General features: G+C 63.3%; 53 protein-coding genes (2 of these 53 running past the window's edge). 30 read left to right on the top strand and 23 right to left on the bottom strand.

The genetic code is table 11. The features are described 5' to 3' along the window. Nucleotides 1–1,129, bottom strand: partial view of an amino acid permease gene (locus LPA34_RS08630; protein ID WP_228977000.1) — the 5' portion only. Its footprint begins 251 nt before the window's first position; only the first 1,129 of its 1,380 coding nucleotides appear in the window; it begins with the start codon at nt 1,127–1,129; the stop codon falls past the left edge of the window. Nucleotides 1,130–1,460: 331 nt separating this feature from the next. On the opposite strand from LPA34_RS08630, the gene LPA34_RS08625 reads away from it, so the two are divergent. Together LPA34_RS08625 and LPA34_RS08620 are read left to right on the top strand one after the other, a co-directional pair. Beyond that, nucleotides 1,461–2,165, top strand: coding sequence for a pseudouridine synthase (locus LPA34_RS08625; RefSeq protein WP_228976998.1), 705 nt, complete (start codon nt 1,461–1,463; stop codon nt 2,163–2,165). 168 nt (nt 2,166–2,333) lie between these two features. Next, complete coding sequence (locus LPA34_RS08620; RefSeq protein ID WP_228976996.1) at nt 2,334–2,522, top strand: hypothetical protein; 189 nt, start codon at nt 2,334–2,336, stop codon at nt 2,520–2,522. A 143-nt stretch (nt 2,523–2,665) separates the two neighbouring features. On the opposite strand, the gene LPA34_RS08615 is transcribed toward LPA34_RS08620, so the two are convergent. Further along, on the bottom strand, nt 2,666–3,682 hold the full coding sequence (locus LPA34_RS08615) for an NAD-dependent epimerase/dehydratase family protein (protein ID WP_228976994.1): 1,017 nt from the start codon (nt 3,680–3,682) through the stop codon (nt 2,666–2,668). 67 nt (nt 3,683–3,749) lie between these two features. Between LPA34_RS08615 and LPA34_RS08610 the strand changes: the two genes are divergently transcribed. The 3 genes from LPA34_RS08610 (at nt 3,750) to LPA34_RS08600 (ending at nt 6,768) form a co-directional block, all read left to right on the top strand. Continuing rightward, nucleotides 3,750–4,781, top strand: coding sequence for a CDP-6-deoxy-delta-3,4-glucoseen reductase (locus LPA34_RS08610; protein ID WP_228976992.1), 1,032 nt, complete (start codon nt 3,750–3,752; stop codon nt 4,779–4,781). Between the two features lie 302 nt (nt 4,782–5,083). Further along, nucleotides 5,084–6,268, top strand: a complete 1,185-nt coding sequence (locus LPA34_RS08605) for an acetylornithine transaminase (RefSeq protein ID WP_228976990.1) — start codon at nt 5,084–5,086, stop codon at nt 6,266–6,268. A 20-nt stretch (nt 6,269–6,288) separates the two neighbouring features. Continuing rightward, on the top strand, nt 6,289–6,768 hold the full coding sequence (locus LPA34_RS08600; protein ID WP_228976989.1) for a GNAT family acetyltransferase: 480 nt from the start codon (nt 6,289–6,291) through the stop codon (nt 6,766–6,768). Nucleotides 6,769–6,837: 69 nt separating this feature from the next. On the opposite strand, the gene LPA34_RS08595 is transcribed toward LPA34_RS08600, so the two are convergent. From LPA34_RS08595 to LPA34_RS08565, 7 genes are all read right to left on the bottom strand, one after another. Then, a complete protein-coding gene (locus LPA34_RS08595) occupies nt 6,838–7,554 on the bottom strand; it encodes an ABC transporter ATP-binding protein (RefSeq protein ID WP_228976987.1) in 717 nt (238 codons plus the stop codon). Beyond that, on the bottom strand, nt 7,554–8,330 hold the full coding sequence (locus LPA34_RS08590) for an ABC transporter ATP-binding protein (RefSeq protein ID WP_228976985.1): 777 nt from the start codon (nt 8,328–8,330) through the stop codon (nt 7,554–7,556). The genes LPA34_RS08595 and LPA34_RS08590 overlap by 1 nt, the downstream gene beginning before the upstream one ends. A gap of 20 nt (nt 8,331–8,350) precedes the next feature. Next, nucleotides 8,351–9,520, bottom strand: coding sequence for an ABC transporter permease subunit (locus tag LPA34_RS08585; RefSeq protein ID WP_228976983.1), 1,170 nt, complete (start codon nt 9,518–9,520; stop codon nt 8,351–8,353). A gap of 13 nt (nt 9,521–9,533) precedes the next feature. Further along, on the bottom strand, nt 9,534–10,484 hold the full coding sequence (locus tag LPA34_RS08580) for a branched-chain amino acid ABC transporter permease (RefSeq protein ID WP_228976981.1): 951 nt from the start codon (nt 10,482–10,484) through the stop codon (nt 9,534–9,536). Nucleotides 10,485–10,711: 227 nt separating this feature from the next. Further along, entirely contained in the window at nt 10,712–11,908 is a 1,197-nt protein-coding gene (locus LPA34_RS08575) for a branched-chain amino acid ABC transporter substrate-binding protein (protein ID WP_228976979.1), read from the bottom strand. Between the two features lie 555 nt (nt 11,909–12,463). Further along, nucleotides 12,464–13,423, bottom strand: coding sequence for a 4-hydroxy-3-methylbut-2-enyl diphosphate reductase (gene ispH / locus LPA34_RS08570; protein ID WP_228976977.1), 960 nt, complete (start codon nt 13,421–13,423; stop codon nt 12,464–12,466). 2 nt (nt 13,424–13,425) lie between these two features. After that, nucleotides 13,426–13,881 (bottom strand): FKBP-type peptidyl-prolyl cis-trans isomerase, encoded by a 456-nt coding sequence (locus LPA34_RS08565; protein WP_228875069.1) that lies wholly within the window; start codon nt 13,879–13,881, stop codon nt 13,426–13,428. 176 nt (nt 13,882–14,057) lie between these two features. On the opposite strand from LPA34_RS08565, the gene radC reads away from it, so the two are divergent. The 4 genes from radC (at nt 14,058) to nadB (ending at nt 17,281) form a co-directional block, all read left to right on the top strand. Continuing rightward, nucleotides 14,058–14,807 (top strand): RadC family protein, encoded by a 750-nt coding sequence (gene radC, locus LPA34_RS08560; protein WP_228976975.1) that lies wholly within the window; start codon nt 14,058–14,060, stop codon nt 14,805–14,807. Between the two features lie 239 nt (nt 14,808–15,046). Then, complete coding sequence (gene rpmB / locus LPA34_RS08555) at nt 15,047–15,280, top strand: 50S ribosomal protein L28 (RefSeq protein ID WP_007586227.1); 234 nt, start codon at nt 15,047–15,049, stop codon at nt 15,278–15,280. Between the two features lie 10 nt (nt 15,281–15,290). Next, on the top strand, nt 15,291–15,458 hold the full coding sequence (gene rpmG, locus LPA34_RS08550; RefSeq protein ID WP_121281636.1) for a 50S ribosomal protein L33: 168 nt from the start codon (nt 15,291–15,293) through the stop codon (nt 15,456–15,458). A gap of 224 nt (nt 15,459–15,682) precedes the next feature. After that, nucleotides 15,683–17,281 (top strand): L-aspartate oxidase, encoded by a 1,599-nt coding sequence (nadB, locus tag LPA34_RS08545; RefSeq protein ID WP_228976973.1) that lies wholly within the window; start codon nt 15,683–15,685, stop codon nt 17,279–17,281. A gap of 57 nt (nt 17,282–17,338) precedes the next feature. On the opposite strand, the gene nadC is transcribed toward nadB, so the two are convergent. The 6 genes from nadC to purN all read right to left on the bottom strand — a co-directional run bounded on the left by nadC (nt 17,339) and on the right by purN (nt 24,314). Then, entirely contained in the window at nt 17,339–18,238 is a 900-nt protein-coding gene (nadC, locus tag LPA34_RS08540; RefSeq protein ID WP_228977165.1) for a carboxylating nicotinate-nucleotide diphosphorylase, read from the bottom strand. Continuing rightward, nucleotides 18,238–19,374, bottom strand: coding sequence for a quinolinate synthase NadA (nadA, locus tag LPA34_RS08535; protein ID WP_228976972.1), 1,137 nt, complete (start codon nt 19,372–19,374; stop codon nt 18,238–18,240). Before nadA ends, nadC begins: the two co-directional genes overlap by 1 nt. 130 nt (nt 19,375–19,504) lie before the next feature. Next, entirely contained in the window at nt 19,505–20,701 is a 1,197-nt protein-coding gene (locus LPA34_RS08530) for a DesA family fatty acid desaturase (RefSeq protein WP_228976970.1), read from the bottom strand. Between the two features lie 218 nt (nt 20,702–20,919). Continuing rightward, nucleotides 20,920–22,272: a mechanosensitive ion channel family protein gene (locus LPA34_RS08525; RefSeq protein WP_228976967.1), complete on the bottom strand. Its 1,353-nt coding sequence runs from the start codon at nt 22,270–22,272 to the stop codon at nt 20,920–20,922. Between the two features lie 60 nt (nt 22,273–22,332). Beyond that, on the bottom strand, nt 22,333–23,661 hold the full coding sequence (locus LPA34_RS08520; RefSeq protein ID WP_228976965.1) for an RsmB/NOP family class I SAM-dependent RNA methyltransferase: 1,329 nt from the start codon (nt 23,659–23,661) through the stop codon (nt 22,333–22,335). Further along, nucleotides 23,658–24,314, bottom strand: coding sequence for a phosphoribosylglycinamide formyltransferase (purN, locus tag LPA34_RS08515; protein WP_228976964.1), 657 nt, complete (start codon nt 24,312–24,314; stop codon nt 23,658–23,660). The genes LPA34_RS08520 and purN overlap by 4 nt, the downstream gene beginning before the upstream one ends. Before the next feature lie 126 nt (nt 24,315–24,440). On the opposite strand from purN, the gene LPA34_RS08510 reads away from it, so the two are divergent. From LPA34_RS08510 to dut, 6 genes are all read left to right on the top strand, one after another. Beyond that, complete coding sequence (locus tag LPA34_RS08510) at nt 24,441–25,436, top strand: bifunctional riboflavin kinase/FAD synthetase (protein ID WP_228976962.1); 996 nt, start codon at nt 24,441–24,443, stop codon at nt 25,434–25,436. A gap of 144 nt (nt 25,437–25,580) precedes the next feature. Continuing rightward, nucleotides 25,581–28,418, top strand: coding sequence for an isoleucine--tRNA ligase (gene ileS, locus LPA34_RS08505; protein ID WP_228976959.1), 2,838 nt, complete (start codon nt 25,581–25,583; stop codon nt 28,416–28,418). After that, nucleotides 28,418–28,918 carry a signal peptidase II gene (lspA, locus tag LPA34_RS08500; protein WP_228976958.1) on the top strand — a complete coding sequence of 167 codons (501 nt, stop codon included), beginning with the start codon at nt 28,418–28,420 and terminating at the stop codon, nt 28,916–28,918. The genes ileS and lspA overlap by 1 nt, the downstream gene beginning before the upstream one ends. Nucleotides 28,919–29,025: 107 nt before the next feature. Then, nucleotides 29,026–30,240: a bifunctional phosphopantothenoylcysteine decarboxylase/phosphopantothenate--cysteine ligase CoaBC gene (coaBC, locus tag LPA34_RS08495; protein ID WP_228976956.1), complete on the top strand. Its 1,215-nt coding sequence runs from the start codon at nt 29,026–29,028 to the stop codon at nt 30,238–30,240. A gap of 50 nt (nt 30,241–30,290) precedes the next feature. After that, nucleotides 30,291–31,292: an LLM class flavin-dependent oxidoreductase gene (locus LPA34_RS08490; protein ID WP_228976953.1), complete on the top strand. Its 1,002-nt coding sequence runs from the start codon at nt 30,291–30,293 to the stop codon at nt 31,290–31,292. A 28-nt stretch (nt 31,293–31,320) separates the two neighbouring features. Further along, nucleotides 31,321–31,767 carry a dUTP diphosphatase gene (dut, locus tag LPA34_RS08485; RefSeq protein WP_228976951.1) on the top strand — a complete coding sequence of 149 codons (447 nt, stop codon included), beginning with the start codon at nt 31,321–31,323 and terminating at the stop codon, nt 31,765–31,767. An 88-nt stretch (nt 31,768–31,855) separates the two neighbouring features. Here dut and clpA read toward each other — a convergent pair whose 3' ends face one another. Continuing rightward, entirely contained in the window at nt 31,856–34,153 is a 2,298-nt protein-coding gene (gene clpA / locus LPA34_RS08480) for an ATP-dependent Clp protease ATP-binding subunit ClpA (protein WP_228976949.1), read from the bottom strand. After that, nucleotides 34,150–34,464, bottom strand: coding sequence for an ATP-dependent Clp protease adapter ClpS (gene clpS, locus LPA34_RS08475; protein ID WP_228976947.1), 315 nt, complete (start codon nt 34,462–34,464; stop codon nt 34,150–34,152). Before clpS ends, clpA begins: the two co-directional genes overlap by 4 nt. Nucleotides 34,465–35,000: 536 nt before the next feature. On the opposite strand from clpS, the gene cspD reads away from it, so the two are divergent. After that, entirely contained in the window at nt 35,001–35,207 is a 207-nt protein-coding gene (cspD, locus tag LPA34_RS08470) for a cold shock domain-containing protein CspD (protein ID WP_017776809.1), read from the top strand. Nucleotides 35,208–35,308: 101 nt separating this feature from the next. On the opposite strand, the gene LPA34_RS08465 is transcribed toward cspD, so the two are convergent. The 3 genes from LPA34_RS08465 to icd form a co-directional block, all read right to left on the bottom strand. Further along, a complete protein-coding gene (locus LPA34_RS08465) occupies nt 35,309–36,940 on the bottom strand; it encodes a multicopper oxidase family protein (RefSeq protein WP_228976945.1) in 1,632 nt (543 codons plus the stop codon). Between the two features lie 159 nt (nt 36,941–37,099). After that, nucleotides 37,100–37,438, bottom strand: a complete 339-nt coding sequence (locus LPA34_RS08460) for a hypothetical protein (protein ID WP_228976943.1) — start codon at nt 37,436–37,438, stop codon at nt 37,100–37,102. Between the two features lie 271 nt (nt 37,439–37,709). Further along, complete coding sequence (gene icd / locus LPA34_RS08455; protein WP_228976942.1) at nt 37,710–38,966, bottom strand: NADP-dependent isocitrate dehydrogenase; 1,257 nt, start codon at nt 38,964–38,966, stop codon at nt 37,710–37,712. 380 nt (nt 38,967–39,346) lie between these two features. On the opposite strand from icd, the gene LPA34_RS08450 reads away from it, so the two are divergent. The 4 genes from LPA34_RS08450 (at nt 39,347) to fusA (ending at nt 43,590) form a co-directional block, all read left to right on the top strand. Then, nucleotides 39,347–39,916, top strand: coding sequence for a pseudouridine synthase (locus LPA34_RS08450; protein ID WP_228976940.1), 570 nt, complete (start codon nt 39,347–39,349; stop codon nt 39,914–39,916). 395 nt (nt 39,917–40,311) lie between these two features. After that, on the top strand, nt 40,312–40,509 hold the full coding sequence (locus LPA34_RS08445) for a hypothetical protein (RefSeq protein WP_228976938.1): 198 nt from the start codon (nt 40,312–40,314) through the stop codon (nt 40,507–40,509). A 147-nt stretch (nt 40,510–40,656) separates the two neighbouring features. After that, on the top strand, nt 40,657–41,163 hold the full coding sequence (locus LPA34_RS08440; protein WP_228976936.1) for a DUF192 domain-containing protein: 507 nt from the start codon (nt 40,657–40,659) through the stop codon (nt 41,161–41,163). A 321-nt stretch (nt 41,164–41,484) separates the two neighbouring features. Next, nucleotides 41,485–43,590 (top strand): elongation factor G, encoded by a 2,106-nt coding sequence (gene fusA, locus LPA34_RS08435; RefSeq protein WP_228976930.1) that lies wholly within the window; start codon nt 41,485–41,487, stop codon nt 43,588–43,590. Between the two features lie 105 nt (nt 43,591–43,695). Here fusA and LPA34_RS08430 read toward each other — a convergent pair whose 3' ends face one another. Then, the gene (locus LPA34_RS08430) at nt 43,696–44,463 is read right to left on the bottom strand and encodes a carbonic anhydrase (RefSeq protein ID WP_228976929.1); all 768 of its coding nucleotides are present in this window, start codon (nt 44,461–44,463) and stop codon (nt 43,696–43,698) included. Between the two features lie 228 nt (nt 44,464–44,691). On the opposite strand from LPA34_RS08430, the gene LPA34_RS08425 reads away from it, so the two are divergent. From LPA34_RS08425 to LPA34_RS08395, 7 genes are all read left to right on the top strand, one after another. After that, complete coding sequence (locus LPA34_RS08425) at nt 44,692–45,207, top strand: cupin domain-containing protein (RefSeq protein ID WP_228976927.1); 516 nt, start codon at nt 44,692–44,694, stop codon at nt 45,205–45,207. A 34-nt stretch (nt 45,208–45,241) separates the two neighbouring features. Then, on the top strand, nt 45,242–46,261 hold the full coding sequence (locus LPA34_RS08420; protein WP_228976925.1) for a HoxN/HupN/NixA family nickel/cobalt transporter: 1,020 nt from the start codon (nt 45,242–45,244) through the stop codon (nt 46,259–46,261). A 244-nt stretch (nt 46,262–46,505) separates the two neighbouring features. Further along, the gene (locus LPA34_RS08415; protein ID WP_228976923.1) at nt 46,506–48,176 is read left to right on the top strand and encodes an ABC transporter substrate-binding protein; all 1,671 of its coding nucleotides are present in this window, start codon (nt 46,506–46,508) and stop codon (nt 48,174–48,176) included. Nucleotides 48,177–48,254: 78 nt separating this feature from the next. After that, a complete protein-coding gene (locus LPA34_RS08410; RefSeq protein WP_228976921.1) occupies nt 48,255–49,265 on the top strand; it encodes an ABC transporter permease in 1,011 nt (336 codons plus the stop codon). Beyond that, nucleotides 49,262–50,128 (top strand): ABC transporter permease, encoded by an 867-nt coding sequence (locus LPA34_RS08405; protein ID WP_228976920.1) that lies wholly within the window; start codon nt 49,262–49,264, stop codon nt 50,126–50,128. Before LPA34_RS08410 ends, LPA34_RS08405 begins: the two co-directional genes overlap by 4 nt. After that, entirely contained in the window at nt 50,125–52,233 is a 2,109-nt protein-coding gene (locus tag LPA34_RS08400; RefSeq protein WP_228976918.1) for an ABC transporter ATP-binding protein, read from the top strand. Before LPA34_RS08405 ends, LPA34_RS08400 begins: the two co-directional genes overlap by 4 nt. Nucleotides 52,234–52,684: 451 nt before the next feature. Then, the gene (locus tag LPA34_RS08395; protein WP_228976916.1) at nt 52,685–53,302 is read left to right on the top strand and encodes a hypothetical protein; all 618 of its coding nucleotides are present in this window, start codon (nt 52,685–52,687) and stop codon (nt 53,300–53,302) included. A gap of 249 nt (nt 53,303–53,551) precedes the next feature. Here LPA34_RS08395 and LPA34_RS08390 read toward each other — a convergent pair whose 3' ends face one another. After that, nucleotides 53,552–54,397, bottom strand: a complete 846-nt coding sequence (locus tag LPA34_RS08390; RefSeq protein WP_228976915.1) for an aldo/keto reductase — start codon at nt 54,395–54,397, stop codon at nt 53,552–53,554. A gap of 209 nt (nt 54,398–54,606) precedes the next feature. On the opposite strand from LPA34_RS08390, the gene LPA34_RS08385 reads away from it, so the two are divergent. Next, entirely contained in the window at nt 54,607–55,353 is a 747-nt protein-coding gene (locus LPA34_RS08385; protein ID WP_228976913.1) for a GntR family transcriptional regulator, read from the top strand. A 162-nt stretch (nt 55,354–55,515) separates the two neighbouring features. On the opposite strand, the gene LPA34_RS08380 is transcribed toward LPA34_RS08385, so the two are convergent. Next, nucleotides 55,516–55,851 (bottom strand): DUF2917 domain-containing protein, encoded by a 336-nt coding sequence (locus LPA34_RS08380; protein WP_228976911.1) that lies wholly within the window; start codon nt 55,849–55,851, stop codon nt 55,516–55,518. 156 nt (nt 55,852–56,007) lie between these two features. On the opposite strand from LPA34_RS08380, the gene LPA34_RS08375 reads away from it, so the two are divergent. Further along, complete coding sequence (locus tag LPA34_RS08375; protein ID WP_228976909.1) at nt 56,008–57,414, top strand: aminotransferase-like domain-containing protein; 1,407 nt, start codon at nt 56,008–56,010, stop codon at nt 57,412–57,414. Nucleotides 57,415–57,593: 179 nt separating this feature from the next. Further along, on the top strand, nt 57,594–57,671 hold the start of the coding sequence (gene mdtD / locus LPA34_RS08370) for a multidrug transporter subunit MdtD (protein WP_228976907.1). It continues 1,359 nt past the right edge of the window; 78 of the gene's 1,437 nt are visible here — the first part of the coding sequence; the start codon lies at nt 57,594–57,596; the stop codon falls past the right edge of the window.

Raw genomic sequence — 57,671 nt, 5'->3', positions numbered from 1 at the left:
TGATCAGCGACCAGTTGATCACGAGTGCAGCGACGACGAGCGCCATCAGCACGCCGAGCGCCTCTGCCGGAATCAGATAGTTGATGATCACGCACGCGAACGTCGCGAGCGCGGAGAGCCCGATCGCCATATAGGGCACGCCGCGGCGGTCGACCTTCAGCAGCGCGCGCGGCGCGTTGCCCTGCTCCGCGAGGCCGTACAGCATGCGGCTGTTCGCATACACGCCGCTGTTGTACACCGACAGCGCCGCCGTCAGCACGACGATGTTGAGGATGTTCGCCGTCAGACCCGCGCCGATCTGCGAGAAGATCATCACGAACGGGCTGCCGCCGGACGCCACCTGGTTCCACGGATACAACGAAAGCAGCACCGCAAGCGAGCAGATGTAGAAAATCAGGATCCGGTAGATCACCTGATTCACGGCTTTGGGAATGCTCTTTTGCGGGTTGTCAGCTTCCGCGGCGGTGATACCGATCAACTCCAGCCCGCCGAACGAAAACATGATGACCGCGAGCATCATGAAGAGCCCATGAAAGCCATGCGGGAAAAAGCCGCCGTCGCGCCACAGGTTCGTGACCGACGCCTGCGGACCGCCATGACCGCTCACGAGCAGATAGCCGCCGAACAGGATCATACCGATCACCGCCACGACCTTGACGATCGCGAACCAGAACTCGGTCTCGCCGTACGCCTTCACGTTCGCCAGATTGATCGCGTTGATGACGACAAAGCACACGAGCGCCGAAACCCACGACGGCACACCGGGCCACCAGTAATGCACGTACGTGCCGACAGCCGTGAGCTCGGCCATGCTGACGAGCACATACAGCACCCAGTAATTCCAGCCTGACAGGAAGCCCGGAAAGTCGCCCCAGTATTTGCAGGCGAAGTGGCTGAACGATCCGGCGACCGGTTCCTGCGCGACCATTTCGCCGAGTTGGCGCATGATGAAAAACGCGATGATGCCGCCGATCGCGTAACCGAGAATCATCGACGGACCCGCCGCCTTCAATACGCTCGCCGAGCCGAGAAAGAGGCCGGTGCCGATCGCGCCGCCCAGCGCGATCAGCTGGATATGACGATTCTTCAGGCCGCGTTTCAGGCCGTCGTGATGCTGTGGATTCTTCAAAGTGTTGCGCCTTGCTGTCAGGAAACCGGATGCCGGGGCACTTCGCTACGCGGGCCTGGCTAAACCCTTGATTTTAACTCGCCCGCGTCTCACGTCTCGCTGGTGGCGCGAGCCGGCGCGTGCCTTCGCCGCGATTGAGCGTGTGGTTGAAGACGTCGCTTGCGCAGCCCCACTTCCGGTGGACAAGTAACGTGAGCCCGGCCTGAACGGCCCGCCGGGTAAAATGCACGCGATGCGACGGGCTGCAGTCCGTCACCCGGTGCACGCGGATGCGCCCACTCACCCGTTCACTGCGCGCGACACCACCGCCACTCCGTCTTTCTGCTCCCCAATGAATCTTGAACGCGTGCTGTTTTCCCAGGGTTTCGGCTCACGACGCCAGTGCCGCGCACTCGTCACTGGCGGTCATGTATCGATCGACGGCGTGGTCTGCGCCGACGCAGATGCCGACTTCCCCACCGACACGCTGACGTTCGTCATCGACGAAATCGCGTGGCGTTATCACGAGCATGCGTACATCCTGCTGAACAAGCCCGCGGGTTATGAATGCTCGCGCGATCCGCAGCATCATCCGAGCGTGTTCAACCTGCTGCCGCCGCAGTTCGCGATGCGTGGCGTGCAATGCGTCGGACGCCTCGATCAGGACACGACGGGCCTGCTGCTGCTCTCCGACGACGGCCAGTTCGTTCACGCGCTCACGTCGCCCAAACGCAAGGTGCCGAAGGTTTATCTGGCCACCACCCGTCACCCGCTCGACGACGCGCAACTCGACGCATTGCGAGTCGGCGTGCTCCTGCATGGCGAGTCCGCGCCGGTCGCCGCGGTCGCAGCCAGCGCGCGCGACGGACACGCGCTCGAACTCACCGTGCTGGAAGGCAAATATCACCAGGTGAAGCGGATGGTCGCGGCGGCGGGCAACCGCGTGGAGGCGCTGCATCGGGAGCGCATCGGCGGCCTCGCGCTTCCCGCGGCGCTCGCCGAAGGTGAATGGCAATGGCTCGACGAAGCCAGTCTCGCCGCGCTTCGGGCGGGGTAAACACCGAAGGCCGCGACTTGAGGACTGCCGTCGCCGGACATCTGCGTTACCCATCTCACACTGCCGCGCAAAAAGGTATCCGTTGCGCTGCGCCGCAGCATGCCCTTCGTTACGTCCCGCCCTATACTCAATTAAACAACGATTAAAAAGTATTCAAGGAGGGGCGCCATGATCATCCACGATGGTTATGAAATTTCAACAATGACGATTGCGTTCGTGTGTTTCGGGATCGTTCTCATCGCCGGTGCGCTGGCGATGATGCGTCTGCGACACCGCTATCCTCCGAGCCTCATCGGTGCGCTGGTCGGCGCACTCCTGTGCTTCGTGCTGCTGGAAGCGCTACCCGCGATTACGTGAGTCGGGATCGCATCACGTAGGTGATGAGCGACGCCGCATCGCTTCGCGCCGAAGCGATGCGCGGTGATGTGCGCAGCGTGCGTGATGAAGCGCAGTGCCTTCTATTCGATGTACGAAGTTGGCTGCAACCACCTCGTGGCGCGTTATGCGCCCACGTTCGCCCGCAGAAAATCCTGCACCGCCGGATAGCGCAAACGCATCCGCAATTCGCGCTTCATCCTCGTGTTCAAAAGACGTCGCGATTCGCGCATGAACGACAGCAGCATCGGCTCGAGCTGAGTCTCGGCTTCCTCACGCGTGACGCGCGGAGGACGCGGCAAACCATACGCATCGGCAACCGTGTCGAACCAGGCCGCCATTTTCAGCGTCGAATCGTCCGAGGCGTGGACGACGCGCCCCGGTCTGCCATGCGTCGACATCCGTACGAGGATCGCCGCGAGATCGTCGGCGTGAATGTGACTCGTGTACACATCGTCGGCGTCGGTCAGTGCGGGCGTGCCCTTCTCCAGCCGCGCAAGCGGCAGCCTGTTGCCCGCATAAATGCCCGGAATCCGCGCGACCGTGGCGCTCACCGTCCCGCGCGCTGTCGCCCGGCGCAACTGCTGCTCCGCCGACACCCGGCGCTTCGCGCGGTCGCTGGCAGGCTGCACGCTACGTGTCTCGTCGATCAGCGCGCCCCCGCAGTCGCCATAGACACCCGTCGTGCTCGCGTAGACGACGCGCAGCGGCGCGGCTGACCGGGCGAGCCGGGCACCCCGCTCGGGTACAATATTGGCTGTTTCGCGATCCATCCATGCGAGGCGCGAACGCCGCATCCGCGCGACTGGCGTGAACGCGGCGCGCGCCGGCTGCATGCGGCGCGAAGTGAGCGCGGCGAGCAGCGCACGTGTACGGCGATCGTCGTCGCCGGTCTTCTGCGGCGGGGCAAGATGCAGCACCACGGGCGCGAGGCCCGCAAGGCGCTTCAGGCTGCGACGCACGTCCAGGTCGCCGACCAGCGGCGAGGTGCCAGCCGCGCGCAGTTCGGCGCGGCGCGCTTCGTGGCTCGTCAGGGCAAAGACGTGGGCGCGCGGATGCAGCAGTTCGACGCAGCGCATGCCGACATCGCCGCAACCGACGATCAGCAGGCGCGGCCGGCGCAAGGTTCGTGTCGCTTTCATGGTGGACGCATTGTAGCCGTCAGGCACGGCAGGCACCGATTCCCGACTTTTCGTTTTCGATCGATATATGGCATTTAACGTAACGCTCCGGCAAAGCGGCCGGCAGTTTCAGGTAGAACCCGACGAACCCGTGCTGATCGCGGCCCTGCGCCAGGGCGTGGGCCTGCCTTATGGCTGCAAGAACGGCGCATGTGGCTCGTGCAAGGGCACGGTCCTCGCCGGCGAAGTCGAGCAGCGTCCGCATTCGTCGTCGGCGCTGTCGAACGATGAAAAGACCCGTGGCATGGCACTGCTGTGCTGCGCGACCGCGTGCTCGGATCTCGAAGTCGATATCCGCGAAGTGGCGGGTGTCGGCGACGTGCAGGTCAAGAAGCTGCCGTGCCGCGTCAACGCGGTCGAGCGCAAGGCCGACGACGTCGTCGTGCTGAAGCTTCAGCTGCCGGCCAACGAACGCCTGCAGTATCTCGCCGGCCAGTACCTCGAATTCATCCTGAAGGACGGCAAGCGCCGCAGCTATTCGATGGCGAGTGCGCCGCATGCCGAAGGCCCGATCGAGCTGCACATCCGTCACATGCCCGGTGGCGTCTTCACGGATCACGTGTTCAACACGCTGAAGGAGCGCGACATCCTGCGCTTCGAGGCGCCGCTCGGCACGTTCTTCCTGCGCGAGGATTCGGACAAGCCGATTGTGCTGCTCGCATCGGGCACGGGCTTCGCGCCGCTCAAGGCAATCGTCGAACACGCGATTTTCAAGAACATCGACCGGCCGATGACACTGTACTGGGGTGCGCGCCGCAAGAAGGATCTGTACCTGCTGGAACACGCGGAGCAATGGGCGAAGGACGTGCCGAACTTCCGCTTCGTGCCGGTGCTCTCCGAGCCCGACGCGAACGATGCATGGACGGGTCGAACAGGCTTCGTTCACCGTGCGGTGATCGAAGATCTGCCGGATCTGTCGGGTTATCAGGTGTACGCGTGTGGCGCGCCGGTGATGGTCGAATCGGCGCAGCGCGATTTCACCGCGCACCACAAGCTGCCGGAAGATGAGTTTTATGCGGATTCGTTCACTAGCGCCGCGGATCTCGCCAATCCAGTTTGATCCGCTGGCAGGCCGCCGATACGGTCATGGCATCAGTCGCGCGGACAAAAAATCGCTCGTCCGCGCGATTGGCGGTTTACACCGCCCGCCTCGTTGTCGTATTCTTTCGCGCATGAACCGCATCCAGTCCGAACTTCGACGTCGCCGCTCGCCGCTCCCTTAGGGGCGCCGCTGGCTTCGTCACGGATTCGCGCCTTTACAGGGCGCACGCTGTTCGAATCATGAAAGCCACGGACCTCCGTGGCTTTTTTGTTTTTCCGGTCCCTTCTTCAACCCCCTGCTTCGGATGGAGCCCCGCCGTCATGAAATTCACTGAGTATCCGATCGAGTCGCTGATGTACATCACCAACCGGCCCGAAATCGTTTTCACGCACGGCAAGGGTTCGTGGATCTACGACAACGAAGGCAAGCGTTACCTCGATTTCATCCAGGGCTGGGCGGTCAACAGTCTCGGTCACTGCAACGAGGGCATGATCGAGGCGCTCGAAAAGCAGGCGCGCACGCTGATCAATCCGTCGCCGGCGTTCTACAACGAGCCGATGGCGAAGCTCGCGGGCCTGCTCACGCAGCACAGCTGCTTCGACAAGGTCTTCTTCGCGAACAGCGGCGCCGAAGCGAACGAAGGCGCGATCAAGCTCGCGCGCAAGTGGGGCAGGAAACACAAGGACGGCGCGTACGAAATCATCACGTTCGACCACAGCTTCCACGGCCGCACGCTCGCGACGATGTCCGCGAGCGGCAAGCCGGGCTGGGACACGATCTACGCGCCGCAGGTGCCGGGTTTTCCGAAGGCTGATCTGAACGACATTGCGTCGGTCGAAAAGCTGATCACGAAGAAGACCGTCGCCGTGATGCTCGAGCCAGTCCAGGGCGAAGGCGGCGTGATTCCGGCCACGCGTGAATTCATGCAGCAACTGCGCGCGCTCACGAAGCAGCACAACCTGCTCCTGATCGTCGATGAAGTACAGAGCGGCTGCGGCCGTGCCGGGACGCTCTTCGCGTACGAGCTGTCGGGCATCGAGCCGGACGTGATGACGCTCGGCAAGGGCATCGGCGGCGGCGTGCCGCTTGCGGCGCTCCTCGCGAAAGCCGACGTGCAGGTGTTCGAGGCCGGCGATCAGGGTGGCACGTACAACGGCAACCCGCTGATGACGGCCGTCGGTTATTCGGTGATCTCGCAACTGACGGCGCCGGGCTTTCTCGAAGGCGTGCGGGCACGTGGCGAGTATCTGCGCGCGCAGCTGCTGGCGCTGTCGGAAGAGCGCGGCTTTCTCGGCGAACGCGGCGAAGGCCTGCTGCGCGCGCTGCTGCTCGGCAAGGACGTCGGCAACCAGATCGTCGAGAAGGCGCGTCAGATGCAGCCCGACGGCCTGCTGCTGAACGCGGCACGCCCGAACCTGCTGCGCTTCATGCCGGCGCTCAACGTCACGAACGAAGAGATCGACCAGATGATGTCGATGCTGCGTTCGATTCTCGACTCGCTGTAAACGTCGACACGCGCCGTCACATGACATCACACACCATGCCGTCGATCCGCTGCTTCGATGCAGCCGATACCGATGCCGTCGTCACGCTGTGGCAGGACGCGTTCCCTGAGTATCGGGACGTGACCCGGCTGCACCGCAATCCTCATCTGTCGATCGCGAACAAGCTCACGATGCAGCCGGAGCTATTCTTCGTCGCGGAAATGGACGGGCGTATCGTCGGCACGATCATGGCCGGCTACGACGGACATCGCGGATGGCTCTACTCGCTCGCCGTCGATACGTCGCTGCGACGGCGCGGCATCGGCAAGCAACTCGTCGTGCACGCGGAACACGCGCTGACCGCGCTCGGCTGTCCGAAGGTGAACCTGCAGGTGCTATCTGCAAAAGCCGGGGTGCGCGGCTTCTACGAAGCGCTGGGCTATCGGGCGGACGAAGTGGTCAGTCTCGGCAAGCGTCTGGGTGAAACCGCGGAAACGGCGGTGAACCATACCGCCGCGTAATAAAAAAGCCGCATGCGTTCATCTCACGCATGCGGCTTCTTCAGCTTCACATCAAATGACGCAGCCGGCTTACTCGCCGAGATAAGCTGCGCGCACCTTCGGATCGTCCAGCATCTGCTTCGCGTCACCCGACATCGTGACGAGACCGGAGTCCATCACGTAGCCGCGGTTCGCGGCCTGCAACGCCAGACGTGCGTTCTGCTCGACCAGCATCACCGTGATGCCTTCCTTCGAGATTTCGCGCACCACTTCGAAGATCTTCTCGACCATGATCGGCGACAGACCCATCGAAGGTTCGTCCAGCAACAGCAGCTTCGGCTTGCTGATGATCGCGCGTGCCATCGCCAGCATCTGCTGCTCGCCGCCCGAGAGCGTGCCCGCATACTGCGTCGCGCGTTCCTTCAGGCGCGGGAAGAAGCCGAACATGCGCTCGACGTCCTTCTTGATGCCTTCGGTGTCGTCGCGCAGATACGCGCCCATCTGCATGTTCTCGATAATCGACATGCGCGCGAAGATGCCACGGCCTTCCGGCACCATTGCCAGACCGCGCTTGAGCAGTTCGTGCGCCGGCAGCCCCTTGATCGACTGGCCCATGTACTCGATGTCGCCGGACGAATACGACTTCAGGCCCGTGATCGCCTTCATCGTCGTCGTCTTGCCCGCGCCGTTCGCGCCGATCAGCGTGACCAGTTCGCCCTGCGCGATTTCGAGATCGATGCCCTTGACCGCCTGGATGCCGCCGTAATTGACCTGCAGGCCCTTGATTTTCAACATTGCCGTAGCCATCAGTGGACCCCCGCGCCCAGGTAAGCCTCGATCACCTTCGGATCCTTCTGCACGTCGTGCGGCAGACCCTCAGCAATCACCTTGCCGTAATCGAGCACTGTCATGCGGTTGCACAGGCCCATCACCAGCTTCACATCGTGTTCGATCAGCAGAATCGTCTTGCCGTCCGCGCGGATCTTGTCGAGCAGCCTCGTCAGCTCGACCTTTTCCGTCGCGTTCATGCCGGCGGCCGGTTCGTCCAGTGCGAGCAGCTTCGGATCCGTTGCCAGCGCGCGGGCGATTTCCAGACGCCGCTGGTGACCGTACGACAGGTTGCGCGACGTGTAGTCCGCGTACTGCAACACGCCGACGTATTCCAGCAGTTCCAGCGCGCGCTCCTTGATCTCGCGCTCTTCCTTGCGCTCGGCGGGCGTTTGCAGCACCGCGCCGATCAGGCCGTGCTTCGTGCGCACGTGCCGGCCGACCATCACGTTTTCCAGCGCGGTCATGCCGCCGAACAGACGGATGTTCTGGAACGTACGTGCAATGCCCGCCTTCGCAACCTGATACACGGCGGTCGGCGTGTAGTTCGTGCCGTCGAGCTTGAAGTCGCCCGAATCCGGCGTGTACAGACCCGTGATCACGTTGAAGAACGTCGTCTTGCCGGCGCCATTCGGGCCGATCAGGCCGTAGATCGTGCCTTCCTCGATCTGCAGACCGACGTCGGAGAGGGCCTGCAGGCCGCCAAAGCGCTTGTTCACGCCCTGGACGGACAAACGGATTTTTTTATCGCTCATATGATTTCTCCGGCAGGGCCTCAGGCGCGCACCGGCTTCTTGCCGTTACGCTTCGCCAGTTTCGCAATCTTGTCCTCATGCTTCGGCGACGGCCACAGGCCTTCCGAGCGGTACAGCATGATGAGCACCATCGCGAGACCGTACAGCAGCTGACGGATCACTTCCGTGTCGACGATTTCGTGACCGAAGATCCAGTTCTGCAGCGGACCCATCGTCGAGCGCAGGAATTCCGGGAACACGGCGAGCAGCACCGCGCCGAGAATCACGCCGGGAATGTGGCCCATACCGCCCAGCACCACGCACGCCAGCACGACCACCGATTCCCAGAATGTGAACGATTCCGGCGACACGAAGCCCTGGAACGAGCCGAACATCGCGCCCGACAGGCCGCCGAACGACGCACCCATCGCGAATGCCAGCAGCTTCACGTTACGGGTGTTGATGCCCATTGCCTTGGCAGCGATTTCGTCTTCGCGGATCGCGGCCCATGCGCGGCCGATGCGCGAGTGCTGCAGACGCGTACACACCCAGATCACCAGCAGCGAACACAGCACGAACAGGTAGTAATACATGTACACGCTCGGGAACGAAAACCCGAGGAACGTGTGGGTCTGCGCGAGACTGAAGCCGGCGACGTTGACCGGATCGATGCCGGTAATCCCCTTCGGACCGTTGGTGATATTCACCGGACGGTCGAGGTTGTTCATGAAAATCCGCACGATTTCCCCGAAGCCCAACGTCACGATCGCGAGATAGTCGCCTCGCAGACGCAGCGTCGGCGCACCGAGCAGAATCCCGAAGATCGCCGCCAGCGCCATTGCCACCGGCGCAATAATCCAGATCGGGGTATGCAGGCCGTTCGGGAACAGATGCGCGATCCATGCGAACTGGGAGGTCAGGTGCGGCGAGCTCAGCAGCGCCGCGGTGTACGCGCCGATCGCGTAGAACGCGATGTAGCCCAGGTCGAGCAGGCCGGCAAAGCCGACCACCACGTTAAGGCCAAGCGCCAGCATCACGTACAGCATCGCGAAGTCGAGCACGCGGACCCAGTAGTTGCCGCCTGCCGCGCCGATGACCATCGGCGCCGCGATCACGAAGATCGCGGTGATGATGCCGACGGTCAGCGTCTTCGTCAGATTCTTCTCGGGAATGAGCGTCGTGGACGGCTCGATCGGTTGAATTGAGGTCATGTTCTTCTACTCCTTATGCTCGATCCGCGACACGTTCGCCCAGGAGGCCCGACGGACGGAACACCAGCACGATGATCAGCACGATGAATGCGAACACGTCCTGGTAGTTACTGCCGAACACACCACCGGTCAGGTTGCCGATGTAGCCCGCGCCGAGCTGTTCGATCAGCCCGAGCAGCACGCCGCCGACCATCGCGCCACCGAGATTCCCGATACCGCCCAGCACCGCCGCGGTAAAGGCCTTGAGACCCGGGATGAAGCCCATGTAGAAGTGCGCGTTGCCGTATTCCGACGCGATCATCACGCCGGCGAGCGCAGCAAGCGCCGAGCCGATCATGAACGTCGCCGAGATCACGAAGTTCGGATTCACGCCCATCAGCGACGCATTGCCGGGATTCTCGGCAATGGCCCGCATCGCGCGGCCGAGCTTCGTCTTGTGCACGAGCAGCAGCAGGGCCGCCATCACGACGAACGCCACCACGATGATCACGATTTCAGTCACCGATATCACGGCGCCCGGCGTCGTGTCTGTGGCCCTGATCACATTGATCGGATCGGTCGGCAGCAGTTGCGGGAACGGCAGCGGATTGCGCGACCAGATCATCATTGCGAGCGTCTCCAGCAGGATCGATACGCCGATCGCGGTGATGAGCGGTGCAAGACGAGGCGCTTTGCGCAACGGCCGGTACGCGACCCGCTCGATCGCATAGCCGACGACCGCGCAGACAACCGCGGCGATGACCAGCGCGATACAAAGCGTGGCCACGTTGCCGAGGCCAGGAAAGTGGTTCTGCAGCACGCCTATGGCTGAGAGCGCAACCATCGCGCCCACCATCAACACATCGCCGTGGGCGAAGTTGATGATGCCCAGAATGCCGTAAACCATCGTATAGCCCAGTGCGATGATGGCGTAGACGCTGCCAAGCACCAGTCCGTTGAGGATCTGCTGGATGAAGATATCCATTTAATGCTCCTTAGCCCGTGCGACTGGATTCGCGCTCGTCATCCGGCGGGTAGACCGGGATGAATCACGGAATCGCAACGGCACTGCGGGTACTGATAAAAGACCGGTAAGGGTTACCCGCTCCGGATTCGCGTGGCTGCTGTGTTGCAGCAGCCGGCTTGTCCGATGCGGATGCAAAAACGGCACCGTCAGGTGGTTCGGTGCCGTCAGGCCAGACTGTTCCGTCATCACATCTTTACGACGTCGAGAACCGCTTTCTTGCCGTCCTTGAAGTCGTACAGCGTAATGGCGCCTTCTTTCAAATCACCCTTGTCGTCGAATGCGATGTGGCCGGTTACACCGTTGTAGTCGGTGGAGGGCATCGCAGCCAGCACTTTGGGCGCATCGATCGAATTGGCGCGCTTCATTGCATCGACGATCACGTACACAGCGTCATACGTGAACGGTGCGTAAATCTGCACCGGCGTGTGGAAACGGTCGTCGTACTTCTTCTCGAAGTCCGCTCCCTTGTCCATTTTCGAAAGCGCCAGTCCCGCTTCCGAACAGACCAGGTTCTGCACGGCGGTTCCCGCCAGCTCCCCTACCTTGTCGGTACACACACCATCGCCGCCAAGGATTTTTGCCCTGATTCCGAGCGCTGCCGCCTGCTTCGTGAACGGCCCGCCCGTTGCGTCCATGCCGCCGTACATAATGACGTCCGGCTGAACACTCTTGATCTTCGTGAGAATGGCCCGGAAATCCGTGGCCTTGTCGGTCGTCGCCTCACGCGCCACGACCTTTGCACCGCTCGCCTCGACCGTCTTCGCGAACTCGTCGGCGAGACCCTTGCCGTAGGCCGTCGCGTCGTCCACCACGGCGACGCGCTTCGCGTGCAGCGCGCCGGTCGCGTAGTTGGCGAGCGCCGGACCCTGCTGGGCGTCGGTCGCGACGACGCGATACGTCGTCTTGAAACCCTGCTGCGTATACGACGGATTCGTCGAGGACGGCGAAATCTGCACGATCCCCGCATCGCTATAGATCTTCGACGCCGGAATCGAGACACCCGAATTCAGGTGACCCACCACGCCGACCACATGGTCATCGACCAGTTTCTGCGCGACCTGCGTGCCCGTTTTGGGGTCGGCAGCGTCGTCCTGCGCGTCGAGTTCGAGCTGGATACGATGCCCGTCGATGGTCAGACCCTGTGCGTCGATCTCTTCGACGGCGAGGCGTGCTCCGTTCTCATTGTCCTTGCCGAGGTGCGCAATACCCCCCGTCAACGGCGCGGCATGGCCGATCCGGACGACAGTCGCGCTGGCCGGCGCAGCCGCTGCCGGAGCAGCCGATGCACCATTGCTCGCCTCGCCATCATTTTTCCTGCTGCACGCGGCCAGCATCGCAACCGCGGCCGCGATGGTCACGGCGTGAGCAAACTTGACTCGCATTAAACAGGTCTCCTGCGCCTTGCAAAATCTGATGTCCCGAGGCCCTCTGGCCTTGAGAACGCGCGCATTGTAACTCCAATTATGCGATAGGCAATATTGTTGAACCGGCAGGGTTTTCCTGCATTGCAACCGCATTTTTGGATCAATTGTGGTGAATTGGCGCAACCTGGTTGCGATCGCCACGCGTGCATCAGTTGCACCAGCATCGATGCCCCGGGCACCAAGTGTTGCAGCAATCTTTTTTGACGCCTGATGGCAGCGCCGTTCCGTTGATTTTGTGATTCACCTGTAAGGCAATTTCCGATGCCCATTTTTAGTGCAAATAATCTGACGTTTTATTGCGTATTACACAATAAAAGGGGTCCAATCACTAAAAGCGGCTAAAAAATTTATCGAAAATTATGTGGAAATTTACGTGCGATGGCATTGGAATGACTCCTTTCACATGATGTGGCACTTATTTTCGGCAACGACAGGTTATCGGCAGGCGAAAAAAAAACGCGCCCTTGCGGGCGCGTTGCGTTTCGTGTGCGTGCTGCCTTGTGAAATTCGGGTTCAGGCGGGCAAACCCAACCCGCGAGGCAATGGAAACGCGATGTTTTCCTCGATGCCCTCGAGCGCACGCACGTTGCGCACACCCAGTTCGTGCAGACGCGCGATAACGGCCTGCGCCAGCGCTTCAGGCGCCGAAGCGCCCGCGGTCACGCCAATGCGGCGTTTGCCTTCGATCCACTTCGGATCGATCTGCGTTGGCGAATCGACCATATAGGAAGGGATGCCGCGCTTTTCGGCTACTTCGCGCAGCCGGTTCGAGTTCGAACTGTTCGGGCTGCCGACCACGATCACCACGTCGCATTGCGGCGCCATGAACTTGACCGCGTCCTGACGGTTCTGCGTCGCGTAGCAGATGTCCTGCTTCTTCGGCTCGCGGATAGCGGGGTACTTCGCCTTCAGCGCCGCGATGATTTCGGCCGCGTCGTCGACCGACAGCGTGGTCTGCGTGACGAACGCAATGCGCTCAGGGTCCGGCAGCGCGAGCGCCTGCACGTCTTCGATGTCCTCGATCAGATGCATGCCTTCGCCGGCCTGCCCCATCGTGCCCTCGACTTCCGGATGGCCCTTGTGGCCGATCATCACGATGTCGAATCCATCGGCGCGCATCTTCGCGACTTCAATATGCACTTTGGTGACGAGCGGGCAGGTTGCGTCGTACACGCGCAGGCCACGCGATTCGGCTTCCGTGCGCACCGCCTTCGAGACGCCGTGCGCGCTGAAGATCACCGTGTTGCCGGCCGGCACTTCCTCGAGCTGCTCGATGAATATTGCGCCCTTCTTGCGAAGATCCTCAACGACATAGGCGTTGTGGACGATTTCGTGGCGCACATAGATCGGCGAGCCGTGCAGCTTGATGGCGCGTTCGACGATCTCGATCGCGCGATCGACACCTGCGCAAAACCCGCGCGGCTGCGCCAGCAGGATTTCGGCTTCGGCCAGAGTCGTATCCGTGATGCTCATGTTTACAGGATTCCGATAATTTTCACTTCGAACGCCAGCGGCTGGCCGGCGAGCGGGTGATTGAAATCGAACAGGGCGGACGTTTCGCCAACTTCCTTCAGCACGCCCGCGTAGCGTCCGCCGCCAGGTGCATTGAATTCGACGAGATCGCCGGGAGAAAAATCCTCGCCGATCATGCTGTTTTCGCGCAGGGTGGCGAGCGACACGCGCTGGATCAGCTCCGGATTGCGCGGCCCGAAGGCCTGGCCAGCCGCTAGCTGAAAGGTCGAATGGTGGCCGACCTTCAATCCCAGCAGAATATCTTCCAGTGGCGGCGCCAGCTGACCGGCGCCCAGCAGCAGCGTGGCGGGCTTTTCGGTAAAGGTATTGATGATATCGGCGCCATCGGCGAGCGAAAGCCGGTAGTGAAGCGTGACGTGCGAACCCGGCTTCACTTCGGAAATGTCGATGATGCTCATGCAGTACTCGTTCGGTCGACGCGCTGCGCGTGCGCCCTGGGCGCAATACGCGCGGTGGCAACGGAAGTGCCGTGCGCAAAGGCCCTATTGTAAGCCACATATCCAGTCGCGGTCGCGCGCTTCCCCGCACGCTGCTGCCCTGGCCGTACCGACGACCTCTCATGAAGGACGACATCATGCATGACACCGATTTGCTCGCGCTGCCCGACGACATCACGATCCAGGCTCCACGCGGTGCGCCGCCTGCGTCCGTGCGCTGTCGCGACTGGCCGTCGCACGATATGCCCCGGGAACGTCTTCTCGAAGCGGGTCCCGGCGCGCTATCCGATACGGAACTGATTGTGCTCATGCTCGGCTCGGGGCTGCCTGGCCACAACGTTTTCGACGTGGCGCGGGCGCTCCTCGCCCGCTTCGGTTCGTTACGCGCCATGCTCGACGCCACGCCCGCCGACTTCGACGGACTGCGCGGCATCGGCCCGGCGCGCACCGCGCAACTACTCGCCATCGTCGAAATGGCGCGCCGCGGGCTGGCGGAAAAGATGCGCGAACGGCCGCTGATCGATTCGCCCGGAGCGGTCGAGGACTACCTGCGCCTGCTGATCGGCGCGCGCCCGTACGAGGTGTTCGTCTGTCTGTTCATGGATGTACGACACCGGTTGATCCGCTCCGAGGAAAGTTCGCGCGGCACGCTCACGCGCATGGCGGTCTATCCACGGGAAATTGTGCGGCAGGCGCTCACTTTGAATGCAGCGAGCCTGATCGTGGCGCATAATCACCCGTCTGGCGCAGTCAAACCAAGCGCCAGCGACCGGCGCCTTACACGGGTGCTACGCGACACGCTGACTCTCGTCGACGTCCAACTGATCGACCATCTCGTGATCGGTGCGCACGAAACGTTCTCGTTCGCCCGCGCCGGGTGGACCTGAAGGCCAGTTTGCAACGTGTTCAGGGTGTCGCAAACCGGTGTTATGCCGAGCCGCCAACCGCAAATAACGTTTGATTTATCGGGTTTTTTCCTGCTAGAATCACGGTTTGCCTGTTTCCAACCCTGTTCCGAAGCCACCAAGGCCTTCAGGGAAATATCGAACGATCTCAAGCATCGCTCTTCTTTCCTGGATACTTTCACGGCGTTCGAACTCAGAATTAGCGTATTAGGAGTGCTCTCATGGCACGCGTATGCCAAGTAACTGGGAAAGCGCCGATGAGCGGCAACAACGTTTCCCACGCGAACAACAAGACCAAGCGTCGTTTTCTCCCGAATCTGCAAAACCGTCGTTTCTGGGTCGAAAGCGAAAACCGTTGGGTGCGTCTGCGCGTCTCGAACGCCGGTCTGCGCCTGATTGACAAGAACGGTATCGACACCGTGCTCGCAGATCTGCGCGCACGCGGCGAAGCCTAAGGAGTAGATCATGGCAAAAGGCGCACGCGACAAGATCAAGCTGGAATCGACCGCTGGTACGGGTCATTTCTACACCACCACGAAGAACAAGCGCAACATGCCGGAAAAGATGGCGATCATGAAGTTCGATCCCGTCGTCCGCAAGCACGTTGAGTACAAGGAAACCAAGATCAAGTAATCCTGGTTTTCGTTGTTCGACGAAAGTTTGACGACAAAAAGCCCCGCATCCGTGCGGGGCTTTTTGTTTTTCCGCCCCGGTTCCACCCCGCCTGGTTCCACATCAGCCATCCGGCCAGGTTTCCCTCCTGCCATCAGCGCGGTATCCTCTACCGCCTGAACGACGTACACGTAGTGCGTCCAGTTGATAGAAGCCAGAGACAGGAAACACGGAGAAGCAGGAACATGAATTTCGATGTAGCGATTGTCGGCAGCGGGTTGGCCGGTTTGAGCGTCGCGCTGAATCTGGCGCAGACGCGGCGCGTTGCGGTTATCGCCAAACGTTCGATGACCGAGGGCGCCAGCGACTGGGCGCAAGGCGGCATCGCCGCAGTGCTCGATTCCGCGGACAGCATCGAGAATCACGTCCGTGACACCCTGATCGCCGGCGGCGGTCTATGCGACGAAGCGGCCACCCGCCATATCGTTGAACACGGGCGGGCTGCCATCGAGTGGCTGATAGCCCAGGGCGTGCCGTTCACCCGGGACGATGCAGCAGAACTGGGCTTTCACCTGACACGCGAAGGCGGCCACAGCCATCGCCGCATTATTCACGCTGCCGACGCCACCGGCCACGCGGTGGTCACTACGCTGAGCGAGCGCGTGCGTCACCACCCGAATATCACGCTGCTCGAAGACCACTGCGCGATCGACCTGATCACATCGGACCGGCTCGGCCTGCCCGGGCGGCGCTGCCATGGTCTCTATGCCCTGGATATCACCACCGGCCGCACTGTGACCATCGAGGCGCCCCATACGGTCCTCGCAACGGGCGGCGCAGGCAAGGTCTACCTGTATACGACGAACCCCGACACGGCTACAGGAGACGGCACGGCGATGGCCTGGCGCGCGGGATGTCGCGTGTCGAACATGGAATTCATCCAGTTCCATCCCACGTGTCTGTTCCACCCGTACGCGAAATCGTTTCTGATATCCGAAGCCGTGCGCGGCGAAGGCGGTGTCCTGAGGCTGCCCGATGGCACGCGCTTCATGCCGAATCACGACTCGCGGGCCGAACTCGCGCCACGCGACATCGTCGCACGTGCAATCGACTTCGAAATCAAGAAGCGCGGCATCGATTGCGTCTATCTCGACATCAGCCATCAACCCGCCGCTTTTCTGCACGAACACTTCCCGACCATCCTCGCGCGGTGCCTCGAATTCGGCATCGACATCACGAAAGAGCCCATTCCGGTTGTGCCGGCTGCGCATTACACGTGCGGCGGCGTCGTTACGGACCTGGCGGGGCGCACCGATCTGGCCGGCCTGTACGCGGTCGGCGAGACGTCCTGCACCGGTCTGCACGGCGCGAACCGGCTCGCCAGCAACTCATTGCTGGAATGCCTCGTCGTGGGAAGGTCCACGGCCGCTGCGATCGAAGAGGAAGGATTCGGCGCGGCCGTCCATGCGCCACTGCCTGACTGGGACGAGAGCCGCGTCTCCGATCCGGACGAGGAAGTTGTCGTCGCGCACAACTGGGACGAGTTGCGCCGGCTCATGTGGAACTACGTCGGCATTGTCCGCACCGACAAACGGCTCGCGCGCGCGAAGCATCGGCTCGCCCTCTTGCGTGACGAAATCCACGAGTACTACGCCAACTTCAAGGTCAGTCGCGATCTGCTCGAATTGCGCAATCTGGTCGACGTGGCTTCGCTGATTGTCGAAAGCGCCCGCTCGCGTCGCGAAAGCCGCGGGCTGCATTTCAGCCGCGACTGGCCCGCGGCACTGCCGAAGGCGCTTCCCACCGTGCTCTCATCGGAGCGCGTGTCCAATCGCACGATCTGAGATGCAAAAAAACCCGCGGCGATGCGGGTTTTCTACTACCAGGTGAACCGCGCCCAGTCAGAGCAATCGCATCGAGTAGTCCGTCGCGCGTACGTCCTTTGTAAGCGAGCCGATCGAAATGCGATCGACACCCGTTTCCGCGATCGTCCGTACCGTGTCGAAATTCACGCCGCCCGACACTTCGAGCACCGCTCTTCCCGCAGTGATGCGAACGGCGTCGCGCATTGCGTCGAACGTGAAGTTGTCGAGCAGGATCGACTGCGCGCGATGCGCGAGCGCGGCTTCGAGCTGCGCAAGTGTCTCGACCTCGATCTGGATCGACACGTCCGCATTGAGCGCCAGCGCCGCGTCCATCGCCGCGCCAACGCCGCCAGCGGCTGCAATATGGTTTTCCTTGATGAGAATGCCGTCGTACAACGCGATCCGCTGATTGACGCCGCCGCCAACGCGCACCGCGTATTTCTGCGCAAGCCGCAGACCGGGCAGCGTCTTGCGTGTGTCCAGGATACGCGCCTGCGTATGCGCGATCGCGTCGACGTAACGCCGCGTCACGGTAGCCACGCCCGATAGCAGTTGCAGGAAGTTCATCGCGTTGCGCTCGGCGGTCAGCAGTGCGCGCGCCGGGCCGCGCAGCTCGCACACTGTCGTGTCGGCAGTCATGCGCTCGCCCTCGCGGTAACGCCACTTCACGTCGATACGCGGATCGACGCAACGCATTACCTCGTCGAACCACGACACGCCGCACAACACGGCATCTTCCCGCACGATGATGCGCGCATCGCGCAGATCGTCCGCCGGCACGAGTCGGCCGGTGAGGTCGCCGCTGCCGATATCTTCAGCAAGCGCGTCCGCTACGTTGCGCGCGATCGCGGCGTCGAAAGCGCCGCCGTATTGCGCGCGGATTTCCGCGTAGAGCGGCGAAACTGCTTCCGCGCGGACAAATTCAGACGCTCCCATCATGCTGCCCCCACGTTCTGGAACAACGTCGTATCCCGTGCGAGATCGCCGCTCGCCTGCACGCGTTTCCTGTGTTGCGCGGCAAACGCCAGCATCCGGTCGATCGGCAGACGCGCGCGCTCGCCAATCGCGCGATCGACGGTAATTTCATTGTGCCCGCGTTCCAGCACGTCGGCGAGATTGGCGAGACCGTTCATCGCCATCCATGGGCAGTGCGCGCAACTCTTGCACGTGGCACTGTTGCCGGCCGTCGGTGCTTCGATGAACGTCTTGCCCGGCGCGGCCAGACGCATCTTGTGCAGAATCCCGAGATCGGTTGCCACGATGAAGTGCGTTGCGTCGAGACGCTGGGCGGCGTCGATCAACTGCGTCGTCGAGCCGACGACATCGGCCTGCGCGACCACGCCTTCCGGCGATTCCGGATGCACCAGCACCCTGGCGCCGGGATATTCCGCGCGCAGCAGATCGAGTTCGATGCCTTTGAATTCGTCGTGAACGAGACAGGAGCCCTGCCACAGCAGCATGTCCGCGCCGGTCTTCTTCTGAATGTAGCCGCCGAGGTGACGGTCCGGCGCCCAGATGATCTTTTCGCCGCGCGCATGAAGATCGGCGACGATCTCGAGCCCGATCGACGATGTCACCATCCAGTCCGCACGCGCCTTCACGGCCGCGCTGGTGTTGGCGTAGACGACCACGGTGCGATCCGGATGCGCATCGCAGAACGCGGAAAACTCATCGACTGGGCAGCCAAGGTCCAGCGAACAGGTCGCGTCGAGATCCGGCATCAGAATGCGCTTGTCCGGACTCAGAATTTTTGCCGTCTCGCCCATGAAACGCACACCGGCAACGACAAGCGTCCGGGCGTCATGATCGCGGCCGAAACGCGCCATCTCCAGCGAATCGGCAACACAGCCGCCGGTCTCGTCGGCCAGTTCCTGCAACTCGGCGTCGACATAATAATGCGCGACGAGCACCGCCTTTTCGCGCGCAAGCAGCGCACGTATACGCGTTTTCAACGCCACCTTCTCCTGCGCCGACGGCACGTCGGGCACCTTCGCCCACGCCTGACCCACGCCGCACGTCAAACCCTGTGTCTGCGGCCGGTCGTATTCGACGCTCCTGATCGCCTGATTCATGATCTCCTCTGCCCTGCTGATCTGCCATCGCGCACTTCGCGCACGTTTCGCCAGCCCAAAAAGCAAAACCCCGCCAACGCGGGGTTTTGTGACGTTCCGAAATTTTAAAGTATTTCGGGATCAGCCGGGATCAGGCATAACGACGAAGTCGCAGCGCAAATTCCTGCAGCGCCTTGATACCGCTTTGTTCGGCACGATGGCACCAGTCCTGCAATTGCACCAGAAGCTGTTCGCGCGATGCGTTGGAGCGCTCCCACATCGCTGCCAGCTCGCTACGCAGTTCGATGTACGTGCGCAACTTCTGGCTGTTAGCGAAAAGCTGCGGAAGTTGACGCTTCTGCGGTTCGTCGAGACCGTCTTCTTCCTTGTGAACCCACTTGCGTGCGCCACGCATCAGTTGATACTTCTCACGCGCGCCACCTTCTTTCAGGTGGGCCAGTTCCTGGCGATACGCGCGCTTGAGCGCCTTGCCGTAACGCGCCATCACTTCGTAGCGGTTCGCGAGCACGGCTTGCAGCGTGTCCTGATCGAGCACCAGCTTGCCCGACGTGAGGCGCGGCGTCGGCGCGATCTTCTTCACCTTGGCCAGCCTGAACGCGGACATGATGCGGATGTACATCCAGCCGATGTCGAACTCATACCACTTGTTCGACAGCTTTGCCGACGTGGCATACGTGTGATGATTGTTGTGCAGTTCCTCGCCGCCGATCAGGATGCCCCACGGGAAGATGTTCGTGCTCGCATCCGCCGAGTTGAAGTTGCGGTAACCCCACCAGTGTGCGAGGCCGTTCACGACGCCGGCCGCCCAGAACGGAATCCAGATCATCTGCACGGCCCACACGCTCAGGCCGACGATGCCGAACAGCGCGACGTTAATGACCATCATCACGCTGATGCCGAGAATCGGATACTTCGTGTAGACGTTGCGTTCGAGCCAGTCGTTCGGCGTGCCGTGGCTGAACTTGCGCAGCGTTTCCTCGTTTTTCGCTTCAGTGCGATACAGTTCCGCGCCTTCGAGCAGCACCTTCCAGATGCCCCGTGTTTGCGGGCTGTGCGGATCTTCTTCGGTCTCGCACTTCGCGTGGTGCTTGCGGTGAATCGCAGCCCACTGCGCCGTCAGCATGCCCGTGGTCATCCACAGCCAGAAACGGAAAAAGTGGCTGGCGACAGGGTGCAAATCAAGCGCGCGGTGCGCCTGGCAGCGATGGAGATAGACCGTCACGCCGATGATGGTGACGTGCGTCACCGCGAGCGTATAAAGCACGAGTTGCCACCACGAGAGACGAAGCAGGCCGTGGGCAAGAAAGTCGAGCAGGGAGTTCAGCAAGTCAGTTTACCTGTGTGACGTGCGACATCTGCCGAGAAGACGGATGTCAAGAAAGTGAAAGCATGCATCAAGATTCGACGGCATTTTACTAGAACCGTTCCAAGTGTATGTAACAAATGAGGATTTTTTTGTAGCATCGCAAAAAATATGCGATCTGGAAGCCCTAAATCCGGGCAAATCGTGCTGCGAATTGGGGGTGGCAACACCGTCCCGCCAAGTCAGGCGCCGTTGTCGGCTTTGCCGGTGGTTTGACCGGTCAGAGTTACTGCCTGCGACAGAATGTCGCCGCCACCGACGATCCGCACTTCGCGTTGCGCGAACGGAATGGAAATACCGTTGGCCGCGAACAGCCGCCAGATATTCAGGTTGATCGCCGAGCGCACGCCTGAAGTGCCCTGTGCGGCGTTCTCGATCCAGAAGCCGAGCTCAAGGTTGACGCCATCGGTGCCGAAGCTGACGAGGTACGGCGTCGGCGCTGGCTCCTGCAGCACACGGGGTACGTCTTTCGCGGCTTCGACGAGCAACGTCATCGCCTGATCGAGATCGGACGTGTAGGCGATCTGCACCGCCGCCTTCGCGTAACCGCGCGTCAGATACGACGACTGGTTCTGCACGACGTCGGTGATGAGCTTCTCGTTCGGGATCAGCGTTTCGATGCCGTCGAGTCCGCGCACAACCGTATAGCGCGTGCGGATCTGCGTCACCATGCCCTGCAGGCCGGTCACGTTGATCGTGTCGCCGATGCGCAGCGACCGGTCGATCAGGATGATGAAGCCCGACACGTAGTTGCTCGCGATCTTCTGCAGGCCAAACCCCAGCCCGACACCGAGCGCGCCGCCAAACACGCCGAGCACGGTCACATCGATGCCCACCAGCGACAGGCTGATCAGGATCGCGGCCAGCATCAGCAGCGCACGTCCGACGCGCGCGAGCACGACCTTCAGGTTCGCATCGAGCGTGGTCGAGCGCGTCAGGCGGTCTTCGAACGCCGAGCCAAACCACATCGCGACGATCATCGTGACGCAGACCCACAGGAGGCCCGTCGACAGCGACAGCAGCGTCATATGCGCGCTCGCGACCCGGAATCTGACGCTTCCCATCCACGCGAGCACGGCGTCCTGGATGCCCATCACAGTCAGCACCATGCCGATCCAGACGACCACCGAGATAACCTTCTCGAAGAGGAACAGCAGGCCGTGCGCCTCGCCATCGGTGCTGAAGACGCGGCGCGCGAAATAGAACGCGATGTAGATCAGGCCGATACCGAAGAGCGGCACGAGCGCGAGATCGAGCAGCGCCGTATGCATGAAATGCGCGGTGATCGTGCTCGCGAGCCACACGAACACGCCGCCGACGAGCGGAAAGAACGCCTTGTTGAGGCTTTCCGCGCCGAAGTGCAGCTTCTCGTAGCGCGTCTGGCGCCGCAGGTCGAGCGTGCGGCGCAACAGGCGCGCGACGATCCATGCGACAGCCAGCGTGGCAACCAGGATCGCCGCCTGCCACAGGATCACCGGCTGACCGAAGTCGCGCGCGATGTCGCCCAGCATGTGAGAAAAAAGACGTTCTTCCATGATTGTCCATGCCCTTCCAGCGCCCGGCCGCGCGTACCGCGGCGGCGGGCGCTTTTGGGGTTACCCGGCGGCGTCTGCCGTATCGGTCGCTTCGGTCGCTTCGGTCCCGGCAGGTGCAGCAGCCGCCACGGGCGTCCTGCGCTCCATCACGGCCGCAAAGAAACCGTCTGTCGCGTGAAGATGCGGCCACAGCGACAGGTAGTCGCCCATCGCCAGGTCGATGCGCTGCTCGGTGAGCACCTCGCCAGCCGGAATCAGCACGAAATCCGGATGACCGGCGAGGAACTGCTTCACGACCGCTTCATTCTCGGCGTCGAGAATGCTACAGGTCGCATACACCAGCCGGCCGCCCTTCTTCACGAGACGCGCCGCGCTCGCCAGGATCGACAGCTGTTTCGGCGCCAGTTCGGCGACCGATTCCGGCGACTGGCGCCACTTCAGATCCGGATTGCGACGCAGCGTGCCGAGGCCGCTGCACGGCGCATCCACCAGCACACGGTCGATCTTGCCCGCGAGGCGCTTGATCTTCGCGTCGTGTTCGCTGTCGATCAGCACCGGGTTCACGTTCGACAGACCGCTGCGCGCAAGGCGAGGCTTCAGCTTCGCGAGACGCCGCTCGGAAATATCGAATGCATAGAGACGGCCCGTCGAGCGCATCGCGGCGCCGAGTGCGAGCGTCTTGCCGCCCGCGCCCGCGCAGAAATCGACGATCATCTCGCCGCGTTTCGGCGCGACCAGCGAGCACAGCAACTGGCTGCCTTCGTCCTGCACTTCGACCCAGCCGTTCTGGAACGCGTCGAGTTTCGTGAGCGGCGGCTTGCCGACCACGCGTACGCCGAACGGCGCGAACGGCGTCCGACCGGCTTCGATGCCGGCCGTGCCGAGCGCTTCGAGCAGGTCGTCGCGGCTCGCCTTGATCGGGTTGGCGCGCAGGTCGAGCGGCGCCGGGTAATTCAGCGCCGCGGCGAGTTGCGCCAGCTCCGCCGGCTCGAACCGGCTCGACAGCGCCTGGTAGAGCCAGTCGGGGAGATTCAGCCGGATGCGCAGCGGCAGGCTTTCCGGATCGATCTTCGAGACGTGTTCGAGCCAGGTCGATTCGGCTTCCGAGACAAACGGCCTGATCGCCGAGCGCCCCGCCGTCTGCATCAGCCCGAGCAGCGCGAGACGCCGCGCCGGGCTGCCGGTGCCGCTTTCCGCCAGATGCGCGAACTCCATCCGGCGACGCAGCACCGCGAACACCGCTTCGGCGATCACACCGCGCTCGCTGTGGCCGAGCTTCGGATGCGCGCGGAAAAAGCGGCTCGTGGCTGCGTCCGCGGGACCCGCGAACTTCAGAACGTCCGCAAGCAGTGTCTCAGTTTGTCCAATCAGAAAACCATGCAGCCTCATACGCCCTCCCCGGCGGTTTGACCGGCGAAGAGCCATTGGGGCTCTTCCGGCGGCGTAAGCGTGACGCGCAGCCCGTCAAGGGCAAGACGCCCCTCGACGAACCAGCGCACGGCACGCGGATAAATGACATGTTCGGTGGCAAGCACGCGCGCGGCCAGCGCCGCGGCGTCGTCGCCGGCCAGCACGGGCACCGCCGACTGGACGACGATCGGCCCATGATCCAGTTGCGACGTGACAAAATGCACGGACGCGCCGTGCAGCCGGACGCCCGCGTCGAGCGCCTGCTGATGCGTTTTCAGGCCGGCGAAGCTCGGCAGCAGCGACGGATGCACGTTGAGCATCCGGCCGGCGTAACGGTCGACGAAACCCGGCGTGAGCACGCGCATGAAGCCGGCAAGCGCCAGCAGATCGGGCGAGAAGCGGTCGATTTCAGCGGCGAGCGCGGCGTCGAACGCCTCGCGGTCTGGAAACTGGCGGTAGTCGACGACCACCGTGGCAATGCCTTGCGACGCCGCGAAAGCAAGACCCGCGGCGCCTGGACGGCTGGCAATCACGGCGGCGACCTCGGCCGGCCATTGTTCGCGCGAACACGCGCGAACAATGGCTTCCATGTTGCTTCCCCGTCCGGAAATCAGGATGACGAGTTTTTTCATCCGCGGATTTTAACATTCAGGGGCCCCGCAAACCGGGCCGCGCCGCCGTGCTGACGCCTGAGCGTTTATAATCGTTTGTTTTGCGGCATCTGGCCCACTCTACTCAAACTCGCCACACCCGCTATCGTGAGAGTCTTCCGCGGTCTTCCCAATGCTGAAAGCCGTGCGCCGTGCGCACTGACCATCGGCAACTTCGACGGTGTCCACCGCGGCCATCAGGCTTTGCTCGCGCACGTCCGCGCGGCCGCCGATGCACGCGGCCTGCCCGTCTGCGTGATGACCTTCGAGCCCCACCCGCGCGAATTCTTCAACCCGGCCGCAGCCCCTCCGCGCATCGCGATGCTGCGTGACAAGCTCGAGGCGCTTCGCATGAACGGCGTCGATCGCGTCGTCGTCGAGCATTTCAACCAGACGTTTGCCAGCCAGTCGCCGGATGCGTTCGTCGAGCGGATCATCGTGAACGGCCTGCACGCGCGCTGGGTCATGATCGGCGACGACTTCCGCTACGGCGCGAAGCGCGCGGGCGACTTCAATTCGCTGAAGGCGGCGGGCGGGCAGCACGGCTTCGAAGTCGAGCAGATGGCGACTGTCGCCGATCCCTCCGGCGCGCGGATTTCCAGCTCCGGCGTGCGCGCGGCGCTGGTCGCGGGCGACCTCGATTCGGCGCGTGCCGCGCTCGGCCGCGATTACCTGATCAGCGGGCACGTCGTGCACGGCATGAAGCTCGGCCGCGACCTCGGCTTTCCCACCCTGAATCTGCCGATCGCGCACAGGCGGCCGGCACTCGCGGGCATCTTCGTCGTGCGCGTGCATGGCGTCGAGGCGGAACCGCTGCCGGGCGTCGCGAGCCTCGGCCTGCGTCCGACCGTCGACGATTCCGGGCGCGTGCTGCTCGAAGTGCACCTGCTCGACTGGCATGGCGACGCGTATGGCAAACTCGTGCGCGTCGAATTCCTGAAGAAACTGCGCGACGAGGAGAAATACGTCGACCTCGAAACGCTGACCGCTGCGATCTCGCGCGACGTCGCCAATGCGCGCGCGTGGTTTGCGGCCGTCGGCGCGCGTGTGCCGGGCAGCCGCTCGACCGGCTTCGCCACCTCGGCCACCGACCGAATTAGATAACCGCCGCGGTACGTGTCTGGCCGCAAGCCGCACGTGCCCTCGCCGCGCGCACCGGACAGCGCCAGTCGCCCACGCGACCAGCCTGCCTGACGCGCACCATGCCCCGCGTACTCCGCGACACACAGCATTCACCGCGACCTGATCATGAGCAACAAGAAAGCCGATTCGAAACCGCAGTCCCGCTACCCGGTCAACCTGCTCGACACGCCGTTCCCGATGCGCGGCGACCTGCCCAAACGCGAACCGCAATGGGTGAAGGAATGGCAGGAGCGCAAGATCTACGAAAAGATCCGCGCCGCCAGCCGTGGCCGCAAGAAGTTCATCCTGCACGACGGCCCGCCGTATGCGAACGGCGACATCCACCTCGGCCACGCGGTGAACAAGATCCTGAAGGACATGATCGTCAAGGCGCGCAATCTCGCGGGCTTCGACGCGGTCTACGTGCCGGGCTGGGACTGCCACGGCATGCCGATCGAAATCCAGATCGAAAAGCAGTTCGGCAAGTCGCTTCCCGCCATCGAAGTGATGCAGAAGGCGCGCGCCTACGCGAGCGAGCAGATCGAAAAGCAGAAGGTCGGGTTCCGCCGTCTCGGTGTGCTGGGCGACTGGGACAACCCGTACAAAACCATGAACTTCGCGAATGAAGCCGGCGAAATCCGCGCTCTCGCGAAGATCATCGAAAAAGGCTACGTGTTCCGCGGCCTGAAGCCGGTGAACTGGTGCTTCGACTGCGGTTCGGCGCTCGCCGAGGCGGAAGTCGAATACAAGGACAAGACCGATCCGACGATCGACGTGCTGTTCAGCTTCGCCGAGCCGGAAAAGACCGCGCAGGCGTTCGGCCTCGCGGCGCTGCCGCGCAGCGAGGGCGGCATCGTCATCTGGACGACGACGCCGTGGACGATCCCCGCCAACCAGGCGCTGAACGTCCATCCAGAGATCACGTACGTGCTCGTCGATACGCCGCGCGGCTTGCTGATTCTGGCTGAGGAGCGCGTCGAGGCGTGCCTGAAGCAGTACGGTCTGGAAGGTCACGTGATCGCGACGGCACCTGGCGCGAACCTCGCGAACGTGCGCTTTCATCATCCGCTGGCGTCCGCGCATCCGGACTATCGCCGCACATCGCCGGTCTATCCCGGCGACTACGTGACGACCGAAACGGGTACGGGCATCGTGCACTCGTCGCCGGCGTACGGCGTGGAAGACTTCGTGTCGTGCAAGGCGCATGGCATGGCGGACTCCGACATCATCGGCCCGGTCATGGGCGATGGCCGCTATATCGAATCGCTTGCGCTCTTCGGCGGGCTGTCGATCTGGGCGGCGAATCCGAAAATCGTCGAGGCGCTCGAAGCCGCCGGCTCACTCCTGCGCACCGAAAAATACACGCACAGCTACATGCATTGCTGGCGCCACAAGACGCCCATCATCTACCGCGCGACTTCGCAGTGGTTCGCCGGCATGGACGTCAAACCGAACGACACGAACAGGACGCTGCGCGAAACCGCGCTCGAAGGCATCGAAAACACGGCGTTCTATCCGTCGTGGGGCAAGCAGCGCCTCTTCAGCATGATCGCGAACCGCCCTGACTGGACGCTGTCGCGTCAACGTCAGTGGGGCGTGCCGATGGCGTTCTTCGTGCACAAGGAAACGGGCGAACTGCATCCGCGCACGCTGGAACTGCTCGAAGAAGTCGCGAAGCGCGTCGAGCAGGGCGGCATCGAAACGTGGCAGTCGCTCGATCCGCGCGAACTGCTCGGCGACGACGCCAACATGTACGAAAAGAACCGCGACACGCTCGACGTCTGGTTCGATTCCGGCACGACGCACTGGCACGTGCTGCGCGGCTCGCACAAGGATGAACTGCAGTTCCCGGCGGACCTGTACCTCGAAGGGTCGGACCAGCATCGCGGCTGGTTCCACTCGTCGCTGCTCACCGCTTCGATGCTCGATGGCCGCCCGCCGTACAACGCGCTGCTGACACACGGCTTCACCGTCGACGGCGAAGGCCGCAAGATGAGCAAGTCGCTCGGCAACGGTATCGACCCGCATGAAGTGGCGAACCGCCTCGGCGCGGAAATTATCCGCCTGTGGATCGCCTCGACCGACTATTCGGGCGAACTCGCTATCTCCGAGGAAATCCTGAAGCGCGTGACGGAAGGCTACCGGCGCATCCGCAACACGCTGCGCTTCCTGCTCGCGAACCTGTCGGACTTCGACTTCGCGAAGGACGCGCGTCCGGTCGGCGACTGGCTCGAAATCGACCGCTATGCGGTCGCGCTGTCGGCCGGTCTGCAGGCGGACATCCTCGCGCACTATGAGAAGTACGAGTTCCATCCGGTCGTCGCAAAGCTGCAGACGTTCTGCTCGGAAGACCTCGGCGGTTTCTATCTCGACGTGCTGAAGGATCGCCTGTACACCACGGCGGCCGGTTCGGTCGCGCGCCGCTCCGCCCAGACCGCGCTGTATCACATCGCACACGGCCTGCTGCGTCTGATGGCGCCGTTCCTGTCGTTCACCGCCGAAGAAGCATGGAAAATCTTCCAGCCGTCGGGCGAAACGATTTTCACGGAAACGTATCACGCGTGGCCGGACGTGCCGCAATCCGCCGCGCTCGTCGACAAGTGGACGCTGCTGCGCGAGGTGCGCGGCAACGTGACGAAGGCGCTGGAAGAAGCGCGCGTCGCGAATATGATCGGTTCGTCGTTGCAGGCGGAAGTCGAAATCCGCGCGAGCGGCGCGCGTTACGACGCGCTGACGAGTCTCGGCGACGACCTCAAGTTCGTGCTGATCACCTCGGCGGCCACGGTCGTGAAGGTCGAAACCGCCGAAGAAGAAGGCGTCGAAGTCATCGCCTCGAAATATCTGAAGTGCGAACGCTGCTGGCACTATCGCGCGGACGTCGGCACGCACGCCGACCACCCGTCGCTGTGCGGCCGCTGCTTCAGCAACCTCTTCGGCAGCGGTGAAGCAAGGAGCGCGGCATAATGGCCAGAACGGTGTCGAAACCTGCCGGCGGATCGCTGGCGCCGTGGCTGGGCGTCGCGCTGATCGTCATCCTGTTCGACCAGTTGTCGAAGATCGCGATTGCGAAGGTGTTCGCGTACGGCCAGTCGGTCGCGCTGACACCGTTCTTCAACCTCGTGCTCGTCTATAACCGCGGCGCGGCGTTCAGCTTTCTCGCAGCGGCGGGCGGCTGGCAGCGCTGGGCGTTCACGGCGCTCGGCGTCATCGCGGCGCTGGTGATCTGCTATCTGCTCAAGCGCCACGGCAGCCAGCGGATGTTCTGCACGGCGCTGTCGCTGATTCTGGGTGGCGCGCTCGGTAACGTGATCGACCGGCTGGCCTACGGCCACGTGATCGACTTCCTCGATTTTCACGTGCGCACGTGGCACTGGCCGGCGTTCAACATCGCCGACAGCGCGATCACGATCGGTGCCGTGCTGCTCGTGTTCGACGAACTGCGGCGCGTGCGCGGCGCGCGCTGATCCGGCGCGCTTTTTACGCCTGATTTTGCGGGCTTGATCGTCAGTACCCAGGCCGGCGGCCTGCACCCGAGAGCGCGCCGGCCGTCATGCTTTGTCGGAGGCTCGCGTTGGCAACCGCTGAACTCGCTGGAAAACATCTCGTCCTCGGCATGTCGGGCGGCATCGCCTGTTACAAGATCGCTGAACTCACGCGCCTGCTGACCAGGGCGGGCGCGACCGTACAGGTCGCGATGACCGAAGCGGCGACGCAGTTCATCACGCCCGTCACGATGCAGGCGCTGTCGGGCCGGCCCGTCTATACGAGCCAGTGGGACGCGCGCATCGACAACAACATGCCGCACATCGATCTGTCGCGCGAAGCGGACGCGATCGTGATCGCGCCGGCATCGACGGATTTCCTCGCGAAGCTCGCCCACGGCATGGCCGACGACCTGCTGTCCACGCTATGCGTGGCGCGCGACTGTCCGCTTCTCGTCGTACCGGCAATGAACCGCCAGATGTGGCTGAATCCGGCGACGCAACGCAACGTCGCGCAACTGCGCGCCGACGGCGTCGAAGTGCTCGGGCCGGACTCGGGCGCGCAGGCATGTGGCGAAACGGGCGATGGACGCATGCTCGAACCCGAAGCCACGTACGAAGCCATCGCATCGTTTTTCACGCCGAAAATTCTCGCGGGTCGCCGCGTGCTGCTGACGGCCGGCCCGACGTTCGAACCGCTCGACCCGGTGCGCGGCATCACGAACCGTTCGAGCGGCAAGATGGCCTTCGCGCTCGCACGCGCCGCGCAGCAGGCGGGCGCGGACGTCCATCTCGTCGCCGGTCCGGTTTCGCTGGAAACGCCGTGGGGCGTGTACCGCGAAGATGTGCAGACCGCGCAGCAGATGCACGACGCCGTGATGCGCGCCGTGGTCAATTACGACATCTTCATCGGCGTCGCGGCCGTGGCCGACTGGCGCATCGATCACGTCGCGGAACACAAGATCAAGAAGAACGCGGACAGGTCTTTGCCGACGTTCACGTTCGTCGAAAATCCGGACATTCTGGCATCGGTGGCGAAGCTGCCGCATCCGCCCTTTTGCGTCGGCTTCGCGGCGGAGAGCGACAATCTCGACGTACACGGCGAAGAAAAGCGCGTGCGCAAGAACGTGCCGTTGCTGATCGGCAATCTCGGCCCGCAGACCTTCGGCCTCGACGACAACGAAGTCGTGCTCTTCGAAGCCAAAGGCGCGACGAAGCTGCCGCGCGCCGACAAAAAGACGCTCGCGCGCGCACTGGTCGCCGAAATCGCGAAGCGTCTGCCGGACACGCGCCCCATCTCCTGACTTGACGTGACGCGGCGCGCGCTACATTCATCCTGACCCGGAGCGGAACCATGACACTACTTTCCGTGCTCGATCAAACCCCGGTCATCGACGGGCATTCGGTCGCGGACGCCGTGGCCGCCACCGTCGAACTCGCGCAACTCGCCGACGATCTCGGCTACACGCGCTACTGGTGCGCGGAGCATCACGGTCTGCGCGGCGTGTCGAACCCGTGCCCGGAAGTCATGCTCGCGCGACTCGGCAGCGTGACGAAGCGCATCCGGCTCGGTTCCGGCGGCGTCATGCTGCCGTACTACAGCCCGTTCAAGCTCGCCGAGCAGTTCATGATGCTCGAGGCGCTCTTTCCGGACCGGATCGATCTGGGCGTCGGACGCGCGCCGGGCGGCGACATGCGCACCGCGCAGGCCGTCGCCGCGGGCACGTACAACCGCGGCGACATTTTTCCGCAGCAGGTCGCCGATCTCGTCGGGCTGATGAACGGCACGCTGCCGCCCGAACACGTCGCGCACGGCGTGCTGCTGCAACCGGCCGTCGAAACCCGTCCGCAGCTCTGGGTGCTCGGCTCGAGCGACTTCGGCGGCATGCTTGCCGCGCAGCTTGGCCTGCGTTTCTCGTTCGCGCATTTCATCAACGCGCACTTCGGCCATCAGGTCGCGCAGACGTATCGCGAGCGTTTCACGGCGGGCAACGAAGCAGAGCCGTATCTTGCGGCCGCCGTCTTCGTGATCTGTGCGGATACGGAACAGGAAGCCGCCGACCTCGAAAAAGCCGTCGACCTGCGGCGCGTGCAGATGGCGTACGGTCTGAACGCACCGATTCCGTCGACCGAACAGGGCGTCGCGCAGGAATACGGCGAGCGCGAACAACTGGTGATCGACCGTGAGAAGCCGCGCAGCATCGTCGGCACACCCGAAAGCGTCACGGCAAGAATGCTCGCCATTCAGGAGCAGTTCCAGGCCGACGAACTGATCGTCCTGACGGTGGCCGGCAGTTACCGTGCGCGGCTTCGCTCTTACGAACTTCTCGCCGAAGCGTTCCAGCTGGCACGCTGAGGTTTTTATCAATTCACAACGAACCTGCATGAAACTCGACCTGAAGATTCTCGACGCGCGCATGCGCGACCAGTTGCCCGCCTACGCGACAACCGGCAGCGCGGGCCTCGACCTGCGCGCCTGCCTCGATGAACCGTTGACGCTGAAACCCGGCGAAACCGCGCTGGTGCCGACAGGTCTCGCGATTCACGTCGGCGATCCAGGTTACGCGGCGCTGATCCTGCCGCGCTCGGGCCTCGGTCACAAGCATGGCATCGTGCTCGGCAACCTGGTCGGCCTGATCGATTCGGATTACCAGGGGCAACTGATGATTTCGACGTGGAATCGCGGCCAGACAGCGTTCACGCTGAATCCAATGGAGCGCCTCGCGCAGCTCGTGATCGTGCCGGTCGTGCAGGCCGAATTCAACATCGTCGACGACTTCGAGGAAAGCACGCGCGGCGCCGGCGGTTTTGGCAGCACGGGCAAGCATTAAACGCTTTCGTTTTTCAAAAGCAAAAAGCAGAACGGCGCGGGGTTTAACCCGCGCCGTTCTGCCTTGACGTACAGCTTAAGCGAAAGCTTTACTCGACTTCGATCGCTTCCGGATTCGGATTGCGCGGCGCCGGCTGCTCGTCGAAGGTCAACTGCACCTTGTCTTCAGCATCGACGTCGACCGTCACGCGGCCGCCGCTCATCAGCTTGCCGAACAGCAACTCGTCTGCCAGCGCACGACGGATCGTGTCCTGGATCAGACGCTGCATCGGACGCGCGCCCATCAGCGGATCGAAACCGTGCTTCGCAAGGTGCGCGCGCAGCGCGTCGGTGAAGAGCGCGTCGACCTTCTTCTCGTGCAACTGGTCTTCGAGCTGCATCAGGAACTTGTCGACCACGCGCATGATGATTTCCTCATCGAGCGAGCGGAAGCTGATCGTCGCGTCCAGACGGTTACGGAACTCCGGCGTGAACATGCGCTTGATGTCGACCATTTCGTCGCCGGTTTCGCGGCGCGTCGTGAAGCCGATCGTCGACTTGTTCATCGACTCAGCGCCCGCATTCGTCGTCATGATGATGATGACGTTACGGAAATCCGCCTTGCGGCCGTTGTTGTCCGTCAGCGTGCCGTGGTCCATCACCTGCAGCAGCACGTTGTAGATGTCCGGATGCGCCTTCTCGATTTCGTCGAGCAGCAGCACGCAATGCGGCTTCTTCGTGACAGCTTCGGTCAGCAGACCGCCCTGGTCGAACCCGACGTATCCCGGCGGCGCGCCGATCAGACGGCTCACCGCGTGACGCTCCATATACTCCGACATGTCGAAGCGGATCAGCTCGATGCCGAGCGTGAACGCGAGCTGCCGCGCCACTTCGGTCTTGCCGACGCCCGTCGGGCCGGAGAACAGGAACGCGCCGATCGGCTTGTCGAGTTTGCCAAGGCCAGCCCGCGCCATCTTGATCGCGGCCGACAGCGCATCGATCGCCGGGTCTTGCCCGAACACGACGCTCTTCAGATCGCGGTCCAGCGTTTGCAGCTTGCTGCGATCGTCCTGCGACACACTTTGCGGCGGCACGCGCGCGATCTTCGAGATGATTTCCTCGATCTCGCCCTTGCCGATCGTCTTCTTCTGCTTCGACTTCGGCAGGATGCGTTGCGCTGCGCCCGCTTCGTCGATCACGTCGATCGCCTTGTCCGGCAGATGACGATCCGTGATGAAGCGTGCCGACAGTTCAGCGGCCGCGTTCAGTGCGCCCGACGAATACTTCACGCCGTGGTGCTCCTCGAAACGCGACTTGAGGCCACGCAGGATCGCCACCGTCTGCTCGACGGTCGGCTCGGTCACGTCAATCTTCTGGAAACGACGCGACAGCGCCGCGTCTTTTTCGAAGATGCCGCGATATTCGGTGAACGTCGTCGCGCCGATGCACTTGAGCGTGCCCGACGAGAGCGCCGGCTTCAGCAGGTTCGACGCGTCCAGCGTGCCGCCCGATGCAGCGCCTGCGCCGATCAGCGTATGGATTTCGTCGATGAAGAGAATCGCGTGCGGACGTTCCTTCAATTCCTTCAGGACCGTCTTCAGACGCTGCTCGAAATCGCCGCGATACTTGGTGCCCGCGAGCAACGCGCCCATGTCGAGCGAATACACCTGCGCATCCGCAAGAATATCGGGCACTTCGCCGCGCGTGATGCGCCAGGCGAGACCTTCGGCGATCGCCGTCTTGCCGACGCCGGCCTCGCCGACCAGCAGCGGATTGTTCTTGCGACGACGGCATAGCACCTGCACCACACGCTCGACTTCCAGCTCGCGCCCGATCAGCGGATCGATGCGGCCGTCTTTCGCCATCTGGTTCAGGTTCTGCGTGAACTGGGCAAGCGGGGTTTCCTTCTGCGCGGCGGCTTCGTCGGACTCGGCGCTGGCGTCGCTCGCTTTCGCGGCGTCGGTGCTGCTCGTCTTCGCGATGCCGTGCGAGATGAAGTTCACCACGTCCAGACGCGTCACGCCCTGCTGCTGCAGGTAGTAGACCGCGTGCGAATCCTTCTCGCCGAAAATCGCGACGAGAACGTTCGCGCCGGTGACTTCCTTCTTGCCGTTCGATGTCGACTGAACATGCATGATCGCGCGCTGGATGACGCGCTGGAAGCCGAGTGTCGGCTGCGTATCGACGTCGTCCGTGCCTGGCACGGTCGGCGTGTTGTCATGAATGAAGTTGCGCAGGTTCTGGCGCAGATCTTCGATGTTGGCTGCACACGCGCGCAACACTTCTGCTGCCGTCGGATTGTCCAACAGGGCCAGTAAAAGATGTTCGACCGTTATGAACTCGTGCCGCGCCTGGCGTGCTTCCATGAACGCCATGTGCAGGCTGACTTCCAGTTCCTGGGCAATCATGCTTCCTCCATCACACACTGCAGCGGATGCCCGGCCTGCCGTGCGTGGGTAACGACTTGCTCGACTTTGGTCGACGCGATGTCCCGCGTGTAGACCCCACAAACCCCCCGACCTTCGCGATGCACCTTCAACATCACCTGTGTTGCGGTCTCACGATCTTTACTGAAATACTCCTGCACGATCATCACGACGAATTCCATCGGCGTGAAGTCGTCATTCAACAGCACCACCTTGTACATGGCCGGCGGTTTCAGCTTCTGTTCCTGCCGCTCCAGTACGGTGCCATCCTGCTTGTCCGGGATAATCGCCATACATCCAATTCTAAACAACCCGGGCAGGCCCGCAATCCTGCCAAAACCCGACCGGCTGGTCGGCGATCGGTTCGCCACCGCCTGACCGTACAGCCTTGTCACGCGTGAGTTCTGCACCGAGCCGATTGCGGATCCGGCTCACGGGATTGACGTAAAACACATCCCGAAAAACTGCAGTCGAAACGAGTATCGCACAACCCGTCTGATCAGGCTGGAGACGACAGCGATGCCCGTCTGGTCTGAACCTCATGTGAGTCGATTATGCGTCTTTTCAAGATGCGCCGCTTGTGCCACCGCACATAAGAGAAGAAGGAAAAACCCTGGAAATTGGGTCTTTACAACGCGCCCACGGCTGTCTCAAAATTTTCTTGACAGTCGGATTAAGAGCCTCAACAATCAAGCTGGCACTTTTTTCCACCCAGCCGGAATAACGGAAAAATGCCGTGGTGAGCTTGTAACGAGGAGCGGCAGCAACTGCGGTCGTTAAGCTTTTCGAGGGGCTCGTGGTAGGGACATGAGTTACAGGGGAAGTTGGCATGGCAACTGGTACGGTCAAATGGTTCAATGACGCGAAAGGTTTCGGATTCATTACGCCCGACGAAGGCGGTGAGGATCTGTTTGCACACTTTTCGGCTATCCAGATGAACGGTTTCAAAACGCTCAAGGAAGGCCAGAAAGTAAGCTTCGAGGTCGTGCAAGGCCCCAAAGGCAAACAGGCATCGAACATCCAGGCTGCCGCCTGATTCCGTTCGATACCCGAACCCTGAAAACCCGGCTTCGTGCCGGGTTTTTTCATTTCGGGCCGCTGTATTGACCGTCTGTCGCCGGAATCCCGAGGTCGCGCTCAGATCACCCTGAGCGTGCCCATCATGCCGAGGTCTTCGTGTTCGAGGATGTGGCAATGGAACATCCGCTCGCCCGCCATCTTCTGAACCGTGGCGATGCGCACGGTCTCGCCGGGCTGGACGTTCACCGTATCGCGCCACGCGAGCAACGGCTCCGGCGTGACCACCCCGCCGCGCTCCCGCCCGACGACCTGAAACTGCGTGCCATGCAGATGGAACGGATGATCCATGTCAGTGCGGTTCTCGACCGCCCATTCCTCGACTGCGTCGCGCCGGCTCGTCAGCGTGATCCGCTTTGGATCAAACGAAGTGCCGTTGATCATGAACCGCATTCCCGCCGGCATGCCGTGGACCGATGCGCCAGAATGGTGCATTGCGGTCATGTCCATCGCTTCTGAAAAGACCACCGACTTCCGCGCGACGGGTGCAGGCAGCGGCACGATGGTCCGCAACGTGGCGGGTATCGCGCGCAACGCGGCGCCAGCCTCGCCGATCGGTTGCGGCTGGAACGCGACGTCGGCGAGCACGTGCGCCGGGTCCGGCGGCAGGCTGCCCTCCGGCATCGCCATCTTGCGACGGTCGTAGACGTCGGCGGTAAGTGTTGCCTGCGACGGCACGCTGCCGGCGCGCACGATCACTTCAGCCCGCTCGCCGGGCGCGAGCAGCAGTTCGGTCAGACCTTCGCGCGGCGTTTCCAGCAAACCGCCGTCCGTGCCGACCTGAACAAAACGCTGCCCGGCTCCGAGCGAAAATCTCAGATAGCGGGCACTGCACGCATTCCACAGACGCCAGCGCTCATCTTCCTTAACATTGATGCGCGGACGGCGTGCGCCATTCACCAGCACGAACTGCCCTTCGCGACCGTTCATCCAGTCCATCATGTCGTTGGCGGGAATCGAACCGTCGGCGGCCAGTTTCAGGTCGGAGAAAAACAGGTGGCGCTCGGGGAAGCCGGCCAGCGGATCGTCGGCGGCGCGAACGATGACCGGCCCGGCGAGGCCGCGAAACACCTGTTCCGCCGACATCATGTGCGGATGCGGGTGGTACCAGTACGTGCCGGCGCTGCCGGCCGGCAATGTGAAGCGGTAGACGCGTGTGGCGCCGGGCGCGACCACGTTCCCGGGATTGCCGTCCTGATCGGGCGGCACGGGCATGCCGTGCCAGTGAATCGTCGACGGTTGCGGCAGGCGGTTGATGAAGCGGATTTCGACGGTATCGCCTTCGCGGACGTCGATCAGCGGACCGGTGACCGGGCCCTGCGTGCTGTCCGCGCCCGCTCCGTTGTATTGCCAGAAGGTCGTCGGCCGGCTCGCGAGTAATGGATGTTGCGCGGGCTCGGCAACGAGCGTCGCGCGGAACAGGCCGGGTTCCCGGCTTTCGTTGCGAAGTACGCGCAATGCCGGCAAGGGCGCGCCTGAAGGGAGCGCATCGGCAGGCGCGAGCGCGGCAGCGGCGGATTCTGGCTGCGCCGCGACCGGTTTTGCGGGATGCATGCCGGGCATGTCCGGCATGTCGTCCATCCCCTCCATGCCGTGCATCGAATGGCCAGCGTGCTGCGCGAGGACGCCGCGCGCTAATAGCGACGCGACGGCGGCGCTCAGCGTGCGGGCGAGAAATTGCCTGCGAATCATGATGGTTCCTTGTTGCGAGCGAACGGGGCGTACAGACGTACGATGCGTTCGCGCCTGATCGGGTGATGACCCTCGGGCATGGACACGGCCGGTCGGGTCATCATCTGGGTGAGCGGCATGCGTCAAACATCGGCGATGTGCGCGCACTGCCCGGCGTGATCAGACTATCGGCGGACGCAGCAGCGGCGCGTGCGCGACGCTGTCACGCGAGGGCTCGGAGACCGGCAGCGGTAGCGACCCACCCGATGCCCGCGTTTCGAAATGGAACGCGGTGAAAAACGCCCCGCAATGCACGCCGCACGCGGTCGTGCAGCAGATCGAATGATCGTGGTGGCACAGCGAGCCGGCCCCGACCACGTCGGGGCAAGAAGATGGCGCTCGCGAAACCTGATGTGATGCGTGCACCATCCCGCCGGTGCTCACCGGCTGTCCGGAATGCGCGGACGCGCCCTGCGTGAAGAACAGCGCAAGCGATAACGCGACAAGGATGCGCCACATCGAGATCATTGCAGAACGAGAGAACAGGAATCGCGGGGAACGGGAAACATGCGAGAGATGATATCGCAGGCTTCGGCGCGGTCGTTCGATACGCGTGCAGTCATCGCCCCTCGACAGGGGATTGGAGATAAATTCACGGCCCCTCCCCACGGAATTACGCTCATCGAATCCCGGATTCCATTACATCGAGCGGACATAGACAAGCAAAACCCCGGTCACAAATATTGCGCACCGGGGTTCGCCGGATTTCTCCGGATGACGCTGGACCTGCTTACATATTCTCGATCAGCACCTGACCAAAGCCCGAGCACGACACCTGCGTCGCGCCTTCCATCAGACGCGCGAAGTCGTACGTCACGCGCTTTTGCAGAATCGACTTTTCCATCGCGGAGATGATCACGTCCGCCGCCTCGGTCCAGCCGAGGTGCCGCAGCATCATTTCAGCCGACAGGATTTCCGAACCCGGGTTCACGTAATCCTTGCCGGCATACTTCGGCGCAGTGCCATGCGTCGCTTCGAACATCGCGACCGAATCCGACATGTTCGCGCCCGGCGCGATACCGATACCGCCGACCTGCGCAGCCAGCGCGTCCGATACATAGTCGCCGTTCAGGTTCAGCGTGGCGATCACGTCGTATTCAGCCGGGCGCAGCAGGATCTGCTGCAGGAACGCATCCGCGATGACGTCCTTCACGACGACGTCGCCGCCCGTCTTCGTGTTCTTCACTTTCATCCACGGGCCGCCATCGATCAGCTCCGCGCCGAATTCCTTCTGCGCGAGCGCGTAGCCGTAGTCACGGAATGCGCCTTCCGTGAACTTCATGATGTTGCCCTTGTGAACCAGCGTGACCGAGCGACGATCGTTGTCGATCGCATACTGGATCGCCTTGCGCACCAGACGTTCCGTGCCTTCGCGCGACACCGGCTTTACACCGATACCGGACGTATCCGGGAAGCGGATCTTCTTCACGCCCATTTCTTCGCGCAGGAACTTGATGACCTTCTTCGCTTCCGCCGATTCCGCAGGCCATTCGATACCGGCGTAAATGTCCTCCGAGTTCTCGCGGAAGATCACCATATTGGTCTTCTCCGGCTCACGCACGGGCGAAGGCACGCCCTTGAAGTACTGCACCGGACGCAGGCACACGTACAGGTCGAGCTCCTGGCGCAACGCGACGTTCAGCGAACGGATGCCGCCGCCAACCGGCGTCGTCAACGGTCCCTTGATCGACACCACGTATTCCTTCAGCACTTCGAGCGTTTCTTCCGGCAGCCACACGTCCGGGCCGTACACCCTCGTCGCCTTTTCGCCCGCGTAGATTTCCATCCAGTGGATCTTCCTCTTGCCCGCATACGCTTTCTCGAGCGCGGCGTCGACGACCTTGATCATCACCGGCGTGATGTCGAGGCCCGTACCATCGCCTTCGATGTAAGGAATGATCGGATTGTCGGACACGTTGAGCGAGTAATCCGCGTTGACGGTGATCTTGTCACCGCCCGTCGGGACCTTGATGTGTTGATACGGCATGATCGGACTCCGTGATAGCTGTGCTGGTAGAAGCAGCGATATGGAAGCTGATGGGGGACTGTGAAACCGGACGCTCCTCGATACGCGCAATGCCGGACGCCCGCGAGCGGTCAGGCCGCTATTCTAGCCCACGCTACCGTGCGTGACGGGCAAGGACCAGGCGGGAAAAATCACAAAAACCGGGCAACGCGAACGGATGAGTGCAGCACTCTTCTCTTATGTCTTATATAAGACATAAGACGTGCCGTTCCGTATTATGCATTAATATCCCGCCATCTGCTACACAGCGTAACGCCTGTGTGCGCTGCCCGCACCGCACTACGCGGCGCGGCTCGCGCGCGTTTCATTGAAGGCGCGGCAGGTCCACCGGAATTTATTGCATGCGTCTTATCGCGCTCAACAAGCCGTTCGGCACAATCTGCCAGTTCTCGCCGCACGAAACGCGCGCGTCACTCGCGGACTGGGTCAAGACGCCTGGCGTCTATCCCGCGGGCCGTCTCGACTCGGACAGCGAAGGCCTGCTGCTGCTCACCGACGATGGCGCGCTGCAGGCGCGCATCGCCGAGCCGCGCCACAAACTCATCAAACGTTACTGGGCACAGGTAGAAGGCGCTCCTTCAGCCGACGATCTGGCGAAGCTCGCGCGCGGCGTCGATCTCGGCGATTACGTGACGCGTCCGTGTCGCGCGGACTTTGTCGAGCCGCCTGGATCGCTCTGGCCGCGCACGCCACCGATCCGCTTTCGCGCGGCCATTCCCACTACGTGGATCGAACTCTCGATTACGGAAGGCAAGAACCGCCAGGTTCGACGTATGACAGCAGCGGCTGGATTTCCCACGCTGCGGCTCGTGCGGGTTGGGGTCGGCGCACTCGATATTTTTGCGCTGGGGCTCGCGCCTGGCGAGCATATCGATGTGTCATCGCAAGCGCCATGGAATGGCATCGTGTGATTCGCGGCCTGTTCGCAACGCGCGCACGTCAAGCGCGTTTTCGAGCTAAGCCGTTGTACTGCCGGTCATTTCTCTTCCCGATGCGAAGCGCGGCAACCATCGTTGTTCGCGCATTCGCAGTCACGCAAGAACTTTCGCGAAAATTCGCGTCAACCGCCTCGTAACCTCACACGTTATTCGACGCAGATGCCGTCCGAAGCTATCCGGCATTCAGCCTTAAGACCTTTGTGCACGCCACTCTCGCGGTGAACACAGCAGGTCCGGACGCTGACAGACGTCATCGCAAATTTGTTCGATGCGACTGTCAACCGAAAGGTGGATGGCACGTTTACCGATCTGACTCAAGAACCGGGTCATTGGTTAATTAACTGCAACTCATGCTGAGGATTTACAAAATGAACAAACTGATCGCCGCTCTGGTCGCTGGTCTCTTCGCAACGGCAGCATTCGCACAGGCTTCGGCACCGGAAGCATCGGCTCCGGCAGCTGCTACGTCGGCAAAGAAGGCCACGAAGACAACGAAGAAGTCGACGCACAAGAAGTCGCACAAGAAGGCGGCAGCTGCTGCTGCAGCTTCGGGCGCTTCGGAATAAGTTTGTTGTAAAAAACGCAGTCAAGAACCAGCAGTACTGCCGTTCTTACGGCGTTGAAAGGCAGAAGGCCGCAAGGCACTCTGCCTTTTTCTTTTTTGACGCGCTCGCGTAACATGCGCGGGTTAATTTCCAGCCAGGAGTCCCGCCGTGCGAATCACCTTGCGCTCACTCGTCACGCGTTTCGCGTTCGCGATCGTCTTGCCCGTCGCGGCTCTTTCGTTCATCGCCACCGGTTCGAATAATGCATACGCGCAGCAGATGCCGCCAGGCGCGAAGCAGCCCGGAGACTTTCCGCGCGTGAAGCTCACCGCCGGCATGTTCGTGATCGACGCCGCCGTCGCCGCGAACGATGCGGACCGCGAACAGGGCCTCATGTATCGCACGAAGCTCGCGCCGAACGAAGGCATGATTTTCGTCTTCAACGAAAACGCCGTGCACTGCTTCTGGATGAAAAACACGTTGATTCCGCTTTCGGTCGCATTCATCCGCGCCGACGGCACGATCACCGATATCGACGAAATGCAGGCCGAAACCACCAACAATCACTGCCCGAAGAACAACGGCGTGTATGTGCTCGAAATGAGCAAGGGCTGGTTCACGGAGAAAGGCATCAAGCCGGGCATGAAGATCCAGGGTCTGCCCGCACCGCAATAAAACAAAGCGGTCTTCGACAGACCGTGCACGCGCAGCGCCCCGGGCCGGCGACCCCCCGGGGGGCCGCCGGCCCTGCTGCTTTGCGCGCCGCGGTTGTCGTCCGAAACCGGCAGATGCCGCATGAACCCGCTGCTTGCGCCCCGGCGCCGGCCACGCCCGGGCACCGCTTGCGGCCCCTGCTGCCCTATCTGGCAAGATTCCTGCAAAAGCCTGACGGTAGCGCTATGCTTATGGTCTTTACACCGCAGCACCGCGGTCGTCCGGCCGGCGCAAGCCGAAGCCCGACGCCTCCCACCGGCGCGCCTTTCCAAGGAGATTCACGTGCCCAGAAAGACTCCCATTGAACGCTACCGGAACATTGGTATCAGCGCTCACATCGATGCCGGCAAGACCACCACCACGGAACGCATCCTGTTCTACACCGGCGTGACCCACAAGATCGGCGAGGTTCACGACGGTGCGGCGACGATGGACTGGATGGAACAGGAGCAGGAGCGCGGCATCACGATCACGTCGGCCGCGACCACGGCGTTCTGGAAAGGCATGGCCGGCAACTATCCGGAACACCGGATCAACATCATCGACACCCCGGGGCACGTCGACTTCACGATCGAAGTCGAGCGCTCGATGCGCGTGCTCGACGGCGCGTGCATGGTGTACGACTCGGTCGGCGGTGTGCAGCCGCAGTCCGAAACCGTGTGGCGCCAGGCGAACAAGTACAAGGTGCCGCGCATTGCGTTCGTCAACAAGATGGACCGCGTCGGCGCCGATTTCTTCCGCGTGCAGCGGCAGATCGGCGATCGCCTGAAAGGTGTCGCGGTGCCGATCCAGATTCCGGTTGGCGCAGAAGATCATTTCCAGGGCGTGGTCGACCTCGTCAAGATGAAAGCGATCTTCTGGGACGAAGAGAACCAGGGCATCAAGTTCGAGTACCGCGATATCCCGCCGGAACTCGCGGATACCGCGAAGGAATGGCACGACAAGATGGTCGAGGCCGCCGCCGAAGCGAACGAGGAACTGCTCGACAAGTACCTGCATGGCGGCACGTTGACCGAAGAGGAAATCAAACACGGTATTCGCGTGCGCTGCATTGCCAACGAAATCGTGCCGATGCTGTGCGGCAGCGCGTTCAAGAACAAGGGCGTGCAGGCCATGCTCGACGCGGTGATCGACTACCTGCCCTCGCCGGTCGATGTGCCCGCCATCACCGGCCACGACGAATACGACAAGGAAATCGAGCGCCACCCTACTGACACCGATCCGTTCTCGGCACTCGCGTTCAAGATCATGACCGACCCGTTCGTCGGCCAGCTGATTTTCTTCCGCGTCTATTCGGGCGTGGTGAATTCGGGCGACACCGTCTACAACGCGGTCAAGGAGAAGAAAGAGCGCCTTGGCCGGATCCTGCAGATGCATGCGAACGAGCGCAAGGAAATCAAGGAGGTCTACGCGGGCGACATCGCCGCGGCAGTCGGCCTGAAGGAAGCGACCACCGGCGACACGCTGTGCGATCCGAACAACGTGATCATTCTCGAACGGATGATCTTCCCGGAACCGGTGATCTCGCAGGCCGTCGAGCCGAAGACCAAGGTCGACCAGGAAAAGATGGGCATCGCGCTCAACCGTCTCGCGCAGGAAGACCCGTCGTTCCGCGTGCAGACGGATGAAGAATCCGGCCAGACGATCATCTCCGGCATGGGCGAGCTTCACCTGGAAATTCTCGTCGACCGGATGAAGCGCGAGTTCGGCGTGGAAGCGACAGTCGGCAAACCGCAGGTGGCATACCGTGAAACGGTGCGCATCAAGGTCGAGGACGTCGAGGGCAAGTTCGTCAAGCAGTCGGGCGGGCGCGGCCAGTACGGCCACGCGGTGATCACGCTGGAGCCGGCACCGCAGGGCAAGGGATACGAGTTCGTCGATGCGATCAAGGGCGGTGTGATTCCGCGCGAATTCATCCCGGCGGTCGACAAGGGCATCATCGAAACGCTGAAGGCCGGCGTGCTGGCGGGCTACCCGGTGGTCGACGTGAAGGTCACGCTCACATTCGGTTCGTACCACGACGTCGACTCGAACGAAAACGCGTTCCGCATGGCCGGTTCGATCGCATTCAAGGAAGCGATGCGCAAGGCGAAGCCGGTGCTGCTCGAACCGATGATGGCGGTCGAAGTGGAAACGCCCGAGGACTTCATGGGTAACGTGATGGGCGACCTGTCGAGCCGTCGCGGCATGGTACAAGGGATGGAAGACATCGCCGGCGGCGGCGGCAAGCTGGTGCGCGCCGAAGTGCCACTCGCGGAAATGTTCGGCTACTCAACGTCGCTGCGTTCGGCGACCCAGGGCCGCGCGACGTACACGATGGAGTTCAAGCACTACGCCGAGACGCCGAACAACGTCGCCGAAGCCGTGATCAACGCGAAGCACAAGTAAGCCGGCGGTTGCAACACGTTTTGTGCTGCGATTGCAGAAGGTGCTCGAAGCCCGTCCCGCAAGGACGGGCTTTTTTACATCACGACGTCGTGTGGTGCGAGCGGTTCAATTCACTTCCCAGACATCGCGCCCGTTAAGCGGCTGCGCCGGGCGTTGATTCCCGTGGTAGAAGCGCGCCATTGCGTCGAATTGCTGCTGGGTGATCGCGACGGGCTCCTTGAACTCTATCCACGTCACGCCTTCCGAGCAGGGCGGCGTGGTCAGGGAACCGCTGTAGGTGTAGTAGCCGGGGTTCGCCGGCAGCAGATCGAGCGGGTTGATCATGACACCATTCGCCTTGAATTCAGCGCCCTTCTCGTGTGGGATTCGATCCAGCAAGGCCTGAATGACCGGATTCGGCTGCTCGCCGATCCTGAACTGGACAGCGAGCACGAGAAGCCTGTCGTCGTCGGAATGATGAACGAAGTGCGCGTCCATCACGCTTACCTTGCCGGCGAAGCGTTCTTCACCCGGCGCATGGAAATGAAACTGCACAAGCTGGTAAGGACGGTCGCCGAGCGAGATGCTATCCGTGCCCAGTGCCGCGTTGAACTGCACGGCGTGCCCGGTATTGGTGACATCGATGGGAAGGGGCCGGTAGTTGATTTTCAGCCTGGGCATATCGGCGGGCGCTTTCCTTGCACCTTCGATGTTGATCGGCGATTCGGCGCGGCCACTTTCGCACAGGCGAAAGTCCTTGCTGATTTCGCCCCAGTGATCGGGGCCGTGTTCACCGCTGTACGTCCAGTCGTGGCCCGGGTCGGCCGAAGCGTTGAGCGTGGCGAAGGCCATGAGCAGGAACGCACCACCCGACAGTCGTTTGACCTTGTTCATTGTGTTACCCCATGAAGTTGGAAGGGCATAAGCCTGGACAGGGATACGCCGCAGAACTATCGGAAAAGTCGCAATAGCGGAAAAGTGGGTCATGAAACGCGAGCGAGTGTGTTGTGCGGGCGAGTTCGAACATGGAAGTACGCATACCGGCAAGCCACACACACGTTTTTGAACGTGCAAGAATGTGGAACAGCGCCGTCGCGCGAGGCCAGTGAGGAGAGACACGCCATGAGCCAGGATCACGACCATCCGCATGACCACGACACCCCGCCGTCAAAGCCAGTGGACTGGCGCGAGCACGGTGTGAAGGTCATCAAGGGCGACCAGCTGGACAGCAACACGGCGCAGACGCCCGGCATGAACCGCGCCGCCGCGATCAACGCGGCGCGCGTCGGCGCGCAGAAAATCTGGGCGGGTACCGTCACGATTCATCCGAACGCGAGGACGGGCGCCCATCATCACGGCGCGCTCGAAAGCGTGATCTACGTGGTGCGCGGCCAGGCACGCATGCGTTGGGGCGAACACCTCGAATTCACCGCCGAAGCCGGCCCGGGCGACTTCATCTTCGTCCCGCCTTATGTGCCGCATCAGGAAATCAACGCGAGCACCGACGATCCGCTCGAATGCGTGCTCGTGCGCAGCGATAACGAAGCAGTCGTCGTGAATCTGAACATCGACGCGGTCGAGGCGCCCGAAGCGGTGTACTGGGTCGATCCGATCCACAAGCATCCGCACGATCATTGAACCGGATCCCGGACTTCGACAGCAAGCGCCCTTCATGACGCCTACCGCTACTGTGTTACGCCCTCGCCTTTGCGCGCTCTACGCCGTGCTGATCGCGGCCAATCTCGGTGCGTGGGCATGGGCGCTGATCGCGTTTCGCCACTATCCGCTGCTGCTCGGCACGGCGCTGCTCGCGTACGGCTTCGGTCTGCGCCATGCGGTCGACGCCGACCACATCGCCGCCATCGACGCCGTCACGCGCAAGCTGATGCAGGAAGGCAAACGACCACTGACGGTCGGTCTCTCGTTCTCGCTCGGCCATTCGACGATCGTGATAGCGGCGACGGTCGGCATCGCGTTGACGGCGCTTTCGATGCACGATCAGTTCGAGCGTTTCAGGGCCGTGGGCGGCACGATCGGCACGGCCGTTTCGGCGGTGTTTCTGCTCGTGCTCGCGGCGGTGAATCTCGTGATCCTGCGCGACGTGTGGCGCCGCTACCGGCACGTTCAGCGCGGCGGCGAACTGCCCGCCGATGCTGCAACGCCCGCGCCCGCCGGCTTGCTGTCGCGCGCGTTGCGCCCGCTTTTCGGGCTCGTGTCGAAGAGCTGGCACATGTATCCGGTCGGCGTGCTGTTCGGTCTCGGCTTCGACACGGCCACTGAAATCGGTCTGCTCGCGATCGCCGCGGCCGAAGCGGGCAAAGGTCTGCCAATGTATTCGATTCTCGTGTTTCCCGCGCTGTTCACGGCCGGCATGACGCTCGTCGACTCCACCGACAACGTGCTCATGGTCCACGCGTACGGCTGGGCGATGGACGACCCGCGCCGCAAGCTCTACTACAACGCGAGCATCACGTTCGTGTCGGCGGTGGTCGCCATTGTGATCGGCGGTGTCGAGGCGCTTGGCCTCCTGTCGGACAGACTCGGCTTCACGGGCGGCTTGTGGGACGCGGTCGCGGCGGTCAACGAACGCTTCGGCATGCTCGGCTATGGAATCGTCGCGATGTTCATCGCGTGCTGGATCGGCTCCGTGCTGTTTCACCGCTGGCGTCGTCCCGCCGTGAGCGCGCGTTAGTCACGCGATGGAGCAAGCGCTGTGCCCGTCCTTCACGGTTCATGCCACTACGTACGCCCGTTTTGTCCGCCCGGGCGGAATTTGCGCGCTGCGTGGCGTTCCGATTCCGCGGGCAATCGCTTACACTGAACCCGCCCCGTCGTCGCGCGCCATCGCGTCCAGTCGCGCCGGATTACACCGGTAGCGCCAGAGCCCGCTCAAAATGGCGCGCGTAGCCCGATAGAACCCAACGGAACACCATTCGATGAAGAATTCCGCGGATCGCCATTCAGCCCGCCTCGCCCTCGAAGCCGCACGAAACACCGCCGGCGAACTCGGCCAGCACGCCCTCGATGAGTTCGCAGCCGGCCGCCTCACGCGCCGCGAACTGCTGCGCTACGCAGGCGTGATCGGACTTTCGCTGGCGGGCGGCGGCCTCTTCGCATCGCCGCGCGCGCACGCCCAGGGCACGCCCAGGGGCGCGAACGCGACGATCCGCGTCGCGCACCTGATGCCGGGCGGCGCTGTCGATCCGCTGACCGTGACGGACGCCGGGGGCCTCGCGCTCCTGAACCAGACCGGCGAATTCCTCATCAACGACGACGAACATTCGCAGTTGCAACCCGCGCTGGCGCTGTCGTGGCAGCCGAACGCGAAGGGCGACGTGTGGACGTTCAAGCTCCGTCAGAACGTGAAATTCCACGACGGCCAGACGTTCGGCGCAAAAGATGTGGTCGCCACGTTCGACCGGCTCGCCGATCCCGCAACCGGCTCGGCCGCGCTCTCGGTGCTGAAGGGCGTGCTGTCGAAAGGCGGCGCGAAGGTCGTCGACGAACACACCATCACGTTCCATCTCGACGCGCCGAACGGCAACTTCCCGTATTACGTCTCGTCGGACAATTACAACGCCGTGATGCTGCCCGCGAACTACGCGGGCAACTACGAGAAAACGTTCATCGGCACGGGGGCGTTCAAGCTCGAATCGTATCAACCGAAGGTGAGCGCTTCGTTCGTGCGCAATCCCGATTACTGGGGTGAAAAGGCGCTGCCGCAACGCGTGCAGTTTTCGTTTTACGCCGACGAACAGGCGCAGATTCTCGCGCTGCAGGGCCGTCAGGCCGACGTGATGGGCACGTTCACCGTGCAGGGCGGCTCGGGCATTCTCAACAATCCCGGGTTCAAGGTGATTGGCGTGCGCTCGAGCGCGCATCGTCAGATGCACATGCGCAACGACAATCCGCTCTTCAAGGACAAGCGCGTGCGCCAGGCGCTCGCGCTGTCGCTCGATCGCGAGGTGATGGTGCGCGGGCTCTTCAAGGGCCGCGCGATGGTCGCCAACGACAACCCGTTCGCGTCCGTCTTTCCTTCGTCGGACATGAGTGTGCCGCAGCGCAAGCTCGATGTCGCGAAGGCGAAACAACTGCTCGCGCAGGCTGGCGTTCCGAACGGTTTCGACGTCACGCTCACGACCGAGAAATACATGGAGATCCCCGATCTCGCCGTCGTCATACAGAATGCGGCGAAGGCGATCGGCGTGCGGATCAACCTGAAGGTGGAAAGCCAGTCGCTGTATTACGGCGCGGGCACACCGGGCAAATCGGACTGGCTCGACTCGCCGCTCGGCATCACCGATTACGGTCACCGGGGCGTGCCGAACGTGTTCCTGAACGCACCGCTCACGAGCGGCGGCACGTGGAACGCGGCGCACTTCAGGAACCCGCAGTACGACAGGCTCGTCGCGGATTTCGTCGGCGCGCTCGACGTCGCATCGCAGAAGAAAATCGCCGGACAGATCGAAACCCTGCTGCTGGATGAGACGCCGATCATCATCCCGTACTTCTACGACCAGTTGATCGCAACGCGCCGCGAGCTCAGCGGCGTGCGTTTCACCGCGCTCGCGCAACTGTATTTCGACCGCGCGGTGCTGGCCGCTTAAGCGCCCGACGGTCGCACGGCCAGTCCATCCGCACATCGCATCCGGCGCGAGTCCCCCAAGCCCATCAGCGAGCATTCGATGTCGACAACGGCTACTCCTCCCACATCGCGCGCGACGAGCGGCAACGCGGGCCGCGTCGCGCGCTTCGTGGCGACGCGCGTCGCGCTCTCGCTGGTGACACTGTGGCTGCTCTCCGTGCTCGTGTTCGCGGGCGGCCAGTTGCTGCCGGGCGATATCGGCCGTGCGGTGCTCGGGCCGCTCGCCGATGCGCGTGCGGTCGCCGCGCTCAATCATCAGCTCGGTGCGGACCGGCCGCTGCTCACGCAATACGTCGACTGGATCACGCATTTCGTGCGTGGCGACATGGGCACGTCGTACATTTTTCGCACGCCGGTCGCGCCGTTTATCGTCACCGCGCTCGGCCTTTCCGCGAAGCTCGGCCTGCTTGCGTTCGTCGTCGTGGTGCCGCTCGGTATCGCGGGCGGCGTGTGGGCGGCCATGCACGCGGGGCGCTGGATCGATCGCACCATCAGCATCACCGGGCTTTCGGCGACGGTCGTGCCGGAATTCGTGTCGTCGATCGTGTTGATCCTGATCTTCGGTATCTGGCTGCAATGGCTGCCGATCGAGGCGTCGTACCCAGCCGGCGCCGGCGTGCTCGAACAGCTCAGGCATCTGGTCCTGCCGGTACTGCCGCTCGTATTCGTGTTCTTCGGCTACATCGCGCGGATGGCACGCGCCGGCACCGTCGAGGCGCTCGACGCCGACTACACGCGCACCGCCATTCTCAAAGGCCTGCCGCAGCACGTCGTGATCTGGCGGCACGTGCTGCGCAACGCGCTGCTGCCGACGATCACCGTGGCCGCCACGCAGCTCGGCTACATGATCGGCGGGCTCGTTGTCGTGGAGACGCTGTTTCACTATCAGGGCATCGGCTCGCTGATCTACAACGCCGCGAAAGCGAAGGACTTCCCGATGCTCGAGGCCGGCGTGCTGACCGTCGGCGTCGTGTACACGGTGGCGAATCTCGCCGCCGATGCGCTGCACGTGCTGCTCAATCCGCGTCTGCGTGTGGAGGGAGCCGAATGAACGCCGTCGTTTCGCCGGAAGCCGCGCACCACGAGGCGCAGCGTTACGACCGCCTGCTCGCGCTGCTGCGTTCGCCGACGTTCGTCGTCGGTGCGCTGATCGTGCTCGGCTGGGTGGTATGCGCGATTGCCGGGCACTGGATCGCGCCGCTCGACCCCTACGCGTCCGACCCGATCAATTCGCTCGCGCCGCCCGATCACACACACTGGTTCGGCACCGATCAGCTCGGCCGCGACGTGTTCTCGCGCGTCATCACCGGCGCGCGCGACATCCTGACGATCGCGCCGCTCGCGACGCTGCTCGGCACGCTGGCCGGGGCGGCGCTCGGTCTTGTCGTCGGTTATTTCGACGGCTGGATCGACAACGTGACCGGCCGCGCCATCGACGCCGTGCTCGCGCTGCCGCTCGTGATCGTCGCGCTGCTCGCGCTGGCGGCTGTCGGCACGTCGAACTTCACGGTGATCCTCGTGATCGGCATCACGTTCACGCCGATTACCGCGCGCACGGTGCGCGCCGCCGTGCTGGCCGAGCGCCACCTCGACTACGTCGCCGCCGCGCAACTGCGCGGCGAAAACGCGCTGTACATCATGTTCGCGGAGATCCTGCCGAACGTGCTGCCGCCGATCGTCGTCGAAGCGAGCGTGCGGCTCGGCTACGCCATTTTCGCGGTGGCGACGCTGTCGTTTCTCGGCTTCGGCATCCAGCCGCCTTCGGCCGACTGGGGACTCGCGTTATCGGAGTCGTACACATTGATGGCAGGCGGCGCGTGGTGGACCGTGGTGTTCGACGCAGCGGCGATTGCGTCGCTCGTCGTCGGCGTCAATCTGATCGCGGATAGCATCGAAGGCGTGCTCGACCGATGAACGCGCCGCCGCCCTCCGCTTTCCCTGCCTTCGACGTCTCGAAGAGCGAACACACCGATGCGCTGACGATCGTCGGTCTCACGGTCAGCTACCGTTCGCGCGGACGCGATCGCGAGGTCCTGCAGGACGTATCGTTTCGCGTGAAGCGCGGCGAGGCATATGGCCTTGTCGGCGAATCCGGATGCGGCAAGTCGACGGTCGCGATGGCCGTGCTGCGCTATCTGCCGCGTAACGGCAAGGTGAAGGCCGGCCGTATCCTGATTGCCGGCCAGGACCCCAACACGCTCGATCCCGACGCGTTGCGCACGATGCGCGCGAAGTCGATCTCGATGGTGTACCAGGACCCGGCGCGCGCGCTCAATCCTTCGCTCACCGTCGCGCGTCAGGTGTCGGAAGCGTTCGAGGCCGCGGGCGCAACGCCTAAGGAAGCGCTGGAACGCACGGTCGAGATGCTGCGTCGCGTGCAGATCGCGACGCCCGCGCGCGTGATGGGCAGCTATCCGCATCAGCTGTCGGGCGGCATGCAGCAGCGCGTCGTGATCGCGATGGCGCTCGCGTCCAATCCCGCGCTGCTGATTCTCGACGAGCCGACGACCGGTCTCGACGCCACCGTCGAAGCCGAGGTGCTCGATCTCGTCGCGCGACTGCGCGCGGAGTTCGGCACGGCGGTGCTCTTCATCAGCCACAACCTCGCGGTAATCGGGCGGATGTGCGAGCGCGTCGGCGTGCTGTATGCGGGCAAGCTCGTCGAGGAAGGCGCGACACGCGATGTGTTCGCGCGACCGCGTCATCCGTACACGGTCGGGCTGCTGCGCTGCCTGCCGGTCACGGGGCGCAGCAAGGACACCGACCGGCTCGATACGATCGCCGGTCATCTGCCGCTCGCCGGCCCGGTGACGCACGGCTGCATTTACGCCGAACGCTGCCGTCTCGCCGACGACCGTTGCCGCCGCGAAACACCGCCGCCGTATCGCGTGAGCGCGAAGCACGGCGACCAGATGTCGCGCTGCCACTATCACGAGCGCGCCATCGATCTGCCGCGCAATGCCGGTGAAGCGCCGGACGCCGCCGCGCAGTCCGCGCGCGGCGATGCGAAACAACCCGTGCTCGTACTGCGCGCCGAACACGTATCGAAGACGTTCCACATACCCGGCGGCACGTTACGCGCGGTCGACGACGTCTCGCTCGATCTGATGAAAGGCGAGACGCTCGGCCTCGTCGGCGAATCGGGCAGCGGCAAGACAACGCTCGCGCGTCTGCTGCTCGGTCTTGTTTCGCCCGATGCGGGCAGTGTCATCGAACTCGACGGCGCGCGGCTGCCCGCGCGCGTGACACACCGCAACGACGCGCAGGTGAAGTCGCTGCAGATCGTGTTTCAGAATCCGGATTCGGCGCTCAACCGCTCGCATTCGGTGAGGCGGCTGATCGGCCGCGCGCTGTCGCGCCTGGGCGCGCTGCGCGGCCAGGCGCACGACGCACGGCTTGCCGCGCTTGCCGCCGCCGTGCGTCTGCCCGACCGCTATCTGGGCGTGCGCACACGCCAGCTGTCGGGCGGCCTCAAGCAGCGCGTCGCGATTGCCCGCGCGTTTGCGGGCGATCCACGCGTCGTCGTCTGCGATGAGCCCACGTCCGCGCTCGACGTCTCCGTGCAGGCCGCGATTCTCAACCTGCTCGCCGACCTGCAACGCGAGCGCGGCGTGAGCTATGTGTTCATCTCGCACGACCTGAACGTCGTGCGCTATCTGTCCGATCGCATCGCCGTGCTCTATCTCGGCCGTCTGATGGAAATCGGACCGGCCGCCGCGGTGTTCGACGGGCCACATCATCCGTATACCGAGGCGTTGATCTCGTCGATTCCAGCGCTCGATTCGCTCGATTCCGGCCGCGACGCGCAACGCGTCCGTCTGTCCGGCGAACTGCCATCGGCATCCGCGCCGCCTTCGGGTTGCGTCTTTCATACGCGCTGCCCACGCAAACTCGGCGCGATCTGCGAACAGCAGGACCCACCGATGCACATGGCCGGCGACGCGCATCGGATCCGCTGCCACATCCCCGTCGACGAACTGCGTGTGCTTCAACGCGACACCGCGCACAGCACGACGTAACGTGAGATCAGGCGTGCCACACGGCGCGCCCCGTCACTCCGCGGCATACCGGTTTGCTGAATGCAGACGATTTCATCGATGACACGTCACGCGGGGCGAATCGCACCCGCGTTTCAGCGTCGAAACGTTTTCACGCGATTTGTCAGCACCGGCGTCCGTTTCCGTTCGCGCGAACAAGGCATGACGCGGGTTTGCGGACGGTGGCATGGTTGTCGCTATGGAAGGTTCGTGCAACCGGCACGTGAACAGCGAAAACAGGGGTGAGATTTCCGATCCGGTTGACCGGTTTAGATAACTGCTTCGTGCTTCGCTGAAAGTCCGCGAAGCGCGCAACGTGCGGATCTGACACGGGGAGCGACAAGGCTCGCGCGATGACGAGCCCTCCGCATGCGAGGTGGCCAATAAGAGACGGCGGCAGACGAGGCGTCGCCTTCTCGTCGGGAGAGTTGTGATGAATAACACAAGAAATAAGTACTACTACTGGCTACGGGGTGCGACAGCGATTGTCGCTGGCGCGGGGACTTTTATGACGGCGCATGCCGTGCACGCCGCATCGACGAACGAGGTGATCCCGCATTGGATTCTCGTCGCCGATGCGCCGTTGCCGGCCAGCGGCGGACAGGCCGGTACGACACAGGCGGCGTCCACTGCGGGTGGCGTGGCAGTGCTCGCGCAGGAGGGCTCGTTGTCGACGGGCCAGCCTTCCGACGCAGGCGCCACGGCAGCCGACGATGCAGCGGCCGTCTTCCGGGTTTCACGGGATTGTGACGGCAATATGGACAGCGACTGCGATCCGAAAGTGTCCAACGGCGCACGCGGCGGAAGCGGCGGCGCGGCTTCGAGCGGCTCGAATGGCGGCGGTAGTGGCAGCAGCGCGGGCGCGGCGGGATCGTCGGCTGGTGGCAGTGGCACTGGCCGTGGTGGTGGTGGCGGTGGTGGTGGCGGTGGCGGTGGTGGTGGTGGTGGTGGTGGTGGTGGTGGCGGTGGTTTCGGCAGAGGTAGCGGCTCCGGCGGTGGCTATGGCGGCAGCTCCGGCGGCAGTGGTAGAGGTGGTGGCAACGGACGTTAGATCCACAGCTACGGAACGGCGCCCCCGCGCCGTTCCGCATATCCGAAACGATTCAAAACCCTGTCGGTCCGTGCCTGTGCAGGCGGCGACGTCGCGATCCCCCGGTCGGGCGTCGTCGCCCGGGCCGGATATCTTTCCGCGATTTTTCTCGCAGCTTCACGCCACGCGTGCAGTTGATGCAACGCGTCTTCTCGATGCACACAGCCAGCGTCCATATCTGAAGCACGCCGCGCCGCGTGTGCACGAGCGTCACAGCATTTCGAGCGACCGCTTGCTGCGTGGCGGCCGGAAATACGCATCGATGGCGGCATGTTCATCGACAGTGAGTTGCAGGTCCAGCGCACGCCGGTTGTCGCGCACATGCTCGATGCGGCCTGACTTCGGAATCGCGAATACCTCCGGCCGGCGCAGCACCCACGCGAGCGCCACCTGAAACACCGACACACCACGCGCACCGGCAATGTCGTCGAGCGGTGAGCGCTTCGGAAGACGCGCGTGATCGACCGGGCTGTACGACATGGCTGGCATCGAACGTTCCGCGAGCCACGGCAGCAGATCGAACTCGGGTCCGCGTCGCGCGACGTTGTAGAGCACCTGGTTCGTCGCGCACGCGTCACCGCCGGGCACGGAAAAGAGTTCTTCCATATCGTCGGTGTCGAAATTGCTGACGCCCCAGTGACGAATCTTGCCCGCGCGGCGCAGCGCCTCGAAACCTTCGACGGTCTGCGCGAGCGGCACCGAGCCGCGCCAGTGCAGCAGATACAGATCGATGCGATCGGTCTTCAGACGCTGAAGGCTCTGCTCACACGCCGCCTGCACGCCACGACGGCTCGCGTTGTGCGGATAGACCTTACTGACGAGAAACACGTCGTCGCGCACGCCATGCAACGCTTCGCCCAGCAGCGATTCCGTCGCGCCGTCGCCGTACATTTCGGCCGTGTCGATGAGTGTCATGCCGAGGTCGACGCCTTCGCGTATCGCGGCGATCTCGGCGGCGCGGCGCGACGGCTGTTCGCCCATTTCCCACGTGCCCTGCCCCAGCTTCGGAATGCGTTCGCCGTCGGGCAGGCTCACGCTTGCGATCTCATTCGACATGATTGCTCCTTGTGTGCGGGTTTCCCCGGCGTACGCCGCGCGACGCCACCAGCAACCCGGCAGGTGAGCAGACAGGCGCGCGCGACGAGCCTCATTTGAACGAGTGTATCCGCTCACGAAACCGCGAACAGATGCCCTCGCAAAAGCCCGCTATAACGCGAACGCGCCAATGACATAGAATTGCCGCTTGCCCTTCTTGCGTCCGTCACATGAACTCTGCCTCGGAAGACCGCTGGCGCAACCTGCGCCCGGACCCGGAAAACGACACACCGCTCTACCTGCAACTCGCCCGCAAACTCGGTCACGCGATCCATGAGAACCGCTGGAACGCCGGCGAAGCATTGCCCTCCGAACGCGTGCTGTCGGATGCGCTGGGCGTCTCGCGCATCACGGCACGCAAGGCGATCGCGCTGCTGGTCGAACAGGGATTGATCCGGCGCACCCAGGGCGCGGGCAGTTTCATCACGCCGCGCTACGAAGATCCGCTGTCGCGTCTGTCGAGCTTCAGCGAAATGCTGCGCCGTCGCGGCTTCACGCCGAGTTCGCAGTGGCTGTCACGTGAGATCCAGCCCGCCAATCGCGACGAGGTGATCCAGCTGGGGTTGTCGCCGGCCGCGGCGGTGACGCGTCTGCGACGTCTGCGGCTCGCGGACGGCATCGTGATGGCGGTCGAAAATTCGACGTTTCCTTCGTCGGTGATTCCCGATCCGCAGGCGATCGGCGATTCGCTGTACAGCTATCTCGAACAGCGCGGTCTCTCGATCGTGCGCGCGTTGCAGCACTTCCGCGCGGTCAACGCCAGCGAGGAAATCGCGCACCAGATGAGCATCGCGCCGAACGAGGCGCTGCTTTTGATCACGCGCGTCGGCTACACCGCCGACCAGCGCGCGATCGAACTCACCGATACCTACTGCCGCAACGATTACTACGACTTCGTCGCGGAGCTTCGCAAGTAGGCGCGATCAGGTTGCGCGCGATGTCCAGCGCGCTTCGCCGGTGCCGGCCGGCACCGGCGGCCGCGTCGACCGGGCGCCCCATTCGACGACCGCAAACCGGCAAAACGTATGCCCCTTTCCTGCGGGAGCTTTCCTGCACCGCTTACGGCTGGCGGCCGACGTTCAAACCGCGGCGAACCAGCGCGGCATCCAGTCACGCAGCGAGCGCCCGGACAGCCTGAACAGCAGCGATGCGCTCGCCGGGAACGTGCGCTCGTGCAGCGCGCAGCCGGCAACCGTCAGTGCGACACGTGCAGTGTCCGGCCCGGCGCTGACCCACGCGCGGGCGCCACGCCGCAGTTCGAAGGTTGCACCGGGAGCGAGCCAGTAATCCTCCGGATCACCATCGATCGTGAGCCACACCTGCCCCGCCATCACCTTCAGGATGAGCGGTTCGGCGACGCGCCATGCGGTCGCCGGCTCGTCATGTTCCAGTTCGAAAGTACGGATTTCGCGCATCGCAGTGCTCCTTGAAACGGCTTTATGGTTGAGTCATTATTGCGGCGCGGCGACCGAAACCCCATGCACACTTCCAGACAGTTTCATCGAAACTGTACAGTCGAAAAGTCAGACAGTAGCGGTTAACCCGAACCGTACACCGAACCATGAGGCGGTATGAAACTCGAACTCGACCGTGACAACGGCGTGCCGCTCACGGAGCAGATCGTCAATGGCGTGCAGACGTGGATCCGTTCGCGCGTCGCGCATCCAGGCGCGAAACTGCCGTCGATCCGCCAGTTCGCCGCCGATTACCAGATCAGCCGCTTCCCCGTGATCGAGGCGTACGACCGGCTCGTGTCGCAGGGTTTCATCGATTCGCGGCACGGCTCGGGCTTTTACGTCGCCGAACGCTCGCGCGCGATGCTGGCGGGTCAGGGCATGTCCGACCCGCGCCGCGCGGACGAAGAGTCGGATCACATCCTCCAGCAGTTCAACCATCCGGGCGAATCGCTGAAGCTCGGCAGCGGCTTCATTCCCGAAGCGTGGCGCGACATGGAGAGCATCGCCCAGGCGGTCCGTCATGTGTCGCGCGTCGACAGCTCGAGTCTGATCGATTACGCCACGCCGCTTGGCAACGCGGCCCTGCGCGACCATCTGCAGGGACGCATCGCGCAGCTCGGCATCCCGGTGGATGCGTCGCAGATCCTGATCACGAACGGCGCGAGCCAGGCGCTCGACATGCTGATGCGCTACATGCTGAAAGCCGGCGACACGGTATTCGTCGAAGATCCCGGCTACTACAACCTGAACGGCCTGCTGAAGCTGCATGGCGTGCGGCTCGTCGGCATTCCGCGCACGCGCAACGGCCCCGACCTCGACGTGATGCAGGCGATGCTCAAGGAGCACCGTCCGCGCCTCTTCTTCGTCAACACGGTGTTCCACAACCCGACCGGCACGACGGTCTCGCCGCCCGTCGCGTTTCGTCTGCTGCAACTGGCACGCGAGCATCAGTTCACGATCATCGAAGACGATATCTACGCGGATTTCCAGGCCGAACCGACCGACCGCCTCGCCACGCTCGACCAGCTGGAGCACGTGGTGTACGTGGGCGGGCTGTCGAAGACGCTGTCGTCTTCGCTGCGCATCGGCTATCTCGTCGCGAGCCCGGCGATCGTCAAGGATCTCGCCGACGTGAAAATGCTGACGAGCATCGGCGGCTCGCGTTTCGCCGAAGCGGTGGCCGTCGCGCTGCTGGAGCGCGGCATGTATCGCAAGTATCTGGAGCGCCTGCGCCGCCGGATGCGCGACGCACTCGGGCTCACGGTGCAGACGCTCGAAGACAGCGGCTGGGAGCTGTTCGACAAGCCGCTTGGCGGCAAATTCGTGTGGGCGCGCGTGCCGCACGTCGCGGATGCGGCGCGGCTCGTCGAGTGTGGCGGACCGCTTGGCGTGACGGTCGCGCCAGGAAGCTACTTCCGCCCGAACGCGGAGCCGAGCCCGTGGATCCGCGTGAACGCCGCGTTCACGCACGACCCGCGCGCGCGGGCGTTTTTCGACGCCGCCGCCGCGCTGCCGGGCTGACGCGCAAGCACTCACGCAGCGGGCGTCCGGCAGCGCACAGCCACACCGTGCCGCACGCCCGCAGGACCGTGGGATCACCCCGGCCCTGCCCGGTTCGCGGCGGCGCCTGCCCGTCTGCCGGTAGAATGGCCGCTCCTCGCCCAGCCCCTTCGCACGCGCACGCGCGCCTGCCTGCCCTCATGTCATCCGTCCGTACCGCGTCCGCGCCATCGCCGAAAACCCTCACCGTCATGTTGTGGCTGGTCGCCATCGGGTTT

Origin of the sequence: Paraburkholderia gardini (assembly GCF_907164575.1) — a bacterium.
Classification (GTDB): domain Bacteria; phylum Pseudomonadota; class Gammaproteobacteria; order Burkholderiales; family Burkholderiaceae; genus Paraburkholderia; species Paraburkholderia gardini.
This window is presented reverse-complemented; position numbering and strand designations above follow the sequence as displayed.

Excerpts from the sequence above, each read along its gene's own strand:
- LPA34_RS08465 (WP_228976945.1), bottom strand. The coding sequence starts at position 36,940 with ATGATTCGCAGGCAATTTCTCGCCCGCACGCTGAGCGCCGCCGTCGCG.
- LPA34_RS08385 (WP_228976913.1), top strand. The coding sequence starts at position 54,607 with ATGAACTCTGCCTCGGAAGACCGCTGGCGCAACCTGCGCCCGGACCCG.
- LPA34_RS08595 (WP_228976987.1), bottom strand. The coding sequence starts at position 7,554 with ATGGCTACGGCAATGTTGAAAATCAAGGGCCTGCAGGTCAATTACGGC.
- LPA34_RS08625 (WP_228976998.1), top strand. The coding sequence starts at position 1,461 with ATGAATCTTGAACGCGTGCTGTTTTCCCAGGGTTTCGGCTCACGACGC.
- LPA34_RS08390 (WP_228976915.1), bottom strand. The coding sequence starts at position 54,397 with ATGTCGAATGAGATCGCAAGCGTGAGCCTGCCCGACGGCGAACGCATT.
- purN (WP_228976964.1), bottom strand. The coding sequence starts at position 24,314 with ATGAAAAAACTCGTCATCCTGATTTCCGGACGGGGAAGCAACATGGAA.
- LPA34_RS08525 (WP_228976967.1), bottom strand. The coding sequence starts at position 22,272 with ATGGAAGAACGTCTTTTTTCTCACATGCTGGGCGACATCGCGCGCGAC.
- clpS (WP_228976947.1), bottom strand. The coding sequence starts at position 34,464 with ATGGCGATTATCCCGGACAAGCAGGATGGCACCGTACTGGAGCGGCAG.
- ispH (WP_228976977.1), bottom strand. The coding sequence starts at position 13,423 with ATGAGCATCACGGATACGACTCTGGCCGAAGCCGAAATCCTGCTGGCG.
- nadA (WP_228976972.1), bottom strand. The coding sequence starts at position 19,374 with ATGAATCAGGCGATCAGGAGCGTCGAATACGACCGGCCGCAGACACAG.
- LPA34_RS08430 (WP_228976929.1), bottom strand. The coding sequence starts at position 44,463 with ATGAACAAGGTCAAACGACTGTCGGGTGGTGCGTTCCTGCTCATGGCC.
- LPA34_RS08585 (WP_228976983.1), bottom strand. The coding sequence starts at position 9,520 with ATGACCTCAATTCAACCGATCGAGCCGTCCACGACGCTCATTCCCGAG.
- LPA34_RS08425 (WP_228976927.1), top strand. The coding sequence starts at position 44,692 with ATGAGCCAGGATCACGACCATCCGCATGACCACGACACCCCGCCGTCA.
- nadB (WP_228976973.1), top strand. The coding sequence starts at position 15,683 with ATGAATTTCGATGTAGCGATTGTCGGCAGCGGGTTGGCCGGTTTGAGC.
- LPA34_RS08615 (WP_228976994.1), bottom strand. The coding sequence starts at position 3,682 with ATGAAAGCGACACGAACCTTGCGCCGGCCGCGCCTGCTGATCGTCGGT.
- LPA34_RS08590 (WP_228976985.1), bottom strand. The coding sequence starts at position 8,330 with ATGAGCGATAAAAAAATCCGTTTGTCCGTCCAGGGCGTGAACAAGCGC.
- LPA34_RS08600 (WP_228976989.1), top strand. The coding sequence starts at position 6,289 with ATGACATCACACACCATGCCGTCGATCCGCTGCTTCGATGCAGCCGAT.
- rpmG (WP_121281636.1), top strand. The coding sequence starts at position 15,291 with ATGGCAAAAGGCGCACGCGACAAGATCAAGCTGGAATCGACCGCTGGT.
- LPA34_RS08420 (WP_228976925.1), top strand. The coding sequence starts at position 45,242 with ATGACGCCTACCGCTACTGTGTTACGCCCTCGCCTTTGCGCGCTCTAC.
- clpA (WP_228976949.1), bottom strand. The coding sequence starts at position 34,153 with ATGATTGCCCAGGAACTGGAAGTCAGCCTGCACATGGCGTTCATGGAA.
- dut (WP_228976951.1), top strand. The coding sequence starts at position 31,321 with ATGAAACTCGACCTGAAGATTCTCGACGCGCGCATGCGCGACCAGTTG.
- LPA34_RS08565 (WP_228875069.1), bottom strand. The coding sequence starts at position 13,881 with ATGAGCATCATCGACATTTCCGAAGTGAAGCCGGGTTCGCACGTCACG.
- ileS (WP_228976959.1), top strand. The coding sequence starts at position 25,581 with ATGAGCAACAAGAAAGCCGATTCGAAACCGCAGTCCCGCTACCCGGTC.
- LPA34_RS08620 (WP_228976996.1), top strand. The coding sequence starts at position 2,334 with ATGATCATCCACGATGGTTATGAAATTTCAACAATGACGATTGCGTTC.
- LPA34_RS08445 (WP_228976938.1), top strand. The coding sequence starts at position 40,312 with ATGAACAAACTGATCGCCGCTCTGGTCGCTGGTCTCTTCGCAACGGCA.
- LPA34_RS08380 (WP_228976911.1), bottom strand. The coding sequence starts at position 55,851 with ATGCGCGAAATCCGTACTTTCGAACTGGAACATGACGAGCCGGCGACC.
- LPA34_RS08410 (WP_228976921.1), top strand. The coding sequence starts at position 48,255 with ATGTCGACAACGGCTACTCCTCCCACATCGCGCGCGACGAGCGGCAAC.
- LPA34_RS08405 (WP_228976920.1), top strand. The coding sequence starts at position 49,262 with ATGAACGCCGTCGTTTCGCCGGAAGCCGCGCACCACGAGGCGCAGCGT.
- LPA34_RS08415 (WP_228976923.1), top strand. The coding sequence starts at position 46,506 with ATGAAGAATTCCGCGGATCGCCATTCAGCCCGCCTCGCCCTCGAAGCC.
- LPA34_RS08575 (WP_228976979.1), bottom strand. The coding sequence starts at position 11,908 with ATGCGAGTCAAGTTTGCTCACGCCGTGACCATCGCGGCCGCGGTTGCG.
- LPA34_RS08580 (WP_228976981.1), bottom strand. The coding sequence starts at position 10,484 with ATGGATATCTTCATCCAGCAGATCCTCAACGGACTGGTGCTTGGCAGC.
- LPA34_RS08490 (WP_228976953.1), top strand. The coding sequence starts at position 30,291 with ATGACACTACTTTCCGTGCTCGATCAAACCCCGGTCATCGACGGGCAT.
- LPA34_RS08520 (WP_228976965.1), bottom strand. The coding sequence starts at position 23,661 with ATGAGGCTGCATGGTTTTCTGATTGGACAAACTGAGACACTGCTTGCG.
- LPA34_RS08395 (WP_228976916.1), top strand. The coding sequence starts at position 52,685 with ATGAATAACACAAGAAATAAGTACTACTACTGGCTACGGGGTGCGACA.
- icd (WP_228976942.1), bottom strand. The coding sequence starts at position 38,966 with ATGCCGTATCAACACATCAAGGTCCCGACGGGCGGTGACAAGATCACC.
- LPA34_RS08610 (WP_228976992.1), top strand. The coding sequence starts at position 3,750 with ATGGCATTTAACGTAACGCTCCGGCAAAGCGGCCGGCAGTTTCAGGTA.
- radC (WP_228976975.1), top strand. The coding sequence starts at position 14,058 with ATGCATGACACCGATTTGCTCGCGCTGCCCGACGACATCACGATCCAG.
- cspD (WP_017776809.1), top strand. The coding sequence starts at position 35,001 with ATGGCAACTGGTACGGTCAAATGGTTCAATGACGCGAAAGGTTTCGGA.
- lspA (WP_228976958.1), top strand. The coding sequence starts at position 28,418 with ATGGCCAGAACGGTGTCGAAACCTGCCGGCGGATCGCTGGCGCCGTGG.
- nadC (WP_228977165.1), bottom strand. The coding sequence starts at position 18,238 with ATGGGAGCGTCTGAATTTGTCCGCGCGGAAGCAGTTTCGCCGCTCTAC.
- LPA34_RS08605 (WP_228976990.1), top strand. The coding sequence starts at position 5,084 with ATGAAATTCACTGAGTATCCGATCGAGTCGCTGATGTACATCACCAAC.
- LPA34_RS08375 (WP_228976909.1), top strand. The coding sequence starts at position 56,008 with ATGAAACTCGAACTCGACCGTGACAACGGCGTGCCGCTCACGGAGCAG.
- LPA34_RS08460 (WP_228976943.1), bottom strand. The coding sequence starts at position 37,438 with ATGTGGCGCATCCTTGTCGCGTTATCGCTTGCGCTGTTCTTCACGCAG.
- rpmB (WP_007586227.1), top strand. The coding sequence starts at position 15,047 with ATGGCACGCGTATGCCAAGTAACTGGGAAAGCGCCGATGAGCGGCAAC.
- LPA34_RS08400 (WP_228976918.1), top strand. The coding sequence starts at position 50,125 with ATGAACGCGCCGCCGCCCTCCGCTTTCCCTGCCTTCGACGTCTCGAAG.
- LPA34_RS08450 (WP_228976940.1), top strand. The coding sequence starts at position 39,347 with ATGCGTCTTATCGCGCTCAACAAGCCGTTCGGCACAATCTGCCAGTTC.